60 protein-coding genes (2 of these 60 cut by a window edge) are annotated in these 55,484 nt (G+C 70.1%); 8 read left to right on the top strand and 52 right to left on the bottom strand.

Translation table 11 applies throughout. From position 1 onward, the window contains the following. From secY to ACZ7KX_RS08185, 23 genes are all read right to left on the bottom strand, one after another. Positions 1-680 carry the 5' portion of a preprotein translocase subunit SecY gene (gene secY, locus ACZ7KX_RS08295; protein WP_350519915.1) on the bottom strand. Its footprint begins 631 nt before the window's first position, so only the first 680 of its 1,311 coding nucleotides appear in the window; its start codon is at positions 678-680; its stop codon lies beyond the left edge, outside the window. A gap of 288 nt (positions 681-968) precedes the next feature. Then, on the bottom strand, positions 969-1,421 hold the full coding sequence (gene rplO / locus ACZ7KX_RS08290; protein ID WP_030280790.1) for a 50S ribosomal protein L15: 453 nt from the start codon (positions 1,419-1,421) through the stop codon (positions 969-971). A 2-nt stretch (positions 1,422-1,423) separates the two neighbouring features. Beyond that, positions 1,424-1,606 carry a 50S ribosomal protein L30 gene (gene rpmD / locus ACZ7KX_RS08285; protein WP_030055835.1) on the bottom strand — a complete coding sequence of 61 codons (183 nt, stop codon included), beginning with the start codon at positions 1,604-1,606 and terminating at the stop codon, positions 1,424-1,426. Beyond that, the gene (gene rpsE, locus ACZ7KX_RS08280) at positions 1,606-2,226 is read right to left on the bottom strand and encodes a 30S ribosomal protein S5 (RefSeq protein WP_316523510.1); all 621 of its coding nucleotides are present in this window, start codon (positions 2,224-2,226) and stop codon (positions 1,606-1,608) included. Before rpsE ends, rpmD begins: the two co-directional genes overlap by 1 nt. A 48-nt stretch (positions 2,227-2,274) precedes the next feature. Continuing rightward, entirely contained in the window at positions 2,275-2,658 is a 384-nt protein-coding gene (gene rplR / locus ACZ7KX_RS08275; RefSeq protein ID WP_030280785.1) for a 50S ribosomal protein L18, read from the bottom strand. Positions 2,659-2,661: 3 nt separating this feature from the next. Then, positions 2,662-3,201, bottom strand: a complete 540-nt coding sequence (gene rplF / locus ACZ7KX_RS08270) for a 50S ribosomal protein L6 (protein ID WP_350519914.1) — start codon at positions 3,199-3,201, stop codon at positions 2,662-2,664. Between the two features lie 22 nt (positions 3,202-3,223). Next, complete coding sequence (gene rpsH / locus ACZ7KX_RS08265; RefSeq protein ID WP_033213994.1) at positions 3,224-3,631, bottom strand: 30S ribosomal protein S8; 408 nt, start codon at positions 3,629-3,631, stop codon at positions 3,224-3,226. A 265-nt stretch (positions 3,632-3,896) separates the two neighbouring features. Then, entirely contained in the window at positions 3,897-4,082 is a 186-nt protein-coding gene (locus tag ACZ7KX_RS08260; protein WP_030055830.1) for a type Z 30S ribosomal protein S14, read from the bottom strand. A 4-nt stretch (positions 4,083-4,086) separates the two neighbouring features. After that, entirely contained in the window at positions 4,087-4,656 is a 570-nt protein-coding gene (gene rplE / locus ACZ7KX_RS08255) for a 50S ribosomal protein L5 (protein WP_350519913.1), read from the bottom strand. Then, the gene (gene rplX / locus ACZ7KX_RS08250) at positions 4,656-4,967 is read right to left on the bottom strand and encodes a 50S ribosomal protein L24 (RefSeq protein ID WP_100892787.1); all 312 of its coding nucleotides are present in this window, start codon (positions 4,965-4,967) and stop codon (positions 4,656-4,658) included. Before rplX ends, rplE begins: the two co-directional genes overlap by 1 nt. 15 nt (positions 4,968-4,982) lie before the next feature. After that, a complete protein-coding gene (gene rplN / locus ACZ7KX_RS08245; RefSeq protein WP_030232481.1) occupies positions 4,983-5,354 on the bottom strand; it encodes a 50S ribosomal protein L14 in 372 nt (123 codons plus the stop codon). A 102-nt stretch (positions 5,355-5,456) separates the two neighbouring features. Beyond that, positions 5,457-5,729, bottom strand: a complete 273-nt coding sequence (rpsQ, locus tag ACZ7KX_RS08240) for a 30S ribosomal protein S17 (RefSeq protein WP_030280777.1) — start codon at positions 5,727-5,729, stop codon at positions 5,457-5,459. After that, positions 5,729-5,953 carry a 50S ribosomal protein L29 gene (rpmC, locus tag ACZ7KX_RS08235; RefSeq protein ID WP_030232478.1) on the bottom strand — a complete coding sequence of 75 codons (225 nt, stop codon included), beginning with the start codon at positions 5,951-5,953 and terminating at the stop codon, positions 5,729-5,731. The genes rpsQ and rpmC overlap by 1 nt, the downstream gene beginning before the upstream one ends. Continuing rightward, entirely contained in the window at positions 5,953-6,372 is a 420-nt protein-coding gene (gene rplP / locus ACZ7KX_RS08230) for a 50S ribosomal protein L16 (protein ID WP_030232476.1), read from the bottom strand. The genes rpmC and rplP overlap by 1 nt, the downstream gene beginning before the upstream one ends. A gap of 5 nt (positions 6,373-6,377) precedes the next feature. After that, the gene (rpsC, locus tag ACZ7KX_RS08225) at positions 6,378-7,202 is read right to left on the bottom strand and encodes a 30S ribosomal protein S3 (protein WP_030055823.1); all 825 of its coding nucleotides are present in this window, start codon (positions 7,200-7,202) and stop codon (positions 6,378-6,380) included. Further along, entirely contained in the window at positions 7,202-7,549 is a 348-nt protein-coding gene (gene rplV, locus ACZ7KX_RS08220; protein ID WP_030280773.1) for a 50S ribosomal protein L22, read from the bottom strand. The genes rpsC and rplV overlap by 1 nt, the downstream gene beginning before the upstream one ends. A gap of 58 nt (positions 7,550-7,607) precedes the next feature. Further along, a complete protein-coding gene (gene rpsS / locus ACZ7KX_RS08215; protein WP_030280772.1) occupies positions 7,608-7,889 on the bottom strand; it encodes a 30S ribosomal protein S19 in 282 nt (93 codons plus the stop codon). An 11-nt stretch (positions 7,890-7,900) separates the two neighbouring features. Next, the gene (rplB, locus tag ACZ7KX_RS08210; protein ID WP_030232466.1) at positions 7,901-8,737 is read right to left on the bottom strand and encodes a 50S ribosomal protein L2; all 837 of its coding nucleotides are present in this window, start codon (positions 8,735-8,737) and stop codon (positions 7,901-7,903) included. Positions 8,738-8,783: 46 nt separating this feature from the next. Next, positions 8,784-9,101: a 50S ribosomal protein L23 gene (gene rplW / locus ACZ7KX_RS08205; RefSeq protein ID WP_030280768.1), complete on the bottom strand. Its 318-nt coding sequence runs from the start codon at positions 9,099-9,101 to the stop codon at positions 8,784-8,786. Beyond that, the gene (gene rplD / locus ACZ7KX_RS08200) at positions 9,101-9,778 is read right to left on the bottom strand and encodes a 50S ribosomal protein L4 (protein WP_350519912.1); all 678 of its coding nucleotides are present in this window, start codon (positions 9,776-9,778) and stop codon (positions 9,101-9,103) included. The genes rplW and rplD overlap by 1 nt, the downstream gene beginning before the upstream one ends. Positions 9,779-9,782: 4 nt before the next feature. Beyond that, positions 9,783-10,430 carry a 50S ribosomal protein L3 gene (gene rplC / locus ACZ7KX_RS08195; RefSeq protein WP_207810335.1) on the bottom strand — a complete coding sequence of 216 codons (648 nt, stop codon included), beginning with the start codon at positions 10,428-10,430 and terminating at the stop codon, positions 9,783-9,785. Positions 10,431-10,444: 14 nt separating this feature from the next. Then, a complete protein-coding gene (gene rpsJ / locus ACZ7KX_RS08190) occupies positions 10,445-10,753 on the bottom strand; it encodes a 30S ribosomal protein S10 (protein WP_012785157.1) in 309 nt (102 codons plus the stop codon). 393 nt (positions 10,754-11,146) lie between these two features. After that, positions 11,147-12,961, bottom strand: coding sequence for a hypothetical protein (locus ACZ7KX_RS08185; protein ID WP_470325817.1), 1,815 nt, complete (start codon positions 12,959-12,961; stop codon positions 11,147-11,149). Between the two features lie 334 nt (positions 12,962-13,295). Here ACZ7KX_RS08185 and ACZ7KX_RS08180 point away from each other — a divergent pair, with 334 nt between their 5' ends. After that, positions 13,296-14,507, top strand: a complete 1,212-nt coding sequence (locus ACZ7KX_RS08180; RefSeq protein WP_470325816.1) for an acyltransferase family protein — start codon at positions 13,296-13,298, stop codon at positions 14,505-14,507. An 83-nt stretch (positions 14,508-14,590) separates the two neighbouring features. Here the strand turns inward: ACZ7KX_RS08180 and ACZ7KX_RS08175 are convergent, their stop codons facing one another. From ACZ7KX_RS08175 to rfbB, 8 genes are all read right to left on the bottom strand, one after another. Beyond that, complete coding sequence (locus ACZ7KX_RS08175) at positions 14,591-14,962, bottom strand: DUF2304 family protein (protein ID WP_470325815.1); 372 nt, start codon at positions 14,960-14,962, stop codon at positions 14,591-14,593. Further along, positions 14,959-15,648, bottom strand: a complete 690-nt coding sequence (locus ACZ7KX_RS08170; protein ID WP_350519908.1) for a glycosyltransferase family 2 protein — start codon at positions 15,646-15,648, stop codon at positions 14,959-14,961. Before ACZ7KX_RS08170 ends, ACZ7KX_RS08175 begins: the two co-directional genes overlap by 4 nt. A 48-nt stretch (positions 15,649-15,696) precedes the next feature. Beyond that, entirely contained in the window at positions 15,697-16,590 is an 894-nt protein-coding gene (locus ACZ7KX_RS08165; protein ID WP_350519907.1) for a glycosyltransferase family 2 protein, read from the bottom strand. Positions 16,591-16,597: 7 nt separating this feature from the next. After that, positions 16,598-17,377, bottom strand: a complete 780-nt coding sequence (locus ACZ7KX_RS08160) for a glycosyltransferase family 2 protein (protein WP_350519906.1) — start codon at positions 17,375-17,377, stop codon at positions 16,598-16,600. Then, positions 17,374-17,754, bottom strand: a complete 381-nt coding sequence (locus ACZ7KX_RS08155; protein WP_350519905.1) for a DUF2304 domain-containing protein — start codon at positions 17,752-17,754, stop codon at positions 17,374-17,376. The genes ACZ7KX_RS08160 and ACZ7KX_RS08155 overlap by 4 nt, the downstream gene beginning before the upstream one ends. 121 nt (positions 17,755-17,875) lie before the next feature. Beyond that, complete coding sequence (locus tag ACZ7KX_RS08150) at positions 17,876-19,195, bottom strand: hypothetical protein (RefSeq protein WP_396549179.1); 1,320 nt, start codon at positions 19,193-19,195, stop codon at positions 17,876-17,878. Beyond that, positions 19,192-20,106: a dTDP-4-dehydrorhamnose reductase gene (rfbD, locus tag ACZ7KX_RS08145; protein WP_470325814.1), complete on the bottom strand. Its 915-nt coding sequence runs from the start codon at positions 20,104-20,106 to the stop codon at positions 19,192-19,194. The genes ACZ7KX_RS08150 and rfbD overlap by 4 nt, the downstream gene beginning before the upstream one ends. Beyond that, positions 20,103-21,080 carry a dTDP-glucose 4,6-dehydratase gene (rfbB, locus tag ACZ7KX_RS08140; protein WP_350519902.1) on the bottom strand — a complete coding sequence of 326 codons (978 nt, stop codon included), beginning with the start codon at positions 21,078-21,080 and terminating at the stop codon, positions 20,103-20,105. Before rfbB ends, rfbD begins: the two co-directional genes overlap by 4 nt. 83 nt (positions 21,081-21,163) lie before the next feature. Here rfbB and rfbA point away from each other — a divergent pair, with 83 nt between their 5' ends. Continuing rightward, positions 21,164-22,039, top strand: coding sequence for a glucose-1-phosphate thymidylyltransferase RfbA (gene rfbA / locus ACZ7KX_RS08135; protein ID WP_350519901.1), 876 nt, complete (start codon positions 21,164-21,166; stop codon positions 22,037-22,039). Continuing rightward, on the top strand, positions 22,036-22,641 hold the full coding sequence (rfbC, locus tag ACZ7KX_RS08130; RefSeq protein WP_396549174.1) for a dTDP-4-dehydrorhamnose 3,5-epimerase: 606 nt from the start codon (positions 22,036-22,038) through the stop codon (positions 22,639-22,641). The genes rfbA and rfbC overlap by 4 nt, the downstream gene beginning before the upstream one ends. Positions 22,642-22,702: 61 nt before the next feature. Here the strand turns inward: rfbC and ACZ7KX_RS08125 are convergent, their stop codons facing one another. Next, entirely contained in the window at positions 22,703-23,140 is a 438-nt protein-coding gene (locus tag ACZ7KX_RS08125) for a GtrA family protein (RefSeq protein WP_350519899.1), read from the bottom strand. 101 nt (positions 23,141-23,241) lie between these two features. On the opposite strand from ACZ7KX_RS08125, the gene ACZ7KX_RS08120 reads away from it, so the two are divergent. Continuing rightward, a complete protein-coding gene (locus ACZ7KX_RS08120; protein WP_470325813.1) occupies positions 23,242-24,810 on the top strand; it encodes a DUF2142 domain-containing protein in 1,569 nt (522 codons plus the stop codon). Here ACZ7KX_RS08120 and ACZ7KX_RS08115 read toward each other — a convergent pair. From ACZ7KX_RS08115 to ACZ7KX_RS08085, 7 genes are all read right to left on the bottom strand, one after another. Beyond that, positions 24,797-25,300: a GtrA family protein gene (locus tag ACZ7KX_RS08115; protein ID WP_470325812.1), complete on the bottom strand. Its 504-nt coding sequence runs from the start codon at positions 25,298-25,300 to the stop codon at positions 24,797-24,799. The two genes, ACZ7KX_RS08120 and ACZ7KX_RS08115, sit on opposite strands and share 14 nt — an antisense overlap. Beyond that, positions 25,297-26,259: a glycosyltransferase family 2 protein gene (locus ACZ7KX_RS08110; protein WP_350519896.1), complete on the bottom strand. Its 963-nt coding sequence runs from the start codon at positions 26,257-26,259 to the stop codon at positions 25,297-25,299. Before ACZ7KX_RS08110 ends, ACZ7KX_RS08115 begins: the two co-directional genes overlap by 4 nt. A gap of 191 nt (positions 26,260-26,450) precedes the next feature. Next, positions 26,451-27,644 (bottom strand): elongation factor Tu, encoded by a 1,194-nt coding sequence (tuf, locus tag ACZ7KX_RS08105; RefSeq protein ID WP_470325811.1) that lies wholly within the window; start codon positions 27,642-27,644, stop codon positions 26,451-26,453. A gap of 215 nt (positions 27,645-27,859) precedes the next feature. Beyond that, positions 27,860-29,965 carry an elongation factor G gene (gene fusA, locus ACZ7KX_RS08100; protein WP_350519894.1) on the bottom strand — a complete coding sequence of 702 codons (2,106 nt, stop codon included), beginning with the start codon at positions 29,963-29,965 and terminating at the stop codon, positions 27,860-27,862. A gap of 39 nt (positions 29,966-30,004) precedes the next feature. After that, complete coding sequence (gene rpsG, locus ACZ7KX_RS08095) at positions 30,005-30,475, bottom strand: 30S ribosomal protein S7 (RefSeq protein ID WP_030232420.1); 471 nt, start codon at positions 30,473-30,475, stop codon at positions 30,005-30,007. Between the two features lie 2 nt (positions 30,476-30,477). Then, complete coding sequence (gene rpsL / locus ACZ7KX_RS08090; protein ID WP_014144289.1) at positions 30,478-30,849, bottom strand: 30S ribosomal protein S12; 372 nt, start codon at positions 30,847-30,849, stop codon at positions 30,478-30,480. A gap of 410 nt (positions 30,850-31,259) precedes the next feature. After that, positions 31,260-31,850: a DUF1707 and DUF4190 domain-containing protein gene (locus ACZ7KX_RS08085; protein WP_396549164.1), complete on the bottom strand. Its 591-nt coding sequence runs from the start codon at positions 31,848-31,850 to the stop codon at positions 31,260-31,262. Between the two features lie 244 nt (positions 31,851-32,094). Between ACZ7KX_RS08085 and ACZ7KX_RS08080 the strand changes: the two genes are divergently transcribed. From ACZ7KX_RS08080 to ACZ7KX_RS08065, 4 genes are all read left to right on the top strand, one after another. Then, positions 32,095-32,961, top strand: a complete 867-nt coding sequence (locus ACZ7KX_RS08080) for an ABC transporter ATP-binding protein (RefSeq protein ID WP_470325810.1) — start codon at positions 32,095-32,097, stop codon at positions 32,959-32,961. Then, positions 32,958-34,580, top strand: a complete 1,623-nt coding sequence (locus ACZ7KX_RS08075; RefSeq protein ID WP_470325809.1) for a transporter — start codon at positions 32,958-32,960, stop codon at positions 34,578-34,580. The genes ACZ7KX_RS08080 and ACZ7KX_RS08075 overlap by 4 nt, the downstream gene beginning before the upstream one ends. 174 nt (positions 34,581-34,754) lie before the next feature. Further along, on the top strand, positions 34,755-36,041 hold the full coding sequence (locus ACZ7KX_RS08070) for a DUF2786 domain-containing protein (protein WP_396549159.1): 1,287 nt from the start codon (positions 34,755-34,757) through the stop codon (positions 36,039-36,041). A 54-nt stretch (positions 36,042-36,095) separates the two neighbouring features. Then, entirely contained in the window at positions 36,096-37,208 is a 1,113-nt protein-coding gene (locus ACZ7KX_RS08065; protein WP_470325808.1) for an ADP-ribosylglycohydrolase family protein, read from the top strand. 51 nt (positions 37,209-37,259) lie between these two features. Here ACZ7KX_RS08065 and ACZ7KX_RS08060 read toward each other — a convergent pair whose 3' ends face one another. The 13 genes from ACZ7KX_RS08060 to ACZ7KX_RS08000 all read right to left on the bottom strand — a co-directional run. Continuing rightward, on the bottom strand, positions 37,260-38,579 hold the full coding sequence (locus ACZ7KX_RS08060; RefSeq protein ID WP_470325807.1) for a serpin family protein: 1,320 nt from the start codon (positions 38,577-38,579) through the stop codon (positions 37,260-37,262). Between the two features lie 82 nt (positions 38,580-38,661). Further along, positions 38,662-39,660 (bottom strand): ADP-ribosylglycohydrolase family protein, encoded by a 999-nt coding sequence (locus ACZ7KX_RS08055; protein ID WP_470325806.1) that lies wholly within the window; start codon positions 39,658-39,660, stop codon positions 38,662-38,664. Between the two features lie 18 nt (positions 39,661-39,678). Then, the gene (locus ACZ7KX_RS08050) at positions 39,679-40,893 is read right to left on the bottom strand and encodes a cytochrome P450 (RefSeq protein ID WP_470325805.1); all 1,215 of its coding nucleotides are present in this window, start codon (positions 40,891-40,893) and stop codon (positions 39,679-39,681) included. 91 nt (positions 40,894-40,984) lie between these two features. After that, positions 40,985-41,725, bottom strand: a complete 741-nt coding sequence (locus ACZ7KX_RS08045; RefSeq protein WP_470325804.1) for an SIR2 family NAD-dependent protein deacylase — start codon at positions 41,723-41,725, stop codon at positions 40,985-40,987. Between the two features lie 148 nt (positions 41,726-41,873). Beyond that, a complete protein-coding gene (locus tag ACZ7KX_RS08040) occupies positions 41,874-42,482 on the bottom strand; it encodes a hypothetical protein (RefSeq protein ID WP_470325803.1) in 609 nt (202 codons plus the stop codon). Positions 42,483-42,615: 133 nt separating this feature from the next. Then, entirely contained in the window at positions 42,616-43,296 is a 681-nt protein-coding gene (locus ACZ7KX_RS08035; protein WP_470325802.1) for a response regulator, read from the bottom strand. Beyond that, positions 43,293-44,480: a sensor histidine kinase gene (locus ACZ7KX_RS08030; protein ID WP_470325801.1), complete on the bottom strand. Its 1,188-nt coding sequence runs from the start codon at positions 44,478-44,480 to the stop codon at positions 43,293-43,295. The genes ACZ7KX_RS08035 and ACZ7KX_RS08030 overlap by 4 nt, the downstream gene beginning before the upstream one ends. 82 nt (positions 44,481-44,562) lie before the next feature. Further along, on the bottom strand, positions 44,563-45,237 hold the full coding sequence (locus tag ACZ7KX_RS08025) for a DUF4097 family beta strand repeat-containing protein (protein WP_470325800.1): 675 nt from the start codon (positions 45,235-45,237) through the stop codon (positions 44,563-44,565). Positions 45,238-45,460: 223 nt separating this feature from the next. After that, entirely contained in the window at positions 45,461-49,354 is a 3,894-nt protein-coding gene (locus tag ACZ7KX_RS08020; RefSeq protein WP_350519880.1) for a DNA-directed RNA polymerase subunit beta', read from the bottom strand. A 100-nt stretch (positions 49,355-49,454) separates the two neighbouring features. Next, positions 49,455-52,931 carry a DNA-directed RNA polymerase subunit beta gene (gene rpoB / locus ACZ7KX_RS08015; RefSeq protein ID WP_360254595.1) on the bottom strand — a complete coding sequence of 1,159 codons (3,477 nt, stop codon included), beginning with the start codon at positions 52,929-52,931 and terminating at the stop codon, positions 49,455-49,457. Positions 52,932-53,638: 707 nt separating this feature from the next. Then, entirely contained in the window at positions 53,639-54,025 is a 387-nt protein-coding gene (gene rplL, locus ACZ7KX_RS08010) for a 50S ribosomal protein L7/L12 (RefSeq protein ID WP_470325799.1), read from the bottom strand. An 88-nt stretch (positions 54,026-54,113) separates the two neighbouring features. After that, positions 54,114-54,677 carry a 50S ribosomal protein L10 gene (gene rplJ, locus ACZ7KX_RS08005; protein ID WP_470325798.1) on the bottom strand — a complete coding sequence of 188 codons (564 nt, stop codon included), beginning with the start codon at positions 54,675-54,677 and terminating at the stop codon, positions 54,114-54,116. Positions 54,678-55,028: 351 nt separating this feature from the next. Continuing rightward, on the bottom strand, positions 55,029-55,484 hold the 3' portion of the coding sequence (locus tag ACZ7KX_RS08000) for an SCO4651 family lipoprotein (protein WP_350519877.1). It continues 411 nt past the right edge of the window; the window shows 456 of its 867 coding nt (coding positions 412-867); the start codon falls outside the window, past its right edge; the stop codon is at positions 55,029-55,031.

The raw sequence follows: 55,484 nt of genomic DNA, 5'->3' as shown, positions 1-55,484 counted from the left end.
ACCGCGACCACGGACAGGAACTCGACCCAGCCGTCGCCGATGGTGCCGGACTGCTTGATCGCCCACATCGAGGACGGGAACTGGGCCGCGATCGAGGTGAAGATCAGCAGCGACATGCCGTTGCCGATGCCGCGGTCCGTGATCAGCTCGCCCAGCCACATGATCACCGTGGTGCCGGCGGTCATCGTGAGGACCATGACGGCGATCCGGAAGACGCCGGTGTCCGGGACGATCTGGTTGGCCAGCGGGCAGCCGGAGAACAGCGCACCGCTGGAGGCCGTCGCGACGATGCCGGTGCCCTGGAGCACGGCGAGCGCGATGGTCAGGTAGCGGGTGTACTGGGTGATCTTGGCCTGGCCGGCCTGGCCCTCCTTCTTCAGCATCTCCAGTCGCGGGATCACGACGGTGAGGAGCTGGAGGATGATGCTCGCCGTGATGTACGGCATGATGCCGAGGGCGAAGATCGTCAACTGGAGGAGCGCGCCACCGCTGAACAGGTTGACGAGCCCGAAGAGGCCGCTGTTCTTGGTCTCCTTCACGCACTCGTTCACGGCGGTGAAGCTCACGCCAGGAATCGGAATGTGCGAGCCCAGCCGGAACAGCACCATGATGCCCAGCGTGAACAGCAGCTTCTTGCGCAGGTCGGGCGTCTGGAACGCCCGCGCGAACGCACTGAGCACGGTGCCTCCTGCGCCTCCCGCGCGTCGTCGGCGGGAGGGTCGGTCCTGAATGGGGAGTTTGCGGTTCGGGCCCCCGTACAGACGGCACAGGCGAGCCTACGCGCAGCCTACAAGGGAACTCCACGGACTCTAACAGTGCGCGGCCACTCCGAAGAAGCGCGTACGGCCCGTCCCCCACTCACGGGGTACGGGATGCCCGGATTTGCCACACAAAAAACGACCGGAAAATGGCACGGGCCCCGCACCTCCCGGAGGAGGTGCGGGGCCCGAAAGCGGTATTCAGCGGGCTCAGACGAGCTCGGTGACCGTACCGCCGGCGGCCTTGATCTTCTCGGCGGCCGAGCCGGAGACGGCGTCGACCGTCACCTGCAGCGCAACCGAGACCTCGCCGGTGCCGAGCACCTTGACGAGGGAGTTCTTGCGAACCGCGCCCTTCGCGACCAGGTCCTCGACCGTGACCTCGCCACCCTGCGGGTAGAGCTCGGCCAGCTTGTCGAGGTTCACGACCTGGAACGTGATCTTGAACGGGTTCTTGAAGCCCTTCAGCTTCGGCAGGCGCATGTGGAGCGGCATCTGGCCACCCTCGAAGCGCTGCGGAACCTGGTAGCGGGCCTTGGTGCCCTTGGTACCACGACCAGCGGTCTTACCCTTGGAACCCTCACCACGACCCACGCGGATCTTGTCGGTCTTGGCACCCGGGGCGGGACGCAGGTTGTGGATCTTGATCGGGTTGTCGCCCATGATCAGTCCACCTCCTCAACCGTCACCAGGTGACGGACCGTGTGGGCCATCCCGCGGATCTCGGGACGGTCCTCCTTCACCACGACGTCGTGCATGCGCTTGAGACCAAGCGAACGCAGGGTGTCACGGTGGTTCTGCTTGCTGCCGATGTACGACTTGGTCTGCGTGATCTTCAGGCGAGCCATCAGGCGCTCACCCCAGCAGCACGCGCCCGCAGCAGAGCGGCGGGGGCCACGTCCTCCAGCGGCAGGCCACGACGGGCGGCGATCTCCTCGGGGCGAACGAGGCCCTTCAGAGCCACCACGGTGGCGTGCACGATGTTGATCGCGTTGTCCGAGCCGAGCGACTTCGACAGGATGTCGTGGATGCCGGCGCACTCCAGGACGGCGCGCACCGGACCACCGGCGATAACACCGGTACCGGGGGCGGCGGGCTTCAGCAGCACGACGCCGGCGGCCTTCTCACCCTGGATGGGGTGCGGGATGGTGCCCTGGATACGGGGGACCTTGAAGAAGTTCTTCTTGGCCTCCTCAACACCCTTGGCGATGGCGGCCGGAACCTCCTTCGCCTTGCCGTAACCGACACCCACGGTGCCCTCGCCATCGCCCACCACGACGAGCGCGGTGAAGCTGAAGCGACGGCCACCCTTGACAACCTTGGCAACACGGTTGATCGCGACGACGCGCTCGACGTAAGCGGTCTTCTCGACAGCCGGGGCGTTGCCCTGACCGTCACGCTTACGGTCGCGCCGCTCGCCACCCGTGCCGCGACCGGCGCCGCCTTCGCGGCGCTGGGGTCCAGCCATTGGAATTACCTCTCTCGTTTACGTCCGTCGACAGAGTCGACGAGCGGCTTAGAAGTCGAGCCCGGCCTCGCGAGCCGCGTCCGCCAGGGCGGCGATGCGGCCGGCGTACCGGTTGCCCGCGCGGTCGAAGACGACCGACTCGATGCCGGCGGCCTTGGCGCGCTCGGCGACCAGGCTCCCGACCTTCTTGGCCAGCTCGGTCTTGTCGCCCTCGGCGCCCTTGATGGACACGTCGAGGGTGGACGCCGACGCCAGGGTGTGACCCTTGGCGTCGTCGATGACCTGGGCGACCATGTGACGGTTCGAGCGCGTCACGACGAGACGCGGACGCACCTCGGTGCCGACGACGCGCTTGCGAACGCGGATCGCGCGGCGCTTGCGAGCGGCGCTCTTGTAGGCGTTGCCCTTGCCGATCTTGACAGAGACGCTCATCGCTTACTTACCACTCTTTCCGACCTTGCGGCGGATGACCTCGCCCGCGTACTTGACGCCCTTGGCCTTGTACGGGTCGGGCTTGCGCAGCTTGCGGATCTTCGCGGCGACCTCGCCGACCTTCTGCTTGTCGATGCCGTCCACGTGGAACTTGGTGGGCGACTCGACGACGAAGGAGATGCCCTCCGGCGCGGGGACCAGGATCGGGTGGCTGTAGCCGAGCGAGAACTCCATGTCGGAGCCCTTCGCAGCGACTCGGTAACCAACACCGCTGATCTCCAGCGACTTGCGGTAGCCCGCGGTCACGCCGGTGATCATGTTCGCCACCAGCGTGCGGGTCAGGCCGTGGAGGGCCTTCGACATACGCTCGTCGTTGGGGCGGGTGACAGCCAGAGTGCCGTCCTCGCCCTTGCCGATCTCGATCGGCGCGGCGACGACGTGGGTGAGGGTACCCTTCGGGCCCTTCACCGAGACCGTCTGGCCATCGATGGTGACGTCCACGCCAGCGGGGACCTGGATGGGCAGCCGTCCAATGCGCGACATTGCTGTACCTCCGTTTCCCGAATTACCAGACGTAGGCGAGAACTTCTCCGCCTACGCCCTTCTTGGCGGCCTGCTTGTCGGTCAGGAGGCCGGAGGACGTGGAGATGATCGCCACGCCCAGGCCGCCGAGAACCTTCGGCAGGTTGGTGGACTTTGCGTAAACGCGCAGACCCGGCTTGCTGATGCGCTTGATGCCGGCGATGGAGCGCTCACGGTTGGGGCCGAACTTGAGCTCGATGGTCAGCTTCTTGCCGACCTCGCCCTCGGTGGGCTCCTCAACCTTGTAGGAGGAGATGTACCCCTCCTGCTGCAGGATCTCGGCGACGTGCGCCTTGATCTTGCTGGCCGGCATCGCCACGGAGTCGTGGTACGCCGAGTTCGCGTTACGCAGACGCGTGAGCATGTCTGCGATGGGGTCGGTCATGGTCATGATGGCCTCAGGCCTCTCTCGCCGTGGTTTCTCCGCGCCAGGTCCCCCTTCCGCACTCTCGCGAGTTCGGCAGGGGCACAAGCGCAGGGGACCTGCGACGTAGTAAGACTGGGTGCGAGCCCCGGAGAGGGGCCACGGACGTCCATGGGGAAGCCGTGGCAGGGGGCCCGACCCCACTACCTTACGGGAATCCGTACGGCAGGCCCAAAACGGGCCGGTGTGGGATCGGGCACCTCTGCGTCGCTGTGTGCCTAGGGCGCCTGGATTACCAGGAGCTCTTGGTCACGCCCGGCAGCTCGCCGCGGTGCGCCATCTCACGGAGGCAGACACGGCACAGGCCGAACTTGCGGTACACCGAGTGCGGACGGCCGCAGCGCTGGCACCGGGTGTAGGCCCGGACGCCGAACTTCGGCTTGCGCTCGGACTTCGCGATGAGGGACTTCTTCGCCATTGGCTCACGCCTCCTTGAACGGGAAGCCCAGAGCGCGCAGGAGCGCCCGGCCCTCGTCGTCGGTCTGAGCGGTGGTCACGACGGTGATGTCCATACCGCGCTGACGGTCGACCTTGTCCTGGTCGATCTCGTGGAACATAACCTGCTCGGTCAGACCGAAGGTGTAGTTGCCACGGCCGTCGAACTGCTTCGGGGAGAGGCCGCGGAAGTCGCGGATTCGCGGCAGGGCCAGCGAAACCAGACGGTCCAGGAACTCCCACATGCGGTCACCACGGAGGGTGACGTGCGTGCCGATCGGCTGGCCCTCGCGCAGCTTGAACTGCGCGATGGACTTGCGGGCCTTGGTGACGGCCGGCTTCTGACCGGTGATCGCGGTCAGGTCCTTGATGGCACCTTCGATCAGCTTGCTGTCGCGGGCAGCCTCGCCGACACCCATGTTGACCACGACCTTGACCAGGCCGGGGATCAGCATGACGTTCTCGTACTTGAACTGCTCGTGCAGCTGGCCCTTGATCTCGGAGTTGTAACGCTCCTTGAGGCGGGGGGCCACCTTCTCAACAGTCGTCTCAGACATCAGATGTCCTCACCGGTTCGCTTGGCAACGCGGATCTTGTTGCCCTCGTCGTCGAAGCGGTAGCCAACGCGGGTGACGACCTTCTTGCCGTCCTTCTCCACGACCAGCTGGACGTTGGAGACGTGAACCGGGGCCTCGACGGTGACGATGCCACCCTGGGTGCCCGGACCCGGCTTGGTGTGCTTCTTGACCCGGTTCACACCCTCGACCAGGACCTTGTTCTCAGCCGGCAGGGCCTGGATGACCTTGCCCTGCTTGCCCTTGTCCTTGCCGGTGATGACCTGAACCAGGTCACCCTTCTTGATCTTCATGCTGTTCGCCATGGGTCAGAGCACCTCCGGCGCCAGCGAGATGATCTTCATGAACTTCTTGTCGCGCAGCTCGCGGCCCACGGGGCCGAAGATGCGGGTACCACGGGGGTCACCCTCGGTGTTCTTCAGAACCACCGCAGCGTTCTCGTCGAAGCGGATGTACGAGCCATCCGGACGACGACGCTCCTTGACGGTGCGGACGACGACGCACTTGACGACGTCACCCTTCTTCACCGAGCCACCGGGGATCGCGTCCTTGACGGTCGCGACGATGACGTCCCCGATTCCGGCGTAGCGGCGACCGGAGCCACCGAGAACACGGATGCAAAGGATCTCCTTGGCACCAGTGTTGTCGGCAACACGCAGTCGCGACTCCTGCTGGATCACAGCTTTCTCCTGATCGTCAACGAGAGTCGACGGGCCGGCCGCTGCTCACACCGGCGTCCTGAACGGACCCGGTGCACATACGGCCGTACCTCATCGGCTTCGTTACTTGGCCTTCTCGAGGATCTCGACGACGCGCCAGCGCTTCGTCGCGGACAGCGGGCGGGTCTCCGCGAGGAGAACCCGGTCGCCCACGCCGCACGCGTTCTGCTCGTCGTGCGCCTTCAGCTTGTTCGTACGGCGGATGACCTTGCCGTACAGAGCGTGCTTGACGCGGTCCTCGACGGCGACGACGACGGTCTTGTCCATCTTGTCGCTGACGACGAGACCCTCACGGGTCTTGCGGAAACCGCGCGTCTCGTTGGTGTTCTCAGTCATCAGGCGTTCTCCACCGTCTCGATGCCCAGCTCGCGCTCGCGCATCAGGGTGTAGATCCGCGCGATGTCCTTCCGGACGAGCTTGAGCCGTCCGTGGTTGTCGAGCTGCCCGGTCGCCGCCTGGAAGCGGAGGTTGAACAGCTCCTCCTTGGCCTCGCGCAGCTTGGCAACGAGACCCTCGTTGTCCAGCGAGCGAAGCTCAGCAGCCTTGGTAGCGGCCGACATCAGCTCTCACCGTCCTCGCGCCGGACGATCCGGCACTTCATCGGCAGCTTGTGCGCGGCGCGGGTGAGCGCCTCGCGAGCAACCTTCTCGTTCGGGTACGACAGCTCGAACATGACCCGACCCGGGTGCACGTTCGCGATCCACCACTCCGGCGAACCCTTACCGGAACCCATGCGGGTCTCGGCCGGCTTCTTGGTGAGCGGGCGGTCCGGGTAGATGTTGATCCAGACCTTGCCGCCACGACGGATGTGACGGGTGATCGCGATACGAGCGGACTCGATCTGACGGTTCGTCACGTAGGCCGGGGTCACGGCCTGGATGCCGAACTGGCCGAACGCCAGCTCGGTGCCACCCTTGGCAGCGCCACGGCGCTTCGGGTGGTGCTGCTTGCGGTGCTTGACCCGACGGGGGATCAGCATTGGGGTCAGGCCTCCGTTCCGGTGTTCTCGGCAGCCGGAGCCTCCGCGACCGGGGCCGCGGGGGCCTCGGCAGCGGCGGGACGGCGGCCACGGCCACCGCGCTCGCCACCACGGCGCTCGCCACCGCGGGCGGGACGACCACCCTCGGGACGGGCCGGGCGGTTGCCCGAGCGGGCAGCGGCGTTCTCAGCGCGGACCTCGGCGATGTTCTTGACGTCGCCCTTGTAGATCCAGACCTTCACGCCGATGCGGCCGAAGGTGGTCTTGGCCTCGAAGAAGCCGTAGTCGACGTTCGCACGCAGGGTGTGCAGCGGCACGCGACCCTCGCGGTAGAACTCCGAACGGCTCATCTCGGCGCCGCCGAGACGACCGGAGCACTGGACCTTGATGCCCTTGGCGCCGGACTTCATGGTGCCCTGCATCGACTTGCGCATGGCACGGCGGAAGGAGACGCGGGAGGACAGCTGCTCCGCGACGCCCTGAGCCACGAGCTGGGCGTCCAGCTCGGGGTTCTTGACCTCAAGGATGTTCAGCTGGACCTGCTTGCCGGTCAGCTTCTCCAGGTCGCCGCGGATGCGGTCGGCCTCGGTGCCGCGGCGACCGATGACGATGCCGGGACGCGCGGTGTGGATGTCAACGCGGACGCGGTCGCGGGTGCGCTCGATCTCGACCTTGGAGATGCCGGCGCGCTCCATGCCCTTCGTCATCATGCGACGAATGGCAACGTCTTCCTTGACGTAGTCCTTGTACAGCTTGTCGGCGTACCAGCGGGACTTGAAGTCCGTGCTGATGCCGAGGCGGAACCCGTGCGGGTTAACCTTCTGGCCCATTACCGGGTCCCTTCCTTGCTGCTGACGACCACGGTGATGTGGCTGGTCCGCTTGCGGATCCGGTAGGCGCGGCCCTGGGCGCGCGGACGGAACCGCTTCAGGGTCGGGCCCTCGTCAACGTACGCCTCGGAGATGTAGAGGTCGTCCACGTTGGAGTGGTTGTAGTTGTGCGCGGCGTTGGCAATGGCGCTGTCGAGCACCTTGCCGACCGGCACGGTGGCTGCCTGCGGAGCGAAACGCAGGACGGCCTGGGCCTCCGTGGCATTCATGCCACGGATGAGGTCCACCACGCGGCGGGCCTTCATGGGCGTCACGCGGATGTACCGCGCCTGAGCCCTGGCTTCCATGGTTGTCCCCTTAATGGAGTAAGTCATTGAGTCGTTTTGGCGCGTCAAGCTCAGGCGCTTAGCGACGCTTCGACTTCCGGTCTTCCTTCACGTGACCACGGAAGGTGCGGGTCGGAGCGAACTCGCCGAGCTTGTGGCCGACCATCGACTCGGTGACGAACACCGGGACGTGCTTGCGGCCATCGTGGACCGCGATCGTGTGACCGAGCATGCTCGGCGAGATCACGGAACGACGGGACCAGGTCTTGATGACGTTCTGGGTACCCGCCTCGTTCTGAGCGTCCACCTTCTTGATGAGGTGGCCGTCGATGAAGGGGCCCTTCTTGAGACTGCGCGGCATCTGACCTGCTCCTAGCGCTTCTTGTTGGTCTTGCGGCGGCGCACGATGAGCTTGTCCGACGCCTTGTTCGGGCGACGGGTACGGCCCTCGGGCTTACCCCACGGCGAGACCGGGTGGCGACCACCGGAGGTCTTACCCTCACCACCACCGTGCGGGTGGTCGATCGGGTTCATGGCGACACCACGCACGGTCGGGCGGACGCCCTTCCAGCGCATACGGCCGGCCTTGCCCCAGTTGATGTTCGACTGCTCGGCGTTGCCGACCTCGCCGACGGTGGCGCGGCAGCGCGCGTCAACCAGGCGGATCTCACCGGAGGGCATGCGCAGGTGCGCCATCTTGCCCTCACGAGCCAGCAGCTGGATGCCCGAGCCGGCGGAGCGGGCCAGCTTGGCACCGCCACCGGGACGCAGCTCCACAGCGTGGATGGTGGTACCGACCGGGATGTTGCGCAGCGGCAGGTTGTTGCCCGGCTTGATGTCGGCGCCAGCGCCGTTCTCGATCCGGTCACCCTGCGCGATGCCGCGCGGCGCGATGATGTAGCGCTTCTCGCCGTCCGCGTAGTGCAGGAGCGCGATGCGCGCGGTGCGGTTCGGGTCGTACTCGATGTGCGCGACCTTGGCCGGCACGCCGTCCTTGTCGTGACGACGGAAGTCGATCACGCGGTAGGCGCGCTTGTGACCGCCACCCTGGTGGCGAGCAGTGACACGACCGGCGTTGTTACGGCCGCCCTTGCTGTGCAGGGGGCGAACCAGCGACTTCTCCGGCGTGGACCGCGTGATTTCTACGAAGTCGGCCACGCTGGAGCCACGACGGCCCGGCGTAGTCGGCTTGTACTTGCGGATGCCCATTTGGCTCTCTCGTCCTCGTCCTAATCGACGATCACGATCTCCCTATTCAGGAGACCGGACCACCGAAGATGTCGATGCGGTTGCCCTCGGCCAGCGTCACGATGGCGCGCTTGGTGTCCTTGCGCTTGCCAAAGCCCGTCTTGGACCGCTTGCGCTTGCCCTGACGGTTGATCGTGTTGACAGCCTCGACCTTGACCGAGAAGACCGCCTCGACGGCCTGCTTGATCTGGGTCTTGTTGGCGCCCGGCGACACGATGAACGTGTACTTGTTCTCGTCGAGAAGGCTGTAGCTCTTCTCGGAGATGACCGGCTTCACCAGGACGTCACGGGGGTCCGTGAACGTCTTGCTCGTAACGTCGCTCATCAGGCGGCGCTCCCTTCGAGCTCGCCCTCAGCGGCAACGGCCTTGGCGGACGCGACCGGACCGGCCACGAAACGCTCGAAGGCGGCCTGGGTGAAGACCACATCGTCGGAGACGAGCACGTCGTAGGTGTTCAGCTGACCGGCGTCCAGGATGTGGACGTGCGGCAGGTTGCGAGCGGACTTCAGGCCCAGCTCGTCCTCGCGCTCGACGACCAGGAGGACGTTCTTGCGCTCGGTGATCTTGCCGAACAGGCTCTTCGCGGCCTTGGTCGACGGCGCCTCGGTCGCGGTCACGCCGGTGACGACGTGAATGCGGTTGTGGCGGGCCCGGTCGGTGAGCGCACCGCGCAGGGCGGCGGCGATCATCTTCTTCGGGGTCCGCTGCGAGTAGTCGCGCGGCACGGGACCGTGCACGACGCCACCGCCGGCGAACTGCGGCGCACGGGTCGAGCCCTGACGGGCGCGGCCGGTGCCCTTCTGGCGGTACGGCTTCTTGCCGCCACCGCGGACCTCGCCGCGAGTCTTGGTCTTGTGGGTGCCCTGACGGGCCGCAGCGAGCTGCGCCACGACGACCTGGTGCATCAGCGGAACGCTGACCTTCGCGTCGAAGATCTCGGCCGGCAGCTCGACGCTGCCGGTCTTGTCGCCAGCCGGCGACAGGATGTCAATGGTGCTCATTTCCTCACAGCCCCTTCGCCGCGGTGCGGACGAGGACGAGGCCGCCGTTCGGGCCCGGGACGGCGCCCTTGATGAGCAGCAGACCCTTCTCCGCGTCGACCGCGTGCACGGTCAGGTTCTGGGTGGTCACACGCTCGTGGCCCATCCGACCAGCCATGCGCAGGCCCTTGAACACACGGCCCGGGGTGGCGCAGCCACCGATGGAACCGGGCGAACGGTGCTTGCGCTGGGTGCCGTGACCGGCGCCGAGACCCTTGAAGTTGTGACGCTTCATGACACCGGCGAAGCCCTTGCCCTTGGAGGTGCCGGTCACGTCGACCTTGACACCCGCCTCGAACAGCTCGGCGGTGATCTCCTGGCCCAGGGTGTACTCGGACGCGTCCGAGGTACGGATCTCGACCAGGTGGCGGCGCGGGGTGACACCGGCCTTGGCGAAGTGGCCCGCGAGGGGCTTGTTCACCTTGCGGGGGTCGATCTCGCCGAAGCCGAGCTGGACGGCGCTGTAGCCGGCCGGGCTGTCGGCGGTGTGGACCTGGGTCACGACATTGGGCCCAGCCTTGACGACGGTCACCGGGACGACCCGGTTGTTCTCGTCCCAGACCTGGGTCATGCCGAGCTTCTCGCCCAGGATGCCCTTAATCTGCTTAGCCATCTTCGGTGCGCCTCTCAGAGCTTGATCTCGATGTCGACGCCCGCCGGCAGGTCGAGACGCATGAGCGAGTCAACCGTCTTCGGCGTGGGGTCGAGGATGTCGATCAGACGCTTGTGAGTACGCATCTCGAAGTGCTCGCGCGAGTCCTTGTACTTGTGCGGCGAGCGGATGACGCAGTACACGTTCTTCTCAGTGGGCAGCGGCACCGGGCCTGCGACCTGCGCACCAGTACGGATCACCGTCTCGACGATCTTCTTCGCCGAGGAGTCGATGACCTCGTGGTCGTAGGCCTTGAGCCGGATGCGGATCTTCTGTCCCGCCATGGCTACTCAGTAGTCCTTTGTCCTTAGTCACTGCACGACTCCCCCTCCGACCCCCGCGCTCGGGCGTGTCGCCTTCGCGCTTGCAAAAAACCGGCGAAGTACTTCGTCGGTTTCGAACTTTCGGGGTGAGGGGTGCCGGGTCGAGGCCCCGCACACGCTTCCCGGAAGATTCCCGTACTTTCGCCCCGCAGCTGCCGTGGCGTAGAACTCACGCTTGACGGCCATCACGGGAACGACGAGTAGATGGGACTCGCTTCCGGTCCTCCCGGCGGGAGGCGCGCAGCATCGGCACTCAACCGAGCAACTTGGACATACTGCCACATGGAGCAGCCCGGATGCCAATCGGGGCCGGTGAGGCGTACCTCACCGGCCCCGACGGGGTGATCCCGCAGGTCAGTGCTGGGGCGGGCGCCCGCAGGTGGCGTCCACGTCCTTCGAGGTCGTGTTGGCGCACCACAGGTGGCCCTGGTCCGGACCGAAGGTGTACTCGGCCAGGTCCATGTTGACCGGGTTGCAGGCCTGCTTGCCCTTGTACGGCGAGTACTTGGGGCAGTCCCCGTTGTCGAGCTGCTGCAGGTGGGCGCGCAGCGCGTCCAGGCCCATGTCCTCGACGCCCGGGTTGGTGGACGGCATGAAGCGGTTCGCCGACCAGGAGCCGCCCATGGTGGCGAACAGGGCGAGCGCGCACACCAGGCCGGCCGCCAGCTGCGACATCACCCGCGGCGAGATCCGCGCGGCCCGGCTCGGGGCCACCTCGCGCAGCGTGTCGCGGACCCAGCCGAAGCCGCGCTCGTAGGTCAGCATCACGCCCATGACCGCCAGGATCATCAGGCAGTAGAGGATGATCCAGGTCGTCCGCGGGTACAGCTGGACGGCCTGGTTGTGCTCCATGTGGGAGGCGAACCAGAAGCGCAGCAGCCAGGCGCCGGCGAGGACGAAGCCCGCCGTGCGGACCACCATGTTGCGCAGGCCCAGGCCGACACCGATGCCCACGGCGACCAGCAGCAGGATGCCGAAGCCGGTCTGCCCGGCGATGTCACCGTTGCCCGGCCAGTTGTGGTAGGTCAGGTCGCCGGTGCGGTCCGACGCCCAGCCCATGACGTACGCCGGGTCGATGTAGGTGTTGATGTAGGCGTACCGGTCCATCGTGGAGGCGCCCAGGCGGGCCAGCTGGTACAGCAGCGGGGCGCCGATCACGCCGGCGGTGACCAGCATGGTCGCCAGGAAGACCAGCGCGCGCTTGAGGGCCGTCCGGCCGCGGCGCCACGGGAAGAGCATCAGCACGAGGATGAACGAGCCCGGCGCCGCCCAGAGGTACCAGCCCGAGTACCAGAGGAACATCACGCCGAACGCGGCACCGAAGCCGAGGCCGCGCAGCACCGCGGAGCGGGTCGAGAGTTCGCCGGCCCGGCGGATCTCCCGGAAGCAGGCCGCCAGCAGCGGCAGCAGCACCAGCATGGAGCCGTGGCTGTACGGACGGATCGGGTCGAGGAAGACGATCGACGTCGGCACCGCGACCGCCATCGCCCAGAACGGGCGCAGCAGCATCCGCCAGGAGAGGTAGGCCATCGGCCCGACCAGCGCGCTGAGGATCAGCTGCAGGTCCTTGAGCGCGTGGCCCACGCCGGCGATGCCGTTGTGGAAGAACTTGGCCCAGACCGCGAGCAGGGCGGGGAACAGCGGGGGGTACACCCCGGGCAGGCCCTGGCCGCGCAGCATGTCGTTGGCCATGCCCATGAGGTTGCCGGGGTCGCCCTCCTGGCCGCCGAGGCCCCAGGGGGTGCCGTGCAGGGCGACCACGATGCCGCCGGCCACGACGCCGGTCCCCAGGCCCGCGACGGCGGCGCACGCCAGTCGCTGGGCGACCCGGTAGTAGCGCAGCGTCCCGCGGTAGGCGAGCAGCAGCAGCACCGCGAGGACGGGGATGCCGAGCAGGGCGGCGTACTGCTGGATCTTGGCGAGGCCGCTGACCTGGCCGATCCGGGTGGTCGGATTGACGCTGATGTGGGTGCACAGCAGCATGAAGCCCACCGCGACGCCGACGCTGACCACGGCCTCGGCCAACGGGAGGAACCAGCGCTTCTCGGTCCACCGTGAGAAGCGGTCGGCCCGGCGACCGCTCGGCGATCCGTCGGAGGACGCCGTGGTCGCCTCGTCGTCGGGTGCGTTGGCACGGCCGCCGACGACGTCCGGGGCCAAATCCGTCATGTCTCTTCGCTTCCGTGAAGCGGCACACTGCCGCGGGTCGGACCGACTCGCCGGATGCGGGCGAGCTCTGCGGGCGGCGGCCGGGCGCCCGATCGGCACAGGTCGGCCGAAACTCCTGAAGTGCTGTGGGCGTCCGGCGGATCGATCATCGCCCTCGGCGGTGCCGGGCCCGGGCCGGGACTCATGGTAATCGCACCGCGAAGAGCGTGTCATGGCGTGCCGCCGGGCCGTCACGGGCCCCTTCCCGCCCCGGGGGGAGCGGGACCCCGGCGGATAGGGTGAGCTGCGCTCAGTCCTCGTCCGCCCATGACCACCGGCCCGGAGTCCCCCGCCCATGTCGCACACCGCACGCAAGAGATCGGTTCTGACGGCCAGTCCGCCCCTGGCCGAGGCCCTCGGACGGAAGAACGGCTTCGGCCTCCTGCGGCTCGTCCTCGCCCTCGCCGTGATCTTCGCCCACGCGATGCCGCTCGGGCTCGGCAAGCCCGACCTCGGGCTGCTGGAGAGCCGCGGTCAGACCAACGTCGGCGCGATCGCGGTGAGCGGCTTCTTCGTGCTCTCCGGGCTGCTGATCACCCGCAGCGGCATGCGGCTGAGCCCGGCCCGCTTCCTGTGGAACCGGGCGATCCGCATCCTCCCCGGGCTCTGGGCCTGCCTGCTGCTGACGGCGTTCGTGGTCGCCCCGGTCGTCGCGTACCACCAGGGCCGGCTGGCCGGCTTCTGGTCGCACCCGCAGGGCCCGCTGGCGTACCTGGAGGCCAACTGGTCGATCGGAGTGAACCAGTGGGGGATCTCCGGACTGCTCGACCACGTGCCGCACCCCACCGCCTTCAACGGCTCGGTGTGGTCGCTGGCGTACGAGGTGCTCTGCTACCTGCTGGTGGTCTCGCTGGCCGCGGTCGGCGTGCTGCGGCGGGCGCGCTGGGCGGTCGCCCTGATGGTCCTCGGGCTGTACGGCTACCTGGTCCACCTGGCGTCCGGCTTCCACCTGCTGCGGGCCCCCGAGTACGCGCCGACCGGCCTCACCGGCTGGCAGCTGCCGTTCCTCGGCCCGATCAGCCTGGACATGTTCATCCCGCTGACCTTCATGTTCGGCCTCGGCGCGCTCGCCGAGCTGTACAAGAAGCGCCTGCCGATCAACGACCCGGCCGGCGTGCTGGCCGCGGTGGTCTTCCTCGGCACCGCGCGGTTCGGCGGCTTCACCCTGTTCGGCCTGCCCGCCTTCGCCTACCTGCTGATCTGGCTCGCCTGCCGGATGCCCGGCCCGCTGACCAAGGTCGGCACCAAGGTCGACCTGTCGTACGGGGTCTACATCTACGCGTTCCCGATCCAGCAGTGCCTCGCACTCTGGGGCGTCGAGAAGCACGGCTACTGGGCCTACACTGCGGCCTCGGTGGCGCTCTCGGTCACCGCGGCGTTCTGCTCCTGGCACGCCGTGGAGAAGCCCGCGCTGAAGCTGAAGGACCTGGGCCTGCGCAAGCCGCCGCGGCAGGAGCAGCCGCCGGCCGCCGAGCCGGCCCGGCACCTGTCGCAGGTCTCGACCTGATCCGGCCCCGGAACGGATCCGGGCCCGGTACGCGCACTGCGTACCGGGCCCGGTCCGTTCGGTCCGCCGGGGACCGCCGGGAGCTAGCCGGAGACCTTCTCGTCGAAGCGCTCCTGGTTGAGCCGCGCGCCCTCGGTGATGGCGACGGTGCGGGCCATGTCGGTGAGCTTCTTCTCCAGGGAGCGGAAGCGCAGGTAGGTGTTGAGCGCCAGGAAGGCCAGCGCCAGGACCATCAGGTACAGCACCAGGTCGGTGCCGCGGCCGACGCCGAGCCGGTTCGCGACCCAGGTGACGTCGTTCGGGCGCAGCACCGCGTAGATGTTCGCGAGCACGAACAGCACGAAGGCGATGCGCTTCCAGGCCCTGGTGTTGGTCCGGTCCCAGCGCCGGATGAAGATGAGCGCCGCGGTGCCGGCGCCCAGCACCAGCACCAGTTGGATCCAGAAGTACTTCATCGCCGGCCACGCTCCCGGAGCGAGATGTCGAAGAGGATGTTGACGCCGTTGATCAGGGACTGGCCCTTGGCGCGTGAGTAGTCGGTGTAGAGGATGTCCACGGGGACCTCCACCACACGCAGCGAGGACTTCGCCAGCAGGCCGACGATCTCCGAGGCGTGGGCCATCCCGTTCATGGTGATCCGCAGCTGGGAGGCCGCCTCGCGGTTGATCACGCGCAGCCCGTTGTGCGAGTCGGTGAGCTTCAGCTTGCGGGCGGTCGGGCTGACCGCGGCCGCCGTGCGGAGCACCACGCGCTTGATCATCGGGACCTGCTCGGACTGCTCGATGAAGCGGGAGCCGAGGACGACGTCCGCGGTCCCGTCGCGCAGCACGGCGACCATCTTCTCGACGTCGTGCGTCTGGTGCTGGCCGTCGGCGTCGAAGGTGGCGAAGTACTGGGCGCCGGGCTGCTGCAGTGCGTAGGAGAGCCCGGTCTGCAGGGCGGCGCCCTGGCCGAGGTTGACCGGGTGCCGCACCAGGTGGGCACCGGTGGTCATGATGTGCTCGGCCGAGCCGTCGGTGCTCCCGTCGTCGACCACGACGATGTTCGGGAACGTCTTGCGGGCGTTCTCCACCACATCGGCGATCACCTGGCCTTCGTTGTAGGCGGGGATCACCAGCCAGACGTCGTCGTATTGGGACATGGTCGCTTCCTGGGCGCTGGGACGGGATTGCTGGAGGGATCTCACGGGTCAGGCCCGGCGGCCGGCCACATGGCTCAGCATCGCCCCGACACCCCGCAGGCCCGCCTTGCGGCCGGCCGCGGGGATCATGCTGAGCGCGTGCAGCCGCGAGGAGACGAAACGGCGGGAGATGGTGGCCGCCCGGTGCCAGCCGTGGCCGTCCAGCCGGTCCGCGGTCTCCCGGAAGAAGCGGCGGGCCTCCTCGAAGCGCTTGCCCGTGAAGGCGGTGACCGAGGACTCGCTGACGGCGTGCCGCCGGTAGCTGAAGCACACCTCGGGCACGACCGCCAGGGAGACGTCCGCGAGGAGCAGGTCGACGATGATCGCGAGGTCCTGGATGACGCCCAGGTCCGCGCGGAAGCTCGTCGCCTGCATGTCCTTGGTGCGCCAGCACACGGACGGGAAGTACAGCCAGTCGCCGCGCATCAGGCTCATCGCGAGCGGTTCGCCGGACATCAGCAGCGGGCCCGGGTCCTTCGGCGCGTACAGCCGGCGCTTGACGGTGTCGGCGAGGCTGCCGACCGGGTTCCCGTCGGCGCCGATGACCAGCACGCCGGGCTGGACCATGCCCGCCTCCGGGAAGCGCTCCAGCGCGTCCCGGACCACCTTCAGGTAGTTGGGGTGCATCAGGTCGTCGCAGCCCATGAGCACGAGGTAGTCGTACTCGGCGAGCTGGACGCAGCGGTTGAAGTTGCCGCTGACGCCGAGGTTGCTCTCGTTGCGCAGGTACCGGACCCGCGGGTCCGCGAGGGACTCGAACCAGCCGGGGACGTCCGGCTCCTTGCCGTCGTCGACGACCGTGAGGCGCCAGTCGTCGCCGTCCTGGGCCAGCACGCTGCGGACCGCGTCCTGCATCAGCCGGACGTCGCCGTAGTACGGCATCAGGATCTCGAAACGGGACATCGGGTACCTAGACCTTGCCAATGAGCTCGGGCCGGCGGGCGGCGGCGCGGGTGGCGGGCTCGATCGCCTTCACGTTGGCCGGCATGCGGCGGATGAGGGCGAGCAGCAGCACCAGGCCGGCCCGGGCCAGGTAGATCGTCGCCTTGATCGGGGAGGCGGAGGGCGTGCCGGTGGTCCGCTCGCGCATCGCGACCGGGACCTGGCGGATGACGAAGCCGCAGCGGGCGGCGCCCACCATGCTCTCGATGGTGTCGCCCAGGTACTCGACCGGGTACCAGTGCGAGAAGAACTCGATCATCGGCTTGTTGCAGGCCTTGAAGCCCGAGGTGGTGTCGGTGAGCCGGGTCTTGGCGACCCGCGACAGCACCACCGAGAGCAGCTTCATCGCCCAGGAGCGCGGGCCGCGCACCTTGTACGAGCCCTCGCCGGCGAAGCGGGCGCCGATGACCAGGTCGGCCTCGTCGCGGAGCTTCTCCAGCAGCGCGGGCACGTAGGCCGGGTCGTGCTGGCCGTCGGCGTCGCACTGGATGGCGACGTCGTAGTCGTGCAGGTGCGCGTAGCGGTAGCCGAAGCGCATGGCGCCGCCGACACCGAGGTTGTACGGCAGCTGCGCGACCCGGGAGCCGCAGGCGGCGGCGACGGCGGCGGTGCTGTCCGTCGAGCCGTCGTCGACGACCAGGGTGTCCACGCCGGGGAGCTTCTGCTGGATCTCGCGGAGGATCTTCGGCAGGCCCTCGGCCTCGTTCCAGGCGGGGAGGATGATCAGTACCCGCTTGCCGTCGATCATGCCTTCACCTCGGGGTCGTTCACGTCGCTGCCCGAGCGGGCAATCGGGAAGTCGTGGTGCTCGGCGAGGTGGGCGCGCATCATCGCGACGTCCTCGGCCAGCGTGCGGGTCTCGGCCTCCAGTCGGCTGGTCTCCCAGCTGAGGTGCACGCAGACCAGCAGGACCAGCACGAAGCCGGCGAACAGCACGAGGCTGACGCCCGAGGCGACCCCGAGCCGCCGTGCGGTCGAGTCCAGCAGCCGCGGGAAGAAGCCCAGCGGGGCGATCACCACGCCGATGGCGAGCCAGAGGGCCGCGTACTTCTCCCGGAGCTGCTGGCGGCGCAGCAGCTCCAGGATCCACACGAGCACCAGCACGCCGGTGATCGAAGTCAGCACACTCAGCTGCACGATGGGTCTCGCCTTTCACGCGTCGGTGAGGCATGGGGGTGAATGGGGCACATGCTAGGGGCTCCGGTACCGCGGGACGGCCGCGGGGGGAGCGCTGACGACATCGTGATCAGCTCGCGGAGACCGCGTCGGGAGAGACCGTGACCTGCGCGGTGTCCGTACCGGCGCCGCGCACGCTACCGTCGCCGCGCAGCGCCAGCAACATGACCACGAGCACCACCAGCGGACCGACGGTGTACGCGGCCTCGACCCTGGTCGCCGGGGCGCCCGGCAGGCAGGTGATCAGCAGCAGCGCGGCGGTGCCGAGCACCCACCCGAGCAGCTGCCGGCGGTGGTGGCCGCGGGCGATGACGGCCTGGCCGACCACCGTGGCGAGCAGGTAGGCGAGCGTGCCGACCGAGAGCCAGAGGAAGTCCACCGGGCCCAGAGCATGCCGGTCCGCGTTGAACGCGACGTGAATCATCCATGGCCCCAGGACCACGGCGGGCACCCCGCCGAGGACCCCGAGGGCCGTCACGATGCCGCAGGTCTTGGTGAGGAGCTTGCGGAAGCCGACCCGGTCGCCGGTCGACGCGGCCGTCGACAGCCCCGACATCAGCGAGGCCTGCAGCGCGCCGAAGACGAACAGCGGGACCCGGCTGAGCACCATCGCGCCGGTGATCGCGCCGACCAGGACGGCCTGCGAGGGCGCCAGCACCTTGATGCTGAGTACCGCCGCGTTGGCGACGAACTGCGCCAGCAGGAAGGAGACGGTCAGCAGGCCCAGGCCGCTGCACAGCTCCCGCCAGCCGATGGCCGGACCGGGAAGGGCGATCCGCAGCGTCCGCGGCAGGCTGACGAGCATGGCCAGCACCGGGGAGACGGCCAGGACCAGGCTGTACGCGAGCGCCGAGTGCACACCGGCCACCAGCAGGCCGACCGAGAGGGCGATCCGCAGGACGCCGTCCAGGCCGAGCTGGAGGCCGTACGCACCGAAGTGTCCGAGACCGGCCAGCACTCCGCGGGTCAGGTAGCAGGCGGCCGGGCCGACGAAGGCGGCGGCCAGGGCCACCACCAGGCTCCGGTCGCCGTGGAAGAAGGTGTCCGCGAGCGGGCGGGAGAACGCCCCCAGCGCGGCGAGCACCACCAGCAGCAGCCCGCCGGTCAGCACGGTCGCCTTGCGCAGCACCGGGGCCGCGCCCTCGCCCCGGGCGGCGCGGGCGGCGATGACCCGGGTCAGCTCCTGCTCGACCGGGAAGAACAGTCCGAGGGCGAACGCCATGGCGATCGTCCACAGGACGTTGACGTCGGCGATCGCCTGGCGGTCGAGCGCGTGCCCGGCCACCCCGAGGTGCACGTACGAGGCGCCCCCGAGGGTGACCGTCCCGACGCCGACCGCCAGCAGTCCCGGCGGCAGCGCGCGCGTCAGTCGGCCGAGCACGCCGCTCACCGCTCCGCCGCGGTGCGCAGCGCCCGGAAGGCCGGGCGCTCCAGGGCGTCGGCCAGCATGGCCCGCCACTCGGGCAGCGGCGCCAGCCCGGCGGCGGCCCAGCGGTCGTGGCCCAGCACGCTGAAGGCGGGGCGGACGGCCGGGCGGACGAACGCCTCCGAGGTGGTCGGCCGGATCCGCTCCGGGTCGAGCCCGCTCAGCGCGTAGGTCTCGCGGGCCAGCCCGAACCAGGTGGTCCGGCCGCTCGCGGTGCCGTGGTACACCCCGGCCGGGGCCCATCCGCCGAGCGCGGCCCGGCCGAGCTCGACCAGGCGGACGGCGAGCGCGTACGACCAGGTGGGCTGGCCGTGCTGGTCGTCGACCACGTCCAGGGTGTCCCGCTGGGCGGCCAGCTTGAGCATGGTGGCCACGAAGTTCGGGCCGTGCTCGCCGTACAGCCAGGCGGTGCGCACGACGTAGCCGCGCTCGGGGAGCAGCTCGGCGACGGCCTGCTCCCCCACCAGCTTGCTGCGGCCGTAGGCGTTGACCGGTGCGGTCGGGGCGTCCTCCGGGCAGGGCTCGGTGGCGTCGCCCGGCAGGACGTAGTCGGTGGAGACGTGCAGCAGCCGGGCGCCGGTCTTGGCGCAGGCCGCGGCGAGGTGGCGCACGCCGGTGCCGTTGACGGCGGTGGCGGCCTCCTCCTCGGTCTCCGCACCGTCGACGTCCGTCCACGCGGCGCAGTTGACCACGATGTCGTGGCCCTCGACGGCGGCCAGTACGGCTGCCGCGTCGGTGATGTCGAGGTCCGCCCGGCGCAGCGCGGTGATCTCGGCGGTCGGGTCGGCGGCCAGCACCGACAGCAGGTCCTGCCCGAGCATCCCGGCCGCGCCGGTGACCAGCCAGCGGACCCGGCCGGTGGCGTTCGCGGTCACTTCGCCAGGGCCGCCTTCTGCTTCAGCGGCTCCCACCAGGCGCGGTTCTCGCGGTACCAGGCGATGGTCGCGGCGAGGCCGTCCGGGAAGGACACCTGCGGCTCGTAGCCGAGCTCCTCGCGGATCTTGCTGATGTCCAGGGAGTAGCGCAGGTCGTGGCCCTTGCGGTCCTCGACGTACTCGACCATGTCCCAGCCGGCGCCCGCGGCCTCCAGCAGCAGGCCGGTCAGCTCCTTGTTGGTGACCTCGGTGCCGCCGCCGATGTTGTAGACCTCACCGGCCCGGCCGCCGCGCATGACCAGCTCGATGCCGCGGCAGTGGTCCGCCACGTGCAGCCAGTCGCGGATGTTGCCACCGTTGCCGTACAGCGGCACCTTCTTGCCGTCGATCAGGTTGGTGGTGAACAGCGGGATGACCTTCTCCGGGAACTGGTAGTGCCCGTAGTTGTTGGAGCAGCGGGTCACCACGACGTCCATGCCGTGGGTGCGGTGGTACGCCAGCGCCAGCAGGTCGGAGCCGGCCTTGGAGGCCGAGTAGGGGGAGTTCGGGGCCAGCGGCCAGGTCTCGGTCCAGGAGCCCTCGCTGATCGAGCCGTAGACCTCGTCGGTGGAGACGTGGACGAAGCGGCCGACGCCGTGCTTGCGGGCGGCGTCCAGCAGGACCTGGGTGCCGAGCACGTTGGTGACGACGAACGGGCCCGCGCCGGCGATCGAGCGGTCCACGTGCGACTCGGCGGCGAAGTGCACCACCACGTCGTGGCCCGGCATGACCTGGTCGACGGCGTCCGCGTCGCAGATGTCGCCCTGGACGAAGGTGTAGCCCTGGTGGTCGGCCACCGGGGCCAGGTTCTCCAGGACGCCCGAGTAGGTGAGCTTGTCAAAGACGGTGATCCGGGCGCTCTCGTCCGCTCCGAGGAGCTGACGGACGAACTCCGAACCGATGAATCCGGCGCCGCCGGTCACGAGGATGCGCATAATGCGCGTAGTCTACCGTCGCCGATCGGCCCCCTCGAACGGCCCAGGACAGGGCCCGTCCGGCTCTCACTTAAGCTGCTCGCATGCGTGGAATCCTCCTGGCCGGCGGGACCGGCTCGCGCCTGTGGCCACTCACCCGGGCGGTCTCGAAGCAGCTGCTCCCGGTCTTCGACAAGCCGATGATCTACTACCCGCTGTCCACCCTGGTGATGGCGGGCATCAGCGAGATCCTGATCATCACCACCCCGGCCGACCGCGAGCAGTTCGAACGCCTGCTGGGCGACGGCTCGCAGCTCGGCCTCAAGCTGGAGTACGCCGTCCAGGAGAAGCCCGAGGGCATCGCCCAGGCCTTCGTGCTCGGCGCGGACTTCATCGGCGACGAGTCCGTCGCCCTCATCCTCGGCGACAACATCTTCCACGGCAGCGGCCTCGGCACCCGGCTCGCCGAGCACACCGACGCCCCCGGCGGCCGGGTCTTCGCCTACCCGGTGGCCGACCCGACCGCGTACGGCGTGGTCGAGTTCGACGAGCACGGCCAGGCGATCTCCATCGAGGAGAAGCCCGAGAAGCCGAAGTCCCGCTACGCCGTCCCCGGTCTCTACTTCTACGACAACCAGGTCGTGGAGATCGCCCGCGGCCTGAAGCCCAGCGCGCGCGGCGAGCTGGAGATCACCGCGGTCAACGACGCCTACCTGCGCAAGGGTGAGCTGAACGTCACGATCCTGGACCGCGGCACCGCCTGGCTGGACACCGGCACCTTCGTCTCGATGGTGCAGGCCTCGGAGTTCGTCCGGGTCATCGAGGAGCGCCAGGGCTTCAAGATCGGCTGCATCGAGGAGGCCGTCTGGCGGGCCGGCCTGATCAGCTCCGAGCAGCTGCGCGAGCTCGCCGAGCCGCTGCTGAAGAGCGGTTACGGACAGTACCTGCTGGCCCTGCTGGACGAGGAGAACGCCCGGTGAAGTTCCGCGAACTGAGCATCGAGGGCCTGATCGAGATCACCCCTCAGCTGCACGGCGACCCGCGCGGCATGTTCACCGAGTGGTACCGCTTCGACCGCCTCGCCGAGGTCGTCGGCCACCCGCTGCGGCTGGCCCAGGCCAACCTGTCGGTCTCCTCGCGCGGCGTGGTGCGCGGCATCCACTTCGCCGACGTGCCGCCCGGCCAGGCCAAGTACGTGACCTGCGTGCGCGGCGCCGTGCTCGACGTCATCGTGGACCTGCGGGTCGGCTCGCCGACCTTCGGCCGCTGGGAGGGCGTGCGGCTCGACGACGTGGAGCGCCGCGCGGTCTACATCCCGGAGGGCCTCGGTCACGGCTTCTGCGCGCTGACCGACGACGCCACGCTCTCGTACCTCTGCTCCGAGACGTACAACCCGACCGGCGAGCACTCGGTCCACCCGCTCGACCCCGACCTGGGCATCGAGTGGCCGGCCGAGGAGCCGCTGCTGTCGGCCCGGGACGAGGCCGCGCCGTCGCTGGCGGAGGCGATCTCCTCCGGCCTGCTGCCGACGTACGAGACCTGCAAGGCGTTCACCGAGAGCCTGCGCACCCAGCAGGACTGAGGTCACGCGAGGAAGGACGAAGGCCCGGCCGGATCACTCCGGCCGGGCCTTCGTCCTTCCGTCACTTGTCCCGGAACACCCAGTACTTGTAGCCGAAGTAGTTCACGACCGAGAGGATCACCAGCGCGAGCGCGCGGGCCAGCAGGTAGAAGAGGCCCAGCTTCACGAAGCCGCCGACCAGCAGCACGGTGCCGACCCAGTTGCCGCCCGCCATCACCATGTAGCGGGCGGTCTGCTTGCCGACCGGCGAGGAGCTCTCGAAGGCCCAGATCCGGTTCAGCACGAAGTTCGTCGTGAAGCCGGCCAGCACGGCGACGAGGGTGGACACCGCCAGCGGCAGGCCGAGCACGCCGTGCAGGAGGTACAACAGGCCCATGTCGACCGTGGTGCTGGTGACGCCGGCGGCCAGGAACCGCACCGCGCTATGGCCCAGAAGTCCGGCGATCCGGCCCTTCGCGGTGGATCCGGACACTTCCGAGGGCGATTCCAGTTGAGTCACGGGGGAATCGTAAGTGCAACGCCGGGCGGGCACACAGCCGCCCGGTCCGGCCGAAATCGGCCACCCGTTATCTTGGTCGCGTGTCCTCATACCCCCCCGCCGTGACCTCCCCTCCCCCGGCCGCCGCGAGCAGGGCCGGCGACAGCTCCGGCCGACCGGGCCGCCTGCTGTTCCGGCGGACCTGGTGGACCGCGTTCATCGGGTTCTTCCTCGTCTGCGCGGGCTGGGCGCTCGCCTCGCCGTACGACGCGAGCCCGGACGAGCGGGAGCACATCGTCCGCGCGGTCGGGGTGGCCCGGGGCGAGTTCGCGCCCAAGCCCGAGGCGGCGGGCGGCGGCACCGGCGCCTTCCAGCACGTGCCGGCCTCGATCGTCCGGGACAACTGCTGGTGGTTCGACCCCACCAAGTCGGTGGCCTGCGCCAAGGCGCCCGGCGGCGCGGACCAGCAGATCGAGCGGGTGGGCACCCGGGCCGGCCGGTACAACCCGGTCTACTACGCGCTCGTCGGCTGGCCGATGGCCCTCTGGCCGAACTGGCTGGGCCTCACCCTGGCCCGGCTGGTCAGCGCCGCCCTGGTGTCGGCGCTGCTCGCCTCCGCCGCGCACAGCCTGGTCGCCTGGACCAGGCACCGGATCGCGGCGGCCGGGCTGCTGGTCGCGGTGACCCCGATCACCGCGCACCTGGCGGGCTCGATCAACCCCAACGGCATCGAGATCGCGGCCGGCGTGGCCCTGGTCGCGGCCCTCATCCCGACCATGCTGGACCCGGAGCAGCCGCTGCGGCGCGCGGCCATGGTGCAGATCGCGATCGCCGGCTCGGTGCTCATGACGGTCCGCGCGCTCGGTCCGCTCTGGTGCGCGGCGGTCCTCGGGATCATGCTGATCCCGGCCAAGCGGGAGCGGGTGAAGGAGCTGCTGCGCTTCCGGCCCGCCTGGTGGGCGGCCGGGACGCTGTTCGCCACCGGCGCCGCGGGGGCGCTGTGGACCGTGGTCATGAAGGCCTCGGAGATGATGCCCGTCCAGGTGCCGCCCGGCATCACGGTGCCCAAGGCGATCCGGCACGAGGTGATCGTGCGCTGGCCCGACTACTTCACCGAGGTGATCGGCGTCCCGTCGTGGCTCGACACGCACCTGCCCGGCACCGCCTACTACCTCTGGTACCTGGCCATCGGCTGCCTGGTGCTGCCCGCGCTCGCCTTCGGCGCGTGGAGCGACCGCTGGCGGGTGCTCGCCTTCTTCCTCGCCCCGTTCGCGGTGATCACGCTCTCGGACGCGATAGCGGCGCACAAGGTCGGCTTCGCCGGCCAGGGCCGGTACATGCTGCCGGTCGCCGTCGGGGTCCCGCTGGTCGCGGCCTTCGTCCTCGGACGGCGGGACGTGCTCGACGGGGCCCGGTCGGCCTCGCTGGTCCGGATGATCGCGCTGCTGGTGCTGCCGCTGCAGCTGGCCTTCCTCGGGTACACCATGATCCGCTGGCAGGCGGGCCTCGGCACCTCGGTGGACTACACCCCGCTCAACCCGCTGGCCGGCACCTGGCACCCGCCGGCGGGTTCGGCCACCGCGCTGCTGACCGCCGTGGCCGGCTGCGCGGCGCTCGGGTACTGGGCGTGGACGAGCACCGGCGGCCGCGCCGGGCGGCAGGAGCCGACCGCCGCGGTCAGCGCTTCCTGAAGACCCACAGTTTGAGGAGGACGAACCGGGCCACGGTGGCGAGACCGTTCGCCACCACGAGCCCGGTCACCTCCACCACCCGGGAGGCGTGCGGCACCGCCGCGTCGAGCAGCGCGAGGACACCGCTGCTGAGGCCGAGGCCGATCAGGAACGCGACCGCGCCCTGGAGCTGGTGGCGCACCGCGCCGTCCGAGCCGGTGATGCCGAAGGTGAAGCGGCGGTTGGCCGCGGTGTTGGCCACCGCGCTGACGGCCAGCGCGACCAGGTTGGCCACCTGCGACGAGGCGACCAGCCGCAGGGCGACGAACAGCGCCAGGTAGAACAGGGTGCTCAGCACCCCGATGACCAGGAACGACGGCAGCTGCCGACGGACCGCCGGCGGCTCGGCACGCGGCCCGTCGCGGTGGTCGGGCCCGTCGCGGTGGTCGTGCCCGTCGTGGTCGTTCGGCCCGTCGTGCTCGCCCCGGTCGGCGGAGAGGATCTCGTTCACTCGCCCGTACCGTACCGGTCCGGCTCCTCGGCCGAGTCGTAGCCGATGAAGTAGGCGGGCCGCGCCTGGACCGCGGAGTAGATCCGGCCGACGTACTCGCCGAGCAGTCCGACGCAGACCAGCTGGACGGCGCCGATGAACAGCATCCCTATGAAGAGCGAGGACCAGCCGGGCACGGTGGAGCCGACCGCGTACGCGACCGTGGTGTAGAGCGCCAGCGCGATGCAGACCAGGAAGCTGAACAGCCCGAGCCAGGTGGCGAGCCGCAGCGGGGCCGCGGAGAAGTTGGTGATGCTGTCCAGCGCCAGTCGGACCATCTTGGACAGCGGGTAGTGGGTGCTGCCCGCGACCCGCTCCTCGCGCACGTAGACCACCTCGCCGCTGGGGAAGCCCAGCCACGGCACCAGCAGCCGGTAGACCGGCTGGTGCTCGGGCATCGCCTTCAGCGCGTTCACCGCGGCCCGGCTGAGCAGCCGGAAGTCGCCGGCCTGGTTGGGCATCCGCTTGCCGACCAGCTTGCGCATCAGCCAGTAGTACGCCCCGGCGGTGCGCCGCTTGAAGGAGGTGTCGGTGCCGCGGTCACCGCGGACGCCGTAGACGATGTCGAGGCTCTCCTCGCGGGCGAGCTCCAGCATCTCCGGGATCTTCTCCGGCGGGTCCTGCAGGTCGGCGTCGATGGAGACGACGTAGTCGCCGAAGGCGCGGTGGAGGCCGGCGGTGAGGGCGGCCTGGTGCCCGGAGTTGCGGGCGAAGCGGACGATGCGGAACTCCGGCCAGTCCTGGTGGATCTTCTGCATCAGCACCGGCGTCGCGTCGGTGCTGCCGTCGTCGACGCCGACCACCTCGTAGGCCACGTCGAGCCCGTCGAGGATCGGCCGCAGCCGCTCGACGGTCAGCGGGAGCGCCTCCTGCTCGTTGTAGATCGGCATCACGACCGACAACAGCGGTGCCGTTGACATGCGTTGGATCCCACTTTCCGCGACGGCGGGGCTGGTTGGTGGCCCGACCATAACAGTCTGCGATGAGCGGCCGGTGAAAGGAGGCGCGCTCCGGTGAGCGCCCCGTGAGACGCCGAAGGGCCCCGCGCACCGTGCGGTGCGCGGGGCCCTTCGGACTCAGCCTGTACGGGGCAGGCAGGTCAGATCGTCAATTACTTGAGGATCTTGGTGACCTGGCCGGCGCCGACGGTGCGGCCACCCTCACGGATGGCGAACTTCAGGCCCTCCTCCATGGCGATCGGCTGGATCAGCTGAACCGTCATGGCGGTGTTGTCGCCCGGCATGACCATCTCGGTGCCCTCGGGGAGGGTCACGACGCCGGTCACGTCCGTGGTACGGAAGTAGAACTGCGGGCGGTAGTTGTTGAAGAACGGGGTGTGGCGGCCACCCTCGTCCTTCGACAGGATGTAGGACTGGGCCTCGAACTCGGTGTGCGGGGTGACCGAACCGGGCTTGATGATGACCTGGCCGCGCTCGACGTCCTCGCGCTTGATGCCGCGGAGCAGCAGACCGACGTTCTCACCGGCCTGGCCCTCGTCGAGCAGCTTGCGGAACATCTCGATGCCGGTGACCGTGGTGGTGGTCTTGGTCTCCTTGATGCCGATGATGTCGACAGTCTCGTTGACCTTGAGGATACCGCGCTCGATACGACCGGTGACGACGGTGCCACGACCGGTGATCGTGAAGACGTCCTCGATCGGCATCAGGAACGGCTGGTCCACGGCGCGGGCCGGGGTCGGGATGCTCTCGTCGACAGCCTTCATCAGGCCGAGGAGCTTCTGGCCCCACTCGGCGTCGCCCTCAAGCGCCTTCAGCGCCGAGACGCGGACGACCGGCAGGTCGTCGCCCGGGAACTCGTACTCGCTGAGGAGCTCACGGACCTCAAGCTCGACGAGCTCCAGGATCTCCTCGTCGTCCACCATGTCGGCCTTGTTCAGGGCGACGACGATGTACGGAACGCCGACCTGGCGGGCCAGGAGGACGTGCTCCTTGGTCTGCGGCATCGGGCCGTCGGTGGCGGCGACCACCAGGATGGCGCCGTCCATCTGGGCGGCACCGGTGATCATGTTCTTGATGTAGTCAGCGTGACCCGGGCAGTCGACGTGCGCGTAGTGACGGTCCTCGGTCTGGTACTCGACGTGCGCGATCGAGATGGTGATACCGCGCTGACGCTCCTCCGGGGCCTTGTCGATCTGGTCGAACGGCGTGAAGGGGTTCAGGTCCGGGTACGCGTCGTGCAGCACCTTGGTGATGGCCGCAGTCAGCGTGGTCTTGCCGTGGTCGATGTGACCGATGGTGCCGATGTTGACGTGGGGCTTCGTCCGCTCGAACTTCGCCTTCGCCACTGAGTCCTCCTGAGGACAGTTCCTGTACGCCGTGCTGACGTCAGTTGGTCTTGATCGGGCTTGGTCCGTGGTGCAAGCACCTCGTACCGTCCCGCGGGTGGGGGCCGGAGGCCCCGGGAGGATCCGTGCGGATCCTCCCGGGTCGCCTCCTAATAGCCTAAGGGGTCGGAATCATCCCGAATGTCGGACTGGTTCCGAGGCCGGAAGAACCGGACTCACTCGCCCTTGGACTTGGCGATGATCTCCTCAGCCACGGCCTTGGGGACCTCGGCGTACGAGTCGAACTGCATCGAGTAGCTGGCGCGACCAGAGGTCTTGCTGCGCAGGTCACCGACGTAGCCGAACATCTCGGAGAGGGGCACCAGCGCCGTGACGACGCGGGCACCGTGACGCTCGTCCATGGACCGGATCTGGCCACGGCGAGAGTTGATGTCGCCGATCACGTCGCCCATGTAGTCCTCGGGCGTGGTGACCTCGACGGCCATCATCGGCTCAAGAAGGACCGGCTTGGCCTTCTTCGCGCCTTCCTTGAAGGCCATCGAGCCGGCGATCTTGAACGCGAGCTCCGAGGAGTCGACGTCGTGCGACGCACCGTCGAGCAGCGTGACGCGGACACCCTGCAGCGGGTAGCCGGCGAGCACACCGAACTCCATGGCCTCCTGGCAACCGGCGTCGACCGAAGGGATGTACTCCTTCGGCACGCGGCCACCGGTGACCTTGTTCACGAACTCGTAGCCCTCGGCCTGCTCAAGCGGCTCGATCGCGATCTGGATCTTCGCGAACTGGCCCGAACCACCGGTCTGCTTCTTGTGCGTGTAGTCGATGCGCTCGACGGCCGAACGGATCGTCTCGCGGTAGGCGACCTGCGGCTTGCCGACGTTGGCCTCGACCTTGAACTCACGCTTCATACGGTCGACCAGCACCTCAAGGTGCAGCTCGCCCATACCCGCGATGATGGTCTGGCCGGTCTCCTCGTCCGTGTTGACCTGGAAGGACGGGTCCTCCTCGGCGAGACGCTGGATGGCGACACCCAGCTTCTCCTGGTCACCCTTGGACTTGGGCTCGATGGCGACGCGGATGACCGGGGCCGGGAAGTCCATGGACTCCAGGATGACCGGGTTCTTCTCGTCGGCCAGCGTCTCACCGGTGGTGGTCTGCTTCAGGCCCATGACGGCGACGATGTCGCCGGCGCCCACCGACTCGATCTCCTCACGCTTGTTCGCGTGCATGCGGTAGATCTTGCCGATGCGCTCCTTCTTGCCCTTGACGGCGTTCAGCACCGAGGTGCCGGACTCCAGGCGGCCGGAGTAGATCCGGACGAAGGTGAGCTTGCCCAGGTGCGGGTCGGACATGATCTTGAACGCCAGCGCGGACAGCGGCTCGTCGTCCGACGCCTTGCGGGAGATCTTGGTCTCCGGGTCGTTCGGCTTGGTGCCCTCGATGGACTCGATGTCCAGCGGGGACGGCAGGTACTTGACGACCGCGTCGAGCAGGGGCTGAACGCCCTTGTTCTTGAAGGCGGTACCGCAGAAGATCGGAGTGAAGTCCGAGTTCAGGGTGCCCTTGCGGATCGCGTCCTGCAGCAGCTCGACCGGGATCTCCTCGCCCTCAAGGGCGAGCTCCATGATCTCGTCGCTGATGTTCGAGACGGTGTCGATCAGCGTCTCGCGGTACTCGTCAGCCTGCTCCTGCAGCTCGGCCGGGATGTCGACGACGTCGTACATCTCGCCCTTGGCGGCCTCGGCGGACCAGACCAGCGCCTTCATGCGGACCAGGTCGACGACGCCCTGGAAGTCCGACTCGGCACCGATCGGGAGCTGCATGACCAGCGGGGTGGCGCCGAGGCGGTCCACGATGGTCTGCACGCAGAAGAAGAAGTTCGCGCCCGTGCGGTCCAGCTTGTTGATGAAGCAGATGCGCGGGACGCCGTAGCGGTCAGCCTGCCGCCACACGGTCTCGGACTGGGGCTCGACACCGGCGACACCGTCGAACACCGTCACGGCACCGTCGAGGACGCGCAGCGAACGCTCCACCTCGACGGTGAAGTCGACGTGACCCGGGGTGTCGATGATGTTGATGGTGTTGTCGACGTCGTCGACCGTCCAGTGACAGGTCGTCGCGGCCGACGTGATCGTGATGCCGCGCTCCTGCTCCTGCTCCATCCAGTCCATGGTGGCAGCGCCATCGTGGACCTCACCGATCTTGTACGAGACACCGGTGTAGAACAGGATCCGCTCGGTGGTGGTGGTCTTGCCCGCGTCGATGTGCGCCATGATCCCGATGTTGCGGACCCTGGCGAGGTCAAGGGAGGTTGCAGCCATGGTGGCTCGTTCTCTCTCTGTCTAGTGACGGGGTACGGACTACCAGCGGTAGTGCGCGAAGGCCTTGTTGGACTCGGCCATCTTGTGGGTGTCCTCGCGACGCTTCACGGAAGCGCCCAGGCCGTTGCTGGCGTCGAGGATCTCGTTCATCAGGCGCTCGGTCATGGTCTTCTCGCGACGGGCGCGGGAGTAACCGACCATCCAGCGCAGCGCCAGGGTGCTGGCGCGGCCCGGACGGACCTCGACCGGAACCTGGTAGGTCGCGCCACCGACACGGCGGGACTTGACCTCAAGGGCCGGCTTGACGTTCTCCAGCGCGCGCTTCAGCGTGACGACCGGGTCGGAGCCGGTCTTGTCGCGGACGCCCTCAAGGGCGCCGTAGACGATCCGCTCGGCGGTGGAGCGCTTGCCGTGCAGCAGGATCTTGTTGACCAGCTGGGTGACGACCGGGGAGCCGTAAACCGGGTCGATGATGACCGGGCGCTTCGGGGCGGGGCCCTTACGAGGCATTCTTACTTCTCCTTCTTGGCGCCGTAGCGGCTGCGGGCCTGCTTGCGGTTCTTGACACCCTGGGTGTCGAGGGAACCGCGGATGATCTTGTAGCGGACACCAGGAAGGTCCTTCACACGACCACCGCGCACCAGCACGATGGAGTGCTCCTGCAGGTTGTGGCCCTCGCCCGGGATGTAAGCGGTGACCTCGATCCCGCTGGTGAGGCGCACACGGGCGACCTTACGAAGCGCCGAGTTCGGCTTCTTCGGGGTGGTCGTGTACACACGCGTGCAGACCCCACGGCGCTGCGGGGAGCCCTTCAGCGCGGGAGTCTTGTTCTTCTCGACCTTGTCCTGCCGGCCCTTTCGGACCAGCTGCTGGATCGTAGGCACCGTTTCTCCGTTTTCTGTGTGCCAAGGCTTGGTGGAACTAACCTGCGGTGTCTTCCCTCGCAACCGGCCCCGTGGTCGACCCACGCGGTCGGGTGTGTTGGGCTTTTCCGACACGGAATCCCATGGCTGATGTACAGCGACGGCGCTCTACGCGCGGGGCGCTGGAAAGCGCTCCGGCTCGGCGCGGCGACCGGTGTGCATGCACGCACAAGGACCCGGGGACACCCCAGGCACAAGGTCAGAGCGTACCTAGCGCATGGGGCTCGGTCAAAACAAATGCAACGCCGCAGGTCGTCGCCTTCGGCCGGGCGTCACGCGGGTGTCCCGCACGTGACCGCCCGGTGTCGGGCCGCCTTCACCCGCTCTACCACAGTCGTCGGACGCCCGCCAGCGGAGCGCCGCCGCGCGGCCTAGGCGATGCCCACCAGGATCAGCAGCGCCCAGAACGCACTGCCCATGTAGCCGAGGACCAGGCCGAGGACGGCCGCCCAGTCGCCGTCCATGTTGCGCTCGCGGATCTGGGCCCGGGCGATGTGCCCGGTGATCACCGCACCCACCGCCGGCAGCGCCAGGAAACCGCTCAGGCCGCACACCACCGAGACCACCGCCAGCACGTTGGTCTGGCGGGCCGGCGGCGGCGCGGCGGGCAGGAAGGTGGCCGGGACCGGCGGGCCGGCGGGGGCCGTCATCGGGCCGGCGGGCAGGTCCGCCACCAGCGCGGCCAGCTGCCCGTAGGTCTGTGCCTCGACGGCGGCCTCGTGGCGCTGCTCGTACTCCTGGACGGAGAGCCGGCCCTCGGCGAAAGCGGCCTTCAGCACGTCGACCGTCCGGTCGCGGTCCGCGTGGCCCGCCCGCATCGCGGCCTGCGGGGACGGAGCGGGGACCGGCGCCTGGGCCGGGACCGGCGCGGGCTGCCAGCCGACGACCGGCCGGTGGCCGTGGCCCGGCTCGTGGCCGTGCTTGTAGGCGGGACCGGGTTCGCCCCACGGTTGAACGGACATCCGCCACCTCCCGGTACCGCGGTTCCCCCGCGCACCCTCACTGCTCCTCATAGTGCAGGACGAACAGGCGAACTGAGTAGTTGCCAAATCGGACCGACAAGGTCGGGAAAGGCGTTCCGCACGGCGTGCCTCACCCGTTCGGCGGACACGCTCAGGGGATCCTCAACTCGGGCGACAGCCCGTTCGTGCAGTGACAGGCTGAGCCCGAGAGCAGTTCCGCCGACCACGAGCAGAGAAGGCAGCGATGCAGGAGTCAGCACCACCTCCCTCCGACCTCCCCCGACCGGACGCCCCGTCCGCCGTCAGCATCCGAGGGCTGTGGAAGCACTTCGGCACCCAGGCCGCCGTGGCCGGGCTGAGCCTGGAACTGCCGGCCGGCTCGTTCATCGGCCTGGTCGGCCCGAACGGCGCCGGCAAGACCACGACGCTGTCGATGGTCACCGGGCTGCTGCGGCCCGACCAGGGCACCGTCCTGGTGCACGGCGCCGACGTCTGGGCCGACCCGGTCCTGGTCAAGGCGCGGATCGGCATCCTGCCCGAGGGCCTGCGGATGTTCGAGCGGCTCAGCGGGCGCGAACTGCTGCAGTACACCGGGCGCCTGCGCGGCCTGCCCGGTGCCGAGGTCGACCGTCGGGCCGAGGAGCTGCTGGCCGTCCTGGACCTCGGCCGGGACGCCGACAAGCTGGTCGCCGACTACTCCACCGGCATGCGCAAGAAGATCGGCCTGGCCGCCGCACTGCTGCACAACCCCGACGTGCTGTTCCTGGACGAGCCCTTCGAGGGCGTCGACCCGGTCTCCGCCCAGACCATCCGCGGCGTGCTCAAGCGGTACGCGGCGGCCGGCTCCACGGTCGTCTTCTCCAGTCACGTGATGGAGCTGGTCGAGCAGCTCTGCGACTGGGTCGCGGTGGTCAACGCGGGCCGGGTCATCGCCCACGGACCGCTGGACTCGGTCCGCGGCGGGCGCAGCCTGCACGAGGCCTTCCTCGACCTGATCGGTGTCCGCGAGGACGACGGGCAGGCCCTCGGCTGGCTCGGCGGCGGGCAGTTCGGCAGCGGGCAGTTGAACGGCGGCCAGCTCGACGGCGGCCAGCTCGGGGGCAAGCAGTGACTGCGGCCGTGCCCGGCGCGGTGCCGGACGGGCGGACGGTGGTCCGCGCCCTGGTGGCGCTCAAGCTGCGGCTGCTGCGCAACGGGCTGCGGCGCAGCCCCGGCAGGACCACCGTCTACGTGCTCGGCGGCGTCGTGGGCCTGGCCTTCGCGGCCGGCATCGCCGTCGCCATGGCCGCGCTGAACGGGCGGTTCGCGGGCTCCGGGGACGCCGGGGTGATGCTGCTCGGCGTGCTGACCCTGGGCTGGGCGGCGCTGCCGCTGTTCCTGTTCTCCAGCGACGAGAGCGCCGACCCGACCCGGCTCACCATGCTGCCGCTGCGGCCCGGTCCGCTCCTGCGCGGCTCGCTGCTGGCCGCGCTGATCGGGCCCGGACCGCTGATCAACCTGGTGCTGGTGACCGGCGCGGTGCTGGCCGGCGCCGGCGGCGGGGCCTCCGCCGCGGTCGCCGTGGTCGGCGTGCCGCTCGCACTGCTCGGCCTGGTCACGCTCTCCCGGGCGGTCGCGGCCGGCAACGCCCGGATGCTCTCCAGCCGCCGGGGCAAGGACTTCGCGGTCTTCGGCGGGCTGGCCTTCGCCCTGCTGATCCAGACCGCCAACGTCGGTTCGCAGAGCATCTTCGGCCGCCCCGGCAGCGACATCGACCTGAGCCCGCTGAAGCCGATCGCCTCCGTCCTGCGCTGGATCCCGCCGATCAGCGCGGCGGACGCGCCACGCACCGCCGCCGAGGGCCGGTACGGGCTCGCGCTGCTGCAGCTCGCCGCGGCCGGCGTGCTGGTGGCGCTGCTGCTGCGCTGGTGGCGCAGCAGCCTTCAGGAGCTGATGGTCACCGCCGACTCCTCCACCCTGGAGGTGGCCCGCGGGGTGCAGCACTCGCGCGGCTGGGGCTTCCTGCCCGGGGGCCGGACCGGCGCGGTGATGCAGCGCCACCTGCGGTACGCCTGGCGCGAACCGCGCGCCAAGGCCGCGGTGTTCACCAGCATCGGCATGACGGTGGTGATCTGCGTGCTGTCGATGGTCCAGGGCTGGGCGAGCGTCTACCTGCTGGCGATGACGGGGACGTTCCTCGGGCTGCAGATGCTCAACCTGTTCGGCATGGACGGCTCGGCGTTCTGGATGGTCGCCGCCACCCTGCGCACCCCGGCCGACGCCCGGGACGAGCTGCGCGGCCGGGCGTACGCGGTGCTGTCGTACGCGATCCCGGTGACGCTGGTGCTCGGCCTGGTGCTGGCGGCCGTCACCGGCACGTGGGCGGAGCTGCCGGCCGCGGTCGGCCTCGCGCTCGCGCTGCTCGGCTGCGGGGTGGCGCTCGGCGCGATGTTCAGCGTGCTGGTGCCGTACAGCATGCCCGCCGACAGCAACCCGATGCGCAACGCCGCTCCGGGCCAGAGCGGGCTGGTGATGCTCAACTCCTTCGGCTCGATGATCGGCGTGGCACTGCTCGCCCTGCCGGTGGGCGGCTACCTCGGCTGGGCGCTGATCTCGGACGGGCCGAGCTGGCCGGTCCTGCTGATCGGCCCGCTCTACGGCGCGCTGGTCGCCGTCCTCGGTGTGCGGATGGCGGCCACCCGGCTGCTGGAGCGCGCCCCGGAGATCCTGGCCACGGCCGTCGAGCGCTAGCCGCACCGCACCGCCCGGCGCCCGGTCCCGCCTCGGGGCCGGGCGCCGCCGTCTGCTCCCCCGCTCGTTCCCGCCCCGCTCGTTGCCGCCCCGCCGTCCGCTCCCGGTGGTCGGTGCGCGCTCCGGCATCATGGGCAGGAGGAACCGGGCCGTCGAGGAGAGCAGGGACACACCGTGGGCAAGCGCACGCAGCAGGGCGGGGACGCCGGGCCGCTGCTGGAGCAGGCGGTGCGGTCGGTGCTGACGGCACCCGAGGAGGGGCTGGACCTCGCTCTGGACACCGGGGCGTCCCTGCTGGCCGCCTCGGCCGGGCAGTGGTCGGCGGTCAGCCGGGCGCTGCTGGGGTACGCGGACACCGCCGTCGGCCGCTGCTGGTCCGCCGGCTGGCGCCCGGCCGACCTGGTGCGGGTGGTGCGGCGCGGGCTGAAGCCCGTCCACCTCGCCCTCGCAGTGGACCTGATCGCCGCCGAGGGCCGCCGCCACCCGGCGGCCGCGCTCGACCGGCGCTGGCTGGAGCAGCTGCGCGAGCTGGAGGCCGAGGTCTGGTGGCCCGGCGACGAGCAGTACCTGGGGGCCTTCGCCCAGCGGCACCGGCTGGACCGCTTCGCGCTCGCCACCGCCGTCCTGGAGCTGCTGCGCACCTGGGGCCGGCTGCCCCCGATCGCCCCGGTGGGGCCCGGCCCCGGGCAGGCGGCGCGGCCCCGGCACTCCGGCCCGCAGCACCCCGGGCCCCCGGCCGGCGAGCCTCGGATGCTGGCCCGGATCCGGGCGCTACTGGCCAAGGCCGAGTCCACCGAGTACTCCGAGGAGGCCGAGGCGCTGACCGCCAAGGCCCAGCAGCTGATGGCCCAGCACAGCATCGACGAGGCGCTGCTGGCGGCCGCCGGTGCGGACCGGAACGCCCCGGCGGCGCTGCGGATCGGGGTGGACAACCCGTACGAGGGCCCCAAGACGATGCTGCTGGACGCGGTCGCGGCGGCGAACCGGTGCCGGGTGGTCTGGGCGAAGGAGTTCGGCTTCTGCACCGTGGTCGGCTTCGACGGCGACCTGGACGGCGTCGAACTGCTCTACACCTCGCTGCTGGTGCAGGCCACCCATGCGCTCAACAAGGCGGGTTCCGGCCGGGACTCGCGCAGCAAGGCGTTCCGGCAGTCCTTCCTGGTCGCCTACGCGGCGCGGATCCGCGAGCGGCTGACCGCGGCCACCGAGCGGACCACCAGCGCCGCCGCGGCCGGCCGGCACCTGCGCGAGGACGGCACCGAGGAGCAGCTGCTGCCGGACGCGCGGCTGCTGCCCGCGCTCGCCGCCCGCTCGGAGGCGGTGGACGAGGAGGTCGGCCGGCTGTTCCCGAAGCTGGTCTCGCAGCGGGTCCGGGTCAGCGACGGCGAGGGCTGGGCGGCCGGGCGCGCCGCCGCCGACCGGGCCGCGCTGCACGGGCGCGCCGGGCAGATCCGCCGGTAGCTCCGCACGCGGACCTGATAGAACTACTCCGCCACGAACGAAGGGGGATCCGACGTGACGGAGCCGGCTGCCGAGTCGGGCTACCGGGACCGGGTGCGCGGAGCGCTGCTCGGCGGAGCCGTCGGCGATGCGCTGGGCTGGCCGGTGGAGTTCCAGCAGCTCCATCAGATCCAGGGCCACTACGGGCCGGAGGGCGTGACCTCCCTGCCGGGCGGTCCCGGGCCGGTCGAGGTCACCGACGACACCCAGATGACGCTGTTCACCGCCGAGGGCCTGATCCGCGGCTTCGTGCGCGGCTGGACGGGCGGCGGCGGCTCGGTGCCGGAGGCCGTCCACGGTGCCTACCGGCGCTGGCTGATGACGCAGTACCAGCCCGCGCCGGACACCGCGCCGCAGCCCCGCCCGTACGACGGCTGGCTGCTGCGGCAGCCCTTCCTGTACGCGCGGCGGGCGCCGGGCAACGCCTGCCTGAGCGGGGTGTCCGAGCACCCGGTGTTCGAGGCGCCGTCCGTGATCGGGCGGCCGGGGCCGATCAACCCGGGTTCCAAGGGCTGCGGCACGGTGATGCGCTCGGCGCCGTTCGGGCTGGCGCGGCTGGGTGTCGAGCAGTCCTTCGGGCTGGCGGTGCAGTGTGCCCAGCTCACCCACGGTCACCCGACCGGGTACCTCGCGGCGGGCGCCTTCGCGGCGCTGGTCGAGCGGCTCGCGAACGGGACGGAGCCGTGGGCGGCGGTCGGCGAGACCGTGGAGCAGATCCGCGACCTGCCGGCGTCCAAGGAGACCGTCCAGGCGCTGGCCAGGGCGGTGCGGGTCGCCCAGGAGTCCGAGCCGTCGGCGGAGGCGGTGGAGCGGGTCGGGCTCGGCTGGATCGCCGAGGAGTGCCTGGCCATCGCGGTGTACTCGCTGCTGGCGGCCACCCTCGACCCCGACCCGGTGCGCACCGCGCTGCTGCTGTCGGTGAACCACTCCGGGGACAGCGACTCGACCGGCGCGGTCTGCGGCAACCTGGTCGGGGCCGCGTACGGCGCCTCGGCGCTGCCCGCCGAGTGGGCCGGGGCGGTCGAGGGGCGGGCCGAGCTGCGGCAGGTCGCGGACGACCTGCTGGTGCTGTTCGGCACCCGCGACCCGCTCCACCCGGGGCTCGGCGGGCGCTACCCGGCCTGGTGAGCGCGCCGGCCCCGGCGCGACGGGCGCCCGGCCGGGGCCAGGTGAGCGCGCCTACCCGGCCTGCGGGTCGGTGACCTGGCCGAGGAACAGCGGCTGCCCGCCGGCGGTGTCCCGGATCAGGAACAGGAACGGCCGGTCGATGTGCAGCTGGGCGGCCTGGCGCGGGGCGGGCGCGGCCGCGGCACCCACGCCGACCCCGCTGCCGGCTGCCGCGACCGTCCCCTCCTCGTCGACCTGCACGGTGGCCTTCTGCACCACCGAGCTGACGACGAGCGGCTCCTTGGCGATGCCTCCGAGGTCGGCGTCGTCGAAGGCCGTGTGGACACCGAGCGAGCGCAGCGCGGAGGTGAGCTCGTTGGACGTGTCGAAGTGGAAGCGCGGCAGCTGCAGGTCGACGGGCTGTGCGCTGAGGGCGCCGAGGATCCGGTCCAGCTGGGGCTGGTCCAGGCCCTTGGTGAAGGCGTCGAAGCCGCCCTGCGCGGGAACGATCAGGTCCATCACCAGTCCGCCGTCCGCATAGGGCAGTTCGACGGCCTGCCAGGGTTCGCCGACGATCCCGCCGGAGCCGTCGGCGTACTTGAAGTCGCCGGTCTGGCCCATCGTGGAGACGTTCGGCGCGGTGCCGTCGAGCTTGTGGAACGGACGGTCCTCGGTGTGCGCGGGCTTGAACGCGGAGGCCCACTTCGCCTTGAGGTAGAGCGCGTCGGTGAGCACCAGCCGGGTGTCCGGGTTGATCGCCTTCGGGGCGAAGAGGTCCTTGATCCGCCCCTCGGTGGCTTTCTCCACGGCCGCGTTGACCGCCGTTCGGCTGCCCTCCGGGTCCTTCTTGAAGTCGGTGGTGTGCACTCCGGCGTCGAAGGCCGCAGCGAGCGTCGCCAGGTAGTCGGGCTCCACCGTGAAGCCCTGCTGCGTCCAGACCTCGTCGCTCCGGCGCAGGGTGAGTCCGTCGGTGGTCGGCACGGGTCGGTTCAGCGCGCCGACGGCGAGGGCGTACTGCTTCGGGTCGAGTTCGGTGTGCAGGGCCTTCGCCAGCTCCTGGGCGGTCGCGCCGCGGGCACCGGGCAGCAGCATGGCGAGCACGGTGGAGAGCCCGGACGGGGAGAGCACGAGGTTGCGGCCGGCGCCGTCCGGTGTCGCGGTGAGGGTGTGCAGGAGGTCCAGCCCGAAGGCGTCGGTGGCCTTCGCGGTGGCCGCCACCCGGGCCGGGTCCACCGCGGGCGGACTGGCGGGTGCGGAGGCCCTCACCTCCGCGCCGGTGGCGGCCCCGGTGCTGCCGCACCCGGCCAGCAGCGGCGCGGCGAGCGCGGCGGCGAGGAGCAGCGCCGCCGGGCGGCGGGACGTACGACGGGTTCCGGTGCTGCGGTTCGTCATGGCCCTTCGACGCACCACCCCGCCGAGCGGTTCCGCCCGCCCGGGAGCGCGCCGGCCGGCCGCGGGAACGGGCCTCGACCGCTCAGTCCCAGAGCGCCCCGAGCTCCAGGAGCTCGTCCCGGTGCTCGATCCGGTCCACCCATTCCGCCGGCCAGACCGCTTCGCCGTGGTGGGCGCCCGCGAAGGCGCCGGTCAGGCAGGCGAGGGAGTCGGAGTCGCCGCTGGAGTAGGCGGCCCGGCGGACGGCGGCGACCGGGTCGTCGGGCAGCAGCAGGAAGCAGAGCAGGCCGGTGCCGAAGGCCTCCTCGGCGATCCAGCCCTCGCCGGTGGCCAGGCAGGGATCGGCCTCGACGTCGGGCGCGGCGAGGGCGGCCTCCAGGTCGTCGAGCACCTTGAGGCAGTCGTCCCAGCCGCGGGCCATGACGGCCTGCGGGGAGCTGCCGTACCAGCGGTCGGCGAGGTCACCGAGCCAGAACTCGTCGTAGCGCTCGCGGCCGGCCAGCGCGTACGCCCTCAGCACCGCGGGCAGCGCGGCCGGAGGGACGCCCTCGGCCAGCTTGCGGACGGCGTACGCGGTGAGGTCACTGGCGGCGAGCGCAGTGGGGTGGCCGTGCGTGAGCGCGGACTGCAGCTGGGCGGCGCCGGAGAGCTGCCGGGCGTCCAGTGCGCGGACCAGCCCGATCGGGGCGACCCGCATGTTGGCGCCGCAGCCCTTGGAGCCCACGTCGCTCGCCTGCTGCCAGCGGTACTCGGGGCGGCTGAGCCGCTCGCAGGCGCGCAGGCAGGTCATGCCCGGGGCGCGGTTGTTCTCCGGGGAGCGCCACCAGTCGACGAACTCCTCGCGGACCGGCCGCTCCAGGTGCAGCGGGGTGAGCGGTCCGCGGGCCAGGGCGGTGCGCAGGCCGCGTCCGAGGGCGAGCGTCATCTGGGTGTCGTCGGTGACCAACGCGCTGGCGGGCAGCGGGAGTCGACGCCAGTCCGGGTGGTCGACGGCGATCCGCTCGACGTCCTGGAACTCGGTCACCCGGCCCATCGCGTCACCGATCGCCAAGCCCAGCAGTGCCCCCGTCGCCTTGCCCACGGCCGTTCCCCCTCGTCGTCAGACCTCGACCTGCAGTTCCTTGAGCCCGCGGATCACGTAGCCCGGGTTCCACTCGGGCTCGCGGACCAGCCGCAGGCCCGGGGCCCGGCGCAGCAGTGTGCCGTAGGACTCGGTGAGCTCCAGTCTGGCAAGCGGGGCGCCGAGGCAGAAATGGATTCCGGCGCCGAAGGTGATGTGCGGGTTGTCGGTGCGGGCGAGGTCGAGCCGGTCGGGGTCGGCGAAGCGCTCGGGGTCGCGGTTGGCGGAGCCGAACAGCAGGGCGATCTCGGAGCCGCGCGGGACGGTGACGCCGTGGACCTCGATGTCCTCCAGCACCCAGCGCTCGAACATCTGCAGCGGGGTGTCCCAGCGCATCAGTTCCTCGATCGCGGTGGGCAGCAGCCCGTCCACCGAGGCGCGAAGCCGGGCGAGCTCCTCCGGGTGGCGGAACAGCGCCCACCAGCCGTTGCCGGTGGTGTTGACGGTCGCCTCGTGGCCGGCGTTGAGCAGCAGCACGCAGGTGGAGACCATCTCCTGCTCGCTGAGCGCGTCGGAGCCCTCCTGGGCCTGGATGAGCGCGCTGATCAGGTCCTCGCCGGGTTCCGCCCGGCGTTCGCGGATCAGGGCGCGCAGGTAGTCGGAGAACTCGGTGCTCGCGGCGACGGCCCGGCGGGCGGCCTCCTCGCTCGGGTTGAGTTCGAACATCCCGGTGATGTCGGAGGACCACGGCCGCAGCAGGTGCCGGTCGCCCTCCGGCACGCCGAGCATCTCGGCGATCACGGCGACCGGCAGGGGTTCGGCGACGGTGGCGATCAGGTCGCCGCCGCCGGCCGCGAGCAGGTCGTCGACCAGTTCGCCGGCCAGGCGCCGGACGGTCGGGCGCAGGCCCTCGACCATGCGCGGGGTGAAGGCCTTGGAGACCAGCCGGCGGATCCGGGTGTGGTCGGGCGCCTCCAGGTCGAGCAGCCCGTGGTCGTTCAGGGTGTGGAAGGGCTCGTGCGCCGGGTCGGGCTCGGGGCGGCCGAACTCCGCGTGGCTGAAGCGGTGGGTGTAGGTGCGGCCGAGCCGCCGGTCGCGCAGCAGCGCGCTGACGTCCTCGTGGCGGGAGACGAGCCACTGGTTCGTCGGCTCGAAGTACGTCACCGGCGCGTGCTCGCGCAGCTCGGCGTACGCGTCGTACGGGTGGGCCACGAACGCCGCCGACCAGGGGTCGAAGTTCGCCGTCGTCGTCATCGGTCGATCACTCCAGGCCGAGAGGGGGAGCCGGAAGGATCATCGTACGCACGCGGTGCGTCCGTACGGAGCCCCCTCCGGCCCCCTCCCCTCAGGCCCGTTCGGTCACCAGCCGCCGCACCAGCGCCGGCAGTGCCCGGGAGATCGGCTCCCGGATCACCTCGTCCGCCGCCTCGTCGAACGGGGTCGGCTCGCCGTTCACCACGATCAGCCGGGCGCCGTTCTCCATCGCGATCTGCGGCAGCGCGGCCACCGGGTAGACCTGGAGGCTGGTGCCCACCGCGACGAAGACGTCGCAGGCCCGGGCGATCGCGTCGGCCTGCTGGAGCACCACCGGGTCCAGGTTCTCGCCGAACATCACCGTGCGCGGCTTGAGGACACCGCCGCACTCCCGGCAGGCCGGGTCCGGCTCCCCCGCCGCGACCCTCGCCAGCGCGTCCTCCATCGTCCCGGTCACCCGGCAGCCCACGCACTGCACCTCCCGTGCGGTGCCGTGCAGTTCGAGCACCTTGCGGGCGGGCAGCCCGGAGAGCTGGTGCAGCCCGTCCACGTTCTGGGTGAGCACCCGCACCGGCAGCCCGGAACGCTCCAGGTCGACCAGCGCCCGGTGCCCGTCGTTCGGCTCGGCGGCCAGCGCCCCGGCGTCGCGGCGCATCAGCCAGGCCCGCTCCCGCACCAGGCCGTCGGCCAGGTACGGCTGGAGGGTGACCAGTTCCTGCGCCGACGGGTCCCGCTGCCAGAGCCCCTGCGGGCCGCGGTAGTCGGGGATGCCGGAGTCGGTCGAGATGCCCGCACCGGTGAGCACGGCGATCAGGGGACGCTTCGCGTTCATGCCCCGGACGGTACGGCGTCCGGCCCGCCCGCGGCCACCGAAAATCCGGGCGCACCGCGCCAACTCCCCCCGCGCACGGGGCCGGTCACCCCGCGCGGGCCGGCCCTCCGGACGAGCCGAACCGGCCGGCGTCAGGCCTGCCCTGGCGTCAGGCCAGCGCCGGCCGCGGCGCCGCCGCCGGACGGGCCAGCGGGGCCAGCGCCACCAGATAGCAGGCGGCGGCCAGCGGGATCATGGCCAGATCGGCCGCCGAGGCGACGGTGCCGACCAGCATCAGCACCGGGCTCCACCAGCGCAGCGTCCGGGCCGCGCCCACCGACGCGGCGACCAGCAGCGCCAGCAGGCCGACGTAGAAGAACAGCGGGCCCACCTGGTACACGGCCGGGAGCACCCCCGGGACGTCCTGCACCCGGTCGAACAGCCGCGACTGCTCGGCCTTGTCCGCCGCCACGAGGCCGACCACCAGGTCGATGCCGATCTGCGCCAGCGAGCAGAGCAGCCCCGCGAAGGCCGTCCCCAGCGCCGCCCCGGCGGCGATCCGCCCGGCCGTGCCGCGCGGGGCGAGCTGCCGGCGCAGTGCGAGGAAGAGCGGGGCGAACAGCAGCAGCCCGGCGAACATCGCGGTGTGGCCGACCGTCCAGCCGAGGCCCGGCTCGCGGGACCCCGGCACCAGGCGGATGCCGCCGTAGAGGGCCATCAGGGCGGGCGCGCCGACGACGGCGTACGCGGTGCGGCGGCTGTGCTGGGTGGTGTTCATCTGCGGTCTCCTGCGGTGTCCGTGATCCGTTCCGACACCGCACAGCCTGTCCGCCGGACCCCTCGTCCCGGATCGCCCGCACCGGCGAACTCCCCGCCTCCCCCGCACGGGGGAGCCGGTCCGCCCCCGGGCGTCAGGACTCCCCCGCCACCACCGCCCCCGCCTCGTAGGCGAACACCACCGCGTGCACCCGGTCCCGCAGGCCGAGCTTGCTCAGCACGTTGCTGACGTGCGTCTTCACCGTGTGCTCGCTGACCACCAGCTCGGCCGCGATCTCCGCGTTGGACAGCCCGCGCGCGATCAGCCGCAGCGTCTCCTGCTCGCGCAGGGTCAGCTGCTCCAGCAGCTTGGACGGCGGCCGCACCGCCCGCTCCGGCGCGCCCGGCCGGCGGGCGGCGAACTCGCCGATGAGCCGCCTGGTCACCGAGGGCGCGAGCAGCGCCTCGCCCGAGGCGACCATCCGCACCCCGTGCGCCAGGTCGTCCCGTCGGACGTCCTTGAGCAGGAAGCCGCTGGCGCCCGCGTACAGCGCGTCGAAGACGTAGTCGTCGATGTCGAAGGTGGTCAGCATGATCACCTTGGTGGAGGGGAACTCCGCGCACACCCGGCGGGCCGCCTCCAGCCCGTCCATCACCGGCATCCGGACGTCCAGCAGCAGCACGTCCGGGCCGTGCGCGCGCACCGCCTCGACCGCCTCGGCGCCGTCGGCCGCCTCCGCCACCACCTCGATGTCCGGCTGTGCGTCCAGGATCATCCCGAACCCGGCCCGCACCAGCTCCTGGTCGTCCGCGACGACCACCCGAATCGGCGTCATCCGCCCACCCTCTCCACCCTCGTGCCCGCGGCCAGCGGCAGCCGGGCGCTCACCAGGAAACCCCTGCCCTCCGGCCCCGGCCCGGCCTCGGCCAGCCCGCCGCAGGCCGCCGCCCGCTCCCGGATGCCGACCAGCCCGCGCCCGCCCGACCAGCCGATCACCGCGCGGTCGGCCGTCGGCGCCACCCCGCGGCCGTTGTCGGAGACCACGACCTCCAGCACCTCCGCGGAGAGCCGCACCCGGATCGCCACCCGGTCGGCCCCGGCGTGCTTGACCGTGTTGGTCAGCGCCTCCTGCACGATCCGGTACGCCGCCGCCTCCACGTCGGCGGGCAACGCGCCCTTCCCCTCCGGGAGTTCGAGCTCCACCCGCAGCCCCGCCCCGCGCACCCGCTCGGCCACGTCGGCGAGTTCGGCCAGTCTGGGCTGCGGCGCCAGCTGGCGGCCGGCCTCGGGATCCTTCAACACCCCGAGCACGCGCCGCAGTTGGACCATCGCATCACGGCCCGCGTCGGCGATGGTGTCGAACGCGCGGATCGCCCGGTCCGGGTCGCTGCGCACCACCACCGGCCCGGCCTCGGCCTGGATCACCATCAGCGAGACGGCGTGCGCCAGGATGTCGTGCATCTCGCGGGCGATCCGCGCCCGCTCCTCCGCCACCGCCCGGGCCGCGTCGCTCGCCGCCCGCTCACCGGCCTCCCGGGCCCGCTCCGCCTGCAGCCGGGCCAGCTTCCGCTGGGCGCGCACCAGCGAGCCGAACACGAAGGTGCCGACGGAGGTGAGCAGGCTGAACAGCGCGCCGTTCGGCGAGTGGGTGCCGACGACGTTGCCGACCACCACCACCGCCAGGACGCTCCACCGCGCCCGCTCCGAGGACCGCTCCGCCACCGTGTAGAGGGCGATCACCCCGGACAGCGGCACCTGGGGGTTCGCCGAGTGCGCCGCGATCGAGATCACCAGGGACGGCAGCGTCGCCAGCAGCAGCACCGTCAGCGGCCTCCGGCGCCGCCAGGGCAGCGGCAGCGCGGTCGCCACCGCGAGCAGGTAGATCCACCACGACCAGGCCGTTTCGTCCTGGGACACCGCCCACACCGCGACCCCCGCCGCGACCACCGCCAGCAGCGAGTCCTGCACGTACGGACTCAGCCCGGCCGGCCGGCTCGGCCGACCCGTCGCACGCTCCACCCCGGTACCTCCCCCGTAGCCGGGGACGCCGCCCCCGCGGAGAAGATCATGCCCTACCGGCAGGACCTCCGGAACGGCCCGGTCAGGCACCGCTGACCGTCACGCCGCCGGTCTCCGCCCGGGCGGTGATGCTGCGCGCCGCGCCCGGCTGCGAGGGGAGGCCCACGTCCACCCCGCCGACCGACGCGTGCGCGTCCACCGCGTACGCCTCCCCGGTCGGGACCTTCACCCGCACCCCGCCGTTCGAGGTCGTCGCCTCGACCTTGGTCGGCGCGGCCGCGAAGTCGGCCCGCACCCCGCCGTTCACCGCGGTCAGCTTCACCTGCGCCGAGCTGAGCCCGCTCGCGTCGACCCCGCCGTTCTTGACGTCGGCCTCCGCGTCGCCGGCCAGCCCGGTCAGCCTGATGCCGCCGTTGGTCTCCTTGACCCGCACCTTGGTCCCGGCCGGCACCCGCACGGTGTACCCGATGCCGCAGTGGTCGCAGTCGTACGTCAGCCGGAGTACGCCGTCCTTCACCTCGTGCGTGCTCTTCGGCGCGGCCCCCTGGTAGTTCTGCTTCTCGACCACGCTCACGGTGTCGCCGTCGCCGGTCACCTGAACGCCGCCGTTCTCCCCCTCGACCACCAGCTCCTTGACCGGCTCGGCCACCCCGTAGCTGACCGTCCGGTGCTCCTGGTCGTCCCCGATCGGCAGACAGCCCATCATCCCGGCCAGGACCCCCGCCGTGATCGCCAGCGCACCCAGTACCCGCTTCATCCCCTGCCCCCTTCGAAAGCACCGTCGTCCCGACACCGAGAAGCCTCCCGCAATCGCCCCCTCCCCCACCTCCCTCCGCGGAGCGGTTCCGGCCCCTCCCCCGCACGGGTGAGCCGGTCCGGGCGGCAGGCGACCCGCCCGGCCCCGGGAACGCCGCAGGGCGGCCACCCCGTGAGGGGTGACCGCCCTGCGATCATCGGCCGTCTGAGGCCGAAGAGGTGACTCAGCCGGTGTACGGGCCGTAGTCGTAGTCGTCCAGCGGAACCGCCTGGCCGGAGCCGGCGCCGAAGGGCGACAGGTCGTAGTCGTCGTAGCCGACGGCCGAGTACATCGCGGCCTTGGCCTCCTCGGTCGGCTCGACCCGGATGTTGCGGTAGCGGGGCAGACCCGTACCGGCCGGGATGAGCTTACCGAGGATGACGTTCTCCTTGAGGCCCAGCAGCGGGTCCGACTTGGCGTGGATCGCCGCGTCGGTGAGGACCCGGGTCGTCTCCTGGAAGGAGGCGGCCGACAGCCAGGACTCGGTGGCCAGCGAGGCCTTGGTGATACCCATCAGCTGCGGACGGCCGGAGGCGGGGTGACCGCCCTCGGCGACCACACGACGGTTCTCGGTCTCGAAGCGGCCGCGCTCGACGAGCTCGCCCGGGAGCAGCTCGGCGTCGCCCGACTCGATGATCGTCACGCGGCGGAGCATCTGCCGGATGATGATCTCGATGTGCTTGTCGTGGATCGACACACCCTGCGAGTTGTAGACCTTCTGGACCTCGGCGACCAGGTGGACCTGGACGGCACGCTGGCCCATGATGCGCAGGACGTCGTGCGGGTTGGTGGCACCCATGGTCAGCTTCTGGCCGACCTCGACCGCCTCGCCCTCGCTGACCAGCAGCTTGACACGCTTCGAGACCGGGTAGGCGATCTCGTCGGTGCCGTCGTCCGGCGTGATGACGATCTTGCGGGTCTTCTCGGTGTCCTCGATCCGCGCCCGGCCGGTGGCCTCCGAGATCGGGGCCACACCCTTGGGGGTACGGGCCTCGAAGAGCTCGACGACACGCGGCAGACCCTGGGTGATGTCGTCACCGGCCACACCACCGGTGTGGAAGGTACGCATCGTCAGCTGGGTACCGGGCTCACCGATGGACTGGGCGGCGATGATGCCGACCGCCTCACCGATGTCGACCAGCTTGCCGGTGGCCAGCGAGCGGCCGTAGCAGAAGGCACAGGTGCCGACGGCCGACTCACAGGTCAGGATCGAGCGGGTCTTGACCTCGCTGATGCCGTGGCGGATCAGCTCGTCGATCAGCACGTCACCGAGGTCGGTGTTCGCGGTGGCCAGCAGCTTGCCGTCCACCGTGATGTCCTCGGCGAGCATGCGGGCGTAGACGCTGGTCTCGACGTCGTCCGTCTTGCGCAGGACGCCGTCCGCACCCACGATGCCGATCGCCAGCTTCAGGCCGCGCTCGGTACCGCAGTCCTCCTCGCGGATGATGACGTCCTGGGAGACGTCGACCAGACGACGGGTGAGGTAACCGGAGTCGGCGGTACGGAGGGCGGTGTCGGCCAGACCCTTACGGGCACCGTGGGTGGAGATGAAGTACTCCAGCACGGTGAGACCCTCACGGAACGACGCCTTGATGGGTCGCGGGATGGTCTCGTTCTTGGCGTTCGACACCAGACCACGCATACCGGCGATCTGGCGCATCTGCATCATGTTTCCACGAGCACCCGAGTCGACCATCATGAAGATGGGGTTCGTCTTCGGGAAGTTCGCGGCCATGGCGTCCGCGACCTCGTTGGTCGCCTGGGTCCAGATGCCGACGAGCTCCTGCTTGCGCTCGTCGTTGGTGATCAGACCGCGCTCGTACTGCTTCTGGACCTTCTCCGCCTTGGCCTCGAAGCCCTCAAGGATCTGGGGCTTGCTCGGCGGGACGATGACGTCCGAGATCGAGACGGTGACACCCGAGCGGGTCGACCAGTGGAAGCCGGCCGACTTCAGGTTGTCCAGGGTCGCCGCGACGACGACCTTGGGGTAGCGCTCGGCCAGGTCGTTGACGATCGCGGAGAGCTGCTTCTTGCCCACCTCGTAGTCGACGAACGGGTAGTCCTCGGGCAGCAGCTCGTTGAAGAGCGCGCGGCCCAGGGTGGTGGTGAGGCGGAAGGGCTCGCCCTCGTACCAGGTCTGCTGGCCGTCCTCGTCCACCGGAGCGGCCCAGCCGCGCGGCGGGACGGTGCCGGCCGGCAGGCGCAGCTCGATCGGGGCCTGCACGTCCAGGTCGCGGGCGTCGAAGGCCATGATCGCCTCGGCGGTCGACGAGAAGGTGCGCCCGGCGCCCTTCACGTTCTCGCGGTCCGAGGTGAGGAAGAACAGACCGAGCACCATGTCCTGGGTCGGCATGGTGACGGGGCGACCGTCGGCCGGCTTCAGGATGTTGTTCGAGGACAGCATCAGGATGCGGGCCTCGGCCTGCGCCTCCGCGGAGAGCGGCAGGTGGACGGCCATCTGGTCACCGTCGAAGTCCGCGTTGAACGCGGTGCAGACGAGCGGGTGGATCTGGATGGCCTTGCCCTCGACCAGCTGCGGCTCGAAGGCCTGGATGCCGAGGCGGTGCAGGGTGGGCGCACGGTTCAGCAGGACCGGGTGCTCGGCGATGACCTCTTCGAGCACGTCCCACACGACCGGGCGGGCACGCTCGACCATGCGCTTGGCCGACTTGATGTTCTGCGCGTGGTTCAGGTCGACCAGGCGCTTCATCACGAACGGCTTGAAGAGCTCCAGCGCCATGGCCTTCGGCAGACCGCACTGGTGCAGCTTGAGCTGCGGGCCGACGACGATGACCGAACGGGCCGAGTAGTCGACTCGCTTGCCGAGCAGGTTCTGACGGAAACGACCCTGCTTGCCCTTCAGCATGTCGCTGAGGGACTTCAGCGGGCGGTTGCCCGGGCCGGTGACCGGACGGCCGCGGCGGCCGTTGTCGAACAGCGCGTCGACGGCCTCCTGGAGCATGCGCTTCTCGTTGTTCACGATGATCTCGGGGGCACCGAGGTCGAGCAGGCGCTTCAGGCGGTTGTTGCGGTTGATGACGCGGCGGTACAGGTCGTTCAGGTCGGAGGTCGCGAAGCGGCCACCGTCCAGCTGCACCATCGGACGCAGGTCCGGCGGGATGACCGGGACGCAGTCCAGCACCATGCCGTTGGGCTTGTTGGTGGTCTGCAGGAACGCGGAGACGACCTTGAGGCGCTTCAGCGCACGGGTCTTCTTCTGGCCCTTGCCGGTGCGGATGATCTCGCGCAGGCGCTCGGACTCCTCCGCCAGGTCGAAGTTCTCCAGGCGGTCCTTGAGCGCCGCGGCGCCCATCGAGCCGGAGAAGTACGTGCCGAAGCGGTCGCGCAGCTCGCGGTAGAGCAGTTCGTCGCCCTCAAGGTCCTGGACCTTGAGGTTCTTGAAGCGGGCCCACACCTCGTCGAGGCGGTCGAGCTCGCGCTGCGCGCGGTCGCGCAGCTGCTTCATCTCGCGCTCGGCACCCTCGCGCACCTTGCGGCGCACGTCGGCCTTGGCGCCCTCGGCCTCCAGCTCGGCCAGGTCGGTCTCGGCCTTCTTGGCACGGCCTTCGAGGTCGGAGTCGCGGCGGTTCTCGATCTGCTGACGCTCGACCGAGACGTGCGCCTCCAGGGACGGCAGGTCGCGCTGGCGGCGCTCGTCGTCGACCCAGGTGATCATGTAGGCGGCGAAGTAGATGACCTTTTCGAGGTCCTTCGGCGCCAGGTCCAGCAGGTAGCCCAGGCGGGACGGGACACCCTTGAAGTACCAGATGTGGGTGACCGGGGCGGCCAGCTCGATGTGGCCCATCCGCTCACGGCGCACCTTGGCGCGGGTCACCTCGACGCCGCAGCGCTCACAGATGATGCCCTTGAAGCGGACGCGCTTGTACTTGCCGCAGTAGCACTCCCAGTCCCGGGTGGGGCCGAAGATCTTCTCGCAGAAGAGCCCGTCCTTTTCCGGCTTCAGGGTGCGGTAGTTGATGGTCTCCGGCTTCTTGACCTCGCCGTGCGACCACTGGCGGATGTCGTCGGCGGTGGCCAGGCCGATGCGGAGCTCGTCGAAGAAGTTGACGTCAAGCACTGGTCGTCAAGCCCTCTTTCGTAAGTCGAGAGTCGTTCATGTGGTCTGAGGGGGGCCTGGGGGCGGGCCGGCCGCGGTCGTGCGGCCGGCCCCACCTCCGTCAGACCTCTTCGACGCTGCTCGGCTCGCGCCGGGACAGGTCGATGCCGAGCTCCTCGGCGGCGCGGAACACGTCCTCGTCGGAGTCCCGCATCTCGATGGACTGGCCGTCCGAGGACAGCACCTCCACGTTGAGGCAGAGCGACTGCATTTCCTTGATGAGGACCTTGAAGGACTCGGGAATGCCGGGCTCGGGGATGTTCTCGCCCTTGACGATGGCCTCGTAGACCTTCACGCGGCCGAGCACGTCGTCGGACTTGATGGTGAGCAGCTCCTGCAGCGCGTAGGCCGCGCCGTACGCTTCGAGGGCCCACACCTCCATCTCACCGAAGCGCTGACCACCGAACTGCGCCTTACCACCGAGCGGCTGCTGGGTGATCATCGAGTACGGGCCGGTCGAACGGGCGTGCAGCTTGTCGTCGACCAGGTGGTGCAGCTTGAGGATGTACATGTAGCCGACCGAGACCGGCATCGGGAACGGCTCGCCGGAGCGGCCGTCGAACAGCCGGGCCTTGCCGGTGGAGTTCACCAGGCGCTCACCGTCACGGGTGAGGGTGGTGTTGTCCAGCAGGCCGGTGATCTCGTCCTCGCGGGCGCCGTCGAAGACCGGGGTGGCGAGGTTGGTGCCACCGTCGACCTGGTCGGCGCCGATCGCCTGCAGACGCTGGGCCCACTCGTCGGCGAGGCCGGAGACGTCCCAGCCCTGCTTGGCGAGCCACCCGAGGTGGATCTCCAGGACCTGTCCCGGGTTCATTCGGGACGGGACACCCAGCGGGTTGAGGATGATGTCGACCGGGGTGCCGTCCTCCAGGAACGGCATGTCCTCGACCGGCAGGATCTTGGAGATGACGCCCTTGTTGCCGTGACGGCCGGCGAGCTTGTCACCGTTGGTGATCTTGCGCTTCTGGGCCACGTAGACGCGGACCAGCTGGTTGACGCCCGGGGGCAGCTCGTCGCCCTCTTCGCGGTCGAAGACGCGGACGCCGATGACCTTGCCGGACTCACCGTGCGGCACCTTCAGCGAGGTGTCGCGGACCTCACGGGCCTTCTCACCGAAGATCGCGCGGAGCAGGCGCTCCTCGGGGGTCAGCTCGGTCTCACCCTTCGGGGTGACCTTGCCGACCAGGATGTCGCCGGTGACGACGTCGGCGCCGATGCGGATGATGCCGCGCTCGTCGAGGTCGGCGAGGACCTCCTCGGAGACGTTCGGGATGTCCCGGGTGATCTCCTCGGGGCCGAGCTTGGTGTCACGGGCGTCGACCTCGTGCTCCTCGATGTGGATCGAGGAGAGGACGTCGTCCTGCACGAGGCGCTGCGACAGGATGATCGCGTCCTCGTAGTTGTGACCCTCCCACGACATGAACGCCACGAGCAGGTTCTTGCCGAGGGCCATCTCGCCCTCGTCGGTGCAGGGGCCGTCGGCCAGCACCTGGTTGACCTCGACCCGGGCGCCCTCGTCCACGAGCACCTTCTGGTTGAAGGCGGTGCCCTGGTTGGAGCGGGTGAACTTGGCGGCGCGGTACGTGGTGTACGTGCCGTCGTCGTTGGCCACGGTGACGTAGTCGGCCGAGACCTCCTGGACGACACCGGCCTTCTCGGCGGTGATGACGTCGGCGGCGTCGACGGCGCAGCGGTACTCCATGCCGGTGCCGACCAGCGGGGCCTCGCTCTTCAGCAGCGGCACCGCCTGACGCATCATGTTGGAGCCCATGAGCGCGCGGTTGGCGTCGTCGTGCTCAAGGAACGGGATCATGGCGGTCGCGACCGACACCATCTGGCGCGGCGAGACGTCCATGTAGTCGATCTCGGAGCCCGGGATGTAGTCGATCTCGCCGCCGCGGCGGCGGACGAGGACACGCGGCTCGGCGAAGGTCAGCTCCGCCGTCAGCGGGGCGTTCGCCTGCGCGATGACGTAGCGGTCCTCCTCGTCGGCGGTCAGGTAGTCCACCTGCTCGGTGACCACACCGTCGACGACCTTGCGGTACGGGGTCTCGATGAAGCCGAAGGCGTTGACCCGGCCGTACGAGGCCAGCGACCCGATCAGACCGATGTTCGGGCCTTCGGGGGTCTCGATCGGACACATGCGGCCGTAGTGCGAGGGGTGCACGTCACGGACCTCGAAGCCGGCGCGCTCACGGGAGAGACCGCCGGGGCCGAGGGCGGACAGACGACGCTTGTGGGTCAGGCCCGACAGCGGGTTCGTCTGGTCCATGAACTGCGACAGCTGGCTGGTGCCGAAGAACTCCTTGATGGAGGCGACGACCGGCCGGATGTTGATCAGGGTCTGCGGCGTGATCGCCTCGACGTCCTGGGTGGTCATGCGCTCGCGCACGACGCGCTCCATACGGGCGAGACCCGTACGGACCTGGTTCTGGATGAGCTCGCCGACGTTGCGCAGGCGACGGTTGCCGAAGTGGTCGATGTCGTCGACCTCGACCACGATGTCGCGGCCCTCGCCGTCACGCCACTCGGTCTCGCCCGCGTGCAGCTTCACCAGGTACTTGATCGCACCGATGATGTCGGGCTCGGTGAGCACGCCGGAGTCCAGCGACTCGGCGTTGCCCAGCTTGCGGTTGACCTTGTAACGACCGACCTTGGCCAGGTCGTAGCGCTTCGGGTTGAAGTACAGGTTCTCCAGAAGCGTCTGCGCGGCCTCGCGCGTCGGCGGCTCGCCCGGACGCAGCTTGCGGTAGATGTCCAGCAGCGCGTCGTCCTGGCCCTGGGTGTGGTCCTTCTCCAGGGTGGCGCGCATCGACTCGTACTCGCCGAACTCTTCGAGAATCATCTCGTTGGTCCAGCCGAGCGCCTTGAGCAGCACGGTGACGGACTGCTTGCGCTTGCGGTCGATGCGGACGCCGACCATGTCGCGCTTGTCGATCTCCATCTCCAGCCAGGCACCACGCGAGGGGATGACCTTGCAGGAGTAGATGTCCTTGTCGGACACCTTGTCCAGGGTGGAGTCGAAGTACACACCCGGGGAGCGGACCAGCTGCGAGACGACGACACGCTCGGTGCCGTTGATCACGAACGTGCCCTTGTGGGTCATGAGCGGGAAGTCGCCCATGAAGACCGTCTGAGACTTGATCTCACCGGTCTCGTTGTTGGTGAACTCGGCCGTGACGAAGAGCGGGGCCGCGAACGTGAAGTCGCGGTCCTTGCACTCGTCAATGGAGTTCTTCGGCGGCTCGAAACGGTGGTCGCGGAAGGTCAGGGACATCGACCCGCTGAAGTCCTCGATCGGGGAGATCTCCTCGAAGATCTCCTCCAGACCGGACTTGGTGGGGACGTCCTGACCACTCTCCAGGGCCGCCTCGACCCGGGACTTCCAGGCCGCGTTGCCGAGCAGCCAGTCAAAGCTCTCGGTCTGCAGGGCCAGGAGGTTCGGGACCTCAAGGGGCTCCTTGATCTTCGCGAAGGAGACGCGGAGCGGGGCGGTGGATGCGGCGGAATTGTTCGAGGCGTTGCGCGGCGCGGCCAAGAGGGGGGTCCTTCCGAGGGCTCGGAGCTCACTACGCGCGTACCAGCCGGGCCTGCTTGGGCTTGGTCCCGCCTCCATCGCCACCGGCCTCTGCCGGAGTCGAAACCCCAGGTCAGAGCCGCTTTGCGGAGGCGATGCCAGACCCCTTCAGGGCAACGCAAACTCCGGGCGACGAGTCACGGAGCAGCTAACAGGCAGCGCAAAGGGACAGTGTAGCCAAAGGCCACACTGCTGTCCAGCTCTGATTCGGAGACCGAATCGGAGACTCCTCCCGGTAGCCGGTGAGCGCGGACGCCCACCGGGTACTGCTCTAACTCACGTGGAGTCATTTCCCGCCGGGCCACTGGTTATGCATCCAGCAGCGGACCAACCGGGCGGACTCGCGCCTTGAGAATCGCGCGCCGCGCCTGGTTCGTCAAGGGCCCGCCGACGGTGCGGACCTCGCCCCGTCCATCGGTCGGATCCCCTCCGGCGTTACAGAAGCCGTGGTGGGGACCGCCCCGACGACGTTGATCACCATACCCCTCACCACCGACACTGCCGAGTGCGCGATCGGCCACACCGGTGGGGCGCATCGACCCAGACGGCGGAACGGGCCCCGGAACGGGGCTGGACGGGGGCCCGCCCCCGGGAACGCGAAAAGGCCGGGCCGACCACCCGTGAGGGTGGTCGGCCCGGCCGCACGCCCCCTCAGAGGGGGCGCAAGATCACTTGACGGTGACCTTGGCGCCGGCACCCTCAAGGGCAGCCTTGGCCTTCTCGGCAACGTCCTTGGCAACCTTCTCCAGGACCTTGGCACCAGCGGTGTCAACGAGGTCCTTGGCCTCCTTCAGGCCGAGGGAGGTCAGGGTGCGCACCTCCTTGATGACCTGGATCTTCTTGTCGCCGGCAGCGTCGAGGATGACGTCGAACTCGTCCTGCTCCTCGACAGCGGCCTCGGCGCCACCGGCACCGCCGGCAACGACGACGGCGGCGGCCGGGGCGGCAGCGGTGACGTCGAACTTCTCCTCGAAGGCCTTCACGAAGGCGGCCAGCTCGATGAGGGTGAGCTCCTCGAACTGCGCGAGCAGCTCGTCCTGGGACAGCTTCGCCATGATGGCGTCCTTCCACTAAATCGGCAGGTGGTGCCGGATGTACGGGTTGGGCGGGCACGGGCCCGCAGCGAGGCGTGAGCCTGCCGAATTACTCGGCGGCAGCGTCCTCGGCGGCGGGAGCCGGCGTACCGGCACCGCCCTGCTCGACCTTGTCGCGCAGCGCGTCCACAGTGCGGACGAGCTTCGACGGCAGGGCCTGGAAGAGCGCGGCAGCCTGGGACTGCTTGGCCTTCAGGGCACCCGCCAGCTTGGCGAGCAGCACCTCGCGGGACTCAAGGTCCGCGAGCTTCTTGATCTCATCGGCGGTCAGCGCCTTACCGTCAAGGACACCGCCCTTGATGATGAGAGCGGGGTTCTCCTTGGCGAAGTCACGCAGAGCCTTCGCCGACTCCACCGGGTCACCGGTGACGAAGGCGACAGCCGTCGGACCGTTGAACAGGTCGTCGAGCTCCGTGATCCCGACCTCATTGGCCGCGATCTTGGTCAGCGTGTTCTTCACCACGGCGTACTCGGCGTTGTCGCCGAGCGAGCGACGCAGGGTCTTGACCTGCTTCACCGAGAGACCGCGGTACTCGGTCAGCAGCGCCGCGGAGGAGCCACGGAACTTGTCCGTGATCTCGGCGACGGCAGCAGCCTTGTCGGGCCTGGCCATAGGCTTACGCCTCCTTCCGTGATGTCGAAGTCAGGCCGACCACGAAAGTCGACCAATTCTGCCGCTGACCGGCTGGACGGAAGGAAAGCTCCTGCGGAAACGCAATGAGCCCCGATGCGCAGGGGCACGGGGCTCGGAACGACCTCGACGGGCTGCCGCGCGAACGCGGGACCCGGAAGTCGAAGCTCCAGACACACCTGCGCGGGCTGCCTGCGACGAATCGCAGATCCTTCGGCCACCGACTCCCTCTCGGGCGCCCGGCGACAACCAGCGGTCTTTGGCTTCGGCCAGATTAGCCGGACGCGTCCGCGAGGTGCAAATCGCCCTCGGACGGAGCAACCCCTCAGCGGCTCAGCGGGCCAGCGGTGAGACCGTCCGCACGCCGGTGTCCGCGGTGTCCGTCTCGGCCGGCGCCTGCGCCGAGAGCAGGGCGCCGGCCAGGTCGGTGTAGAGCACCGAGTCGTCCGCCCGGCCGCTGTCCCCGCTGCCGGTGCGCTGGAGCCGCACCAGCTGGTCCTTGTCGTTGAGCCAGAGGTCCAGGGTGAGCAAGAGCGAACCGCCGGGGGCGAGCGCGGCCCGCAGGCCGTCCCGGCGGGCCTGGGGCAGCTGGGTCTGGGCGGCCGCGTACCGCTCGGCGTTGGTGGTGACCCGGTAGTGCTCGACGGTCGAGTCCTCGTACTTCTCCTCGCCGACGAAGGCGGGGTCCGTCCCGTCGGCGGTGGCCGCGGCCAGCGCCTCCACCGGGTTCAGCAGGTCGATCAGCCCGGCGTACGGGATCTCCTTGCGGCCGTCCGGGTCCGGCGGGAC

The organism is Kitasatospora sp. NPDC038210 (assembly GCF_055600605.1).
This window is presented reverse-complemented; position numbering and strand designations above follow the sequence as displayed.

Excerpts from the sequence above, each read along its gene's own strand:
- rplO (WP_030280790.1), bottom strand. The coding sequence starts at position 1,421 with ATGGGCGACAACCCGATCAAGATCCACAACCTGCGTCCCGCCCCGGGT.
- rpmD (WP_030055835.1), bottom strand. The coding sequence starts at position 1,606 with ATGGCTCGCCTGAAGATCACGCAGACCAAGTCGTACATCGGCAGCAAG.
- rpsE (WP_316523510.1), bottom strand. The coding sequence starts at position 2,226 with ATGGCTGGACCCCAGCGCCGCGAAGGCGGCGCCGGTCGCGGCACGGGT.
- rplR (WP_030280785.1), bottom strand. The coding sequence starts at position 2,658 with ATGAGCGTCTCTGTCAAGATCGGCAAGGGCAACGCCTACAAGAGCGCC.
- rplF (WP_350519914.1), bottom strand. The coding sequence starts at position 3,201 with ATGTCGCGCATTGGACGGCTGCCCATCCAGGTCCCCGCTGGCGTGGAC.
- rpsH (WP_033213994.1), bottom strand. The coding sequence starts at position 3,631 with ATGACCATGACCGACCCCATCGCAGACATGCTCACGCGTCTGCGTAAC.
- ACZ7KX_RS08260 (WP_030055830.1), bottom strand. The coding sequence starts at position 4,082 with ATGGCGAAGAAGTCCCTCATCGCGAAGTCCGAGCGCAAGCCGAAGTTC.
- rplE (WP_350519913.1), bottom strand. The coding sequence starts at position 4,656 with ATGTCTGAGACGACTGTTGAGAAGGTGGCCCCCCGCCTCAAGGAGCGT.
- rplX (WP_100892787.1), bottom strand. The coding sequence starts at position 4,967 with ATGAAGATCAAGAAGGGTGACCTGGTTCAGGTCATCACCGGCAAGGAC.
- rpsQ (WP_030280777.1), bottom strand. The coding sequence starts at position 5,729 with ATGACTGAGAACACCAACGAGACGCGCGGTTTCCGCAAGACCCGTGAG.
- rpmC (WP_030232478.1), bottom strand. The coding sequence starts at position 5,953 with ATGTCGGCCGCTACCAAGGCTGCTGAGCTTCGCTCGCTGGACAACGAG.
- rplP (WP_030232476.1), bottom strand. The coding sequence starts at position 6,372 with ATGCTGATCCCCCGTCGGGTCAAGCACCGCAAGCAGCACCACCCGAAG.
- rpsC (WP_030055823.1), bottom strand. The coding sequence starts at position 7,202 with ATGGGCCAGAAGGTTAACCCGCACGGGTTCCGCCTCGGCATCAGCACG.
- rplV (WP_030280773.1), bottom strand. The coding sequence starts at position 7,549 with ATGGAAGCCAGGGCTCAGGCGCGGTACATCCGCGTGACGCCCATGAAG.
- rpsS (WP_030280772.1), bottom strand. The coding sequence starts at position 7,889 with ATGCCGCGCAGTCTCAAGAAGGGCCCCTTCATCGACGGCCACCTCATC.
- rplB (WP_030232466.1), bottom strand. The coding sequence starts at position 8,737 with ATGGGCATCCGCAAGTACAAGCCGACTACGCCGGGCCGTCGTGGCTCC.
- rplW (WP_030280768.1), bottom strand. The coding sequence starts at position 9,101 with ATGAGCGACGTTACGAGCAAGACGTTCACGGACCCCCGTGACGTCCTG.
- rplD (WP_350519912.1), bottom strand. The coding sequence starts at position 9,778 with ATGAGCACCATTGACATCCTGTCGCCGGCTGGCGACAAGACCGGCAGC.
- rplC (WP_207810335.1), bottom strand. The coding sequence starts at position 10,430 with ATGGCTAAGCAGATTAAGGGCATCCTGGGCGAGAAGCTCGGCATGACC.
- rpsJ (WP_012785157.1), bottom strand. The coding sequence starts at position 10,753 with ATGGCGGGACAGAAGATCCGCATCCGGCTCAAGGCCTACGACCACGAG.
- ACZ7KX_RS08185 (WP_470325817.1), bottom strand. The coding sequence starts at position 12,961 with ATGACGGATTTGGCCCCGGACGTCGTCGGCGGCCGTGCCAACGCACCC.
- ACZ7KX_RS08180 (WP_470325816.1), top strand. The coding sequence starts at position 13,296 with ATGTCGCACACCGCACGCAAGAGATCGGTTCTGACGGCCAGTCCGCCC.
- ACZ7KX_RS08175 (WP_470325815.1), bottom strand. The coding sequence starts at position 14,962 with ATGAAGTACTTCTGGATCCAACTGGTGCTGGTGCTGGGCGCCGGCACC.
- ACZ7KX_RS08170 (WP_350519908.1), bottom strand. The coding sequence starts at position 15,648 with ATGTCCCAATACGACGACGTCTGGCTGGTGATCCCCGCCTACAACGAA.
- ACZ7KX_RS08165 (WP_350519907.1), bottom strand. The coding sequence starts at position 16,590 with ATGTCCCGTTTCGAGATCCTGATGCCGTACTACGGCGACGTCCGGCTG.
- ACZ7KX_RS08160 (WP_350519906.1), bottom strand. The coding sequence starts at position 17,377 with ATGATCGACGGCAAGCGGGTACTGATCATCCTCCCCGCCTGGAACGAG.
- rfbB (WP_350519902.1), bottom strand. The coding sequence starts at position 21,080 with ATGCGCATCCTCGTGACCGGCGGCGCCGGATTCATCGGTTCGGAGTTC.
- rfbA (WP_350519901.1), top strand. The coding sequence starts at position 21,164 with ATGCGTGGAATCCTCCTGGCCGGCGGGACCGGCTCGCGCCTGTGGCCA.
- ACZ7KX_RS08110 (WP_350519896.1), bottom strand. The coding sequence starts at position 26,259 with ATGTCAACGGCACCGCTGTTGTCGGTCGTGATGCCGATCTACAACGAG.
- fusA (WP_350519894.1), bottom strand. The coding sequence starts at position 29,965 with ATGGCTGCAACCTCCCTTGACCTCGCCAGGGTCCGCAACATCGGGATC.
- rpsG (WP_030232420.1), bottom strand. The coding sequence starts at position 30,475 with ATGCCTCGTAAGGGCCCCGCCCCGAAGCGCCCGGTCATCATCGACCCG.
- ACZ7KX_RS08085 (WP_396549164.1), bottom strand. The coding sequence starts at position 31,850 with ATGTCCGTTCAACCGTGGGGCGAACCCGGTCCCGCCTACAAGCACGGC.
- ACZ7KX_RS08080 (WP_470325810.1), top strand. The coding sequence starts at position 32,095 with ATGCAGGAGTCAGCACCACCTCCCTCCGACCTCCCCCGACCGGACGCC.
- ACZ7KX_RS08060 (WP_470325807.1), bottom strand. The coding sequence starts at position 38,579 with ATGACGAACCGCAGCACCGGAACCCGTCGTACGTCCCGCCGCCCGGCG.
- ACZ7KX_RS08050 (WP_470325805.1), bottom strand. The coding sequence starts at position 40,893 with ATGACGACGACGGCGAACTTCGACCCCTGGTCGGCGGCGTTCGTGGCC.
- ACZ7KX_RS08045 (WP_470325804.1), bottom strand. The coding sequence starts at position 41,725 with ATGAACGCGAAGCGTCCCCTGATCGCCGTGCTCACCGGTGCGGGCATC.
- ACZ7KX_RS08040 (WP_470325803.1), bottom strand. The coding sequence starts at position 42,482 with ATGAACACCACCCAGCACAGCCGCCGCACCGCGTACGCCGTCGTCGGC.
- ACZ7KX_RS08035 (WP_470325802.1), bottom strand. The coding sequence starts at position 43,296 with ATGACGCCGATTCGGGTGGTCGTCGCGGACGACCAGGAGCTGGTGCGG.
- ACZ7KX_RS08025 (WP_470325800.1), bottom strand. The coding sequence starts at position 45,237 with ATGAAGCGGGTACTGGGTGCGCTGGCGATCACGGCGGGGGTCCTGGCC.
- rplL (WP_470325799.1), bottom strand. The coding sequence starts at position 54,025 with ATGGCGAAGCTGTCCCAGGACGAGCTGCTCGCGCAGTTCGAGGAGCTC.
- rplJ (WP_470325798.1), bottom strand. The coding sequence starts at position 54,677 with ATGGCCAGGCCCGACAAGGCTGCTGCCGTCGCCGAGATCACGGACAAG.